Origin of the sequence: Methanocella sp., assembly GCF_035506375.1 — an archaeon.
In the GTDB taxonomy this organism is placed as follows: Archaea; Halobacteriota; Methanocellia; order Methanocellales; family Methanocellaceae; genus Methanocella.
Window position 1 is genome coordinate 1 of the sequence record NZ_DATJPM010000038.1, and the last position, 55,068, is coordinate 55,068.

The following is a 55,068-nucleotide window of genomic DNA, read 5'->3' on the forward strand; positions in this document are numbered from 1 at the left end:
ATTTTTATCATTTGCGTAATAGCCAAATTTATCGATAGCTTCCGATTATCTTTTTCAATTTTTATGCTTTGTTGAATACGCCCTTTTAAGTCTCAGAGTGTACAAAGGACACTATTTTCACCACAAAGGCACGAAGAGCACGGAGGCCCACAAAGACTTTTTTATAATTAAGAGACAAAGGACACAAAGCCGCTTTTTGAGCTTATAAGATACAGGATATGATGGCACAGGGGCAAAAAGTGCTCTTGTTCATTCCACTGTGTCTTTGTATCCTTCGTGCCCTGATCGCCAATGAACCAGCTTTGTGTACTTTGTAACTTAATTTAAAAAGAAAACTTTGTGAGCCTCCGTGCTCTTCGTGCCTTTGTGGTGAAAATAGTGCCCTCCGTCTCTTAAAAAGCTTAAAATACGGGAGTAATTCAACACAGCAAATTTTTTTTAAAAATTAACTAGCTTAGTAATCGTTTACTAATTAACAAAACTTGACTTATTCAACACAGCAAATATTTTAAAATAAGTTGGTGCCGCCTGGTGTAAACCTGGTGTGGTTGAAACAAGAGTGCTTACAAGCGGCACCAGGGTTACACCAAGCCTCACGGAATTTTTATTTAATCACCAGGCGGTACCAACGATTTTTAATAAGTCTTAGGGAACTTAGAGCCCACTTCGAGCCACTTTGAGGCTGAAAACGTCTTCGAGCATTCTTATTATGCTTTGAGCCGCTTATCTGGTGCCGATGAGCTTCGATGCGGTATAGAATAAAAGCGCCATGACTACGATAGACGCGATAAGGGCGCCGTAGAAGCCTGGCAGCAGGTGCATGCCGAAGGTAGCGTAGAGCACGATGCCGCAGAGCACGAGCGCGCCGATGGATATGGCAAGCAGCATCTTGGCCGTGTCCTCGAAGCCCCGAAAGTTGAAAGAAAAGCCACGGCCCATGGTGCGCTTCGATCGGGAACGGTAGGTGTTCCGGGACGACAGGGATTTCTTGCCCTTGCGGCGTCCCTCGTTGCTGCCCATGCCGCCGCCTCTTCCGCCCTCTATGCGCCCGCCGTTGAATATCTGGTCCGCGTCCACGTCGTCGTAGCCGCTGAGCTCTTCCACCGAATCCAGCCCCATTCGCTCACCCGTCCTATCGCAACTCGGGCGGCAGTAAATTAGGTATGCCGTCCTCTATTGGGTAGTTTTCGTTACACTTCTTGCAGTGGAGCGTGCCCTCGATCACTTCTGGGCCGCTCTCTTTTTTAACAGTCAGCTCCAGGTCGCCCTTACATACAGGGCAGCACAGGATGTCCATCAGGTCTTTTTTCATGAGATCACTTCTTATAGTCGCGAAGGTCCACGATATCGTTCTGGCCAGGGCCCGTGGACAGCAGCGTGAACGGCACGCCCGCGTCCTTCTCGGCCTGCTTCACGAAGTCCTTGACCTTCCCGGTAAGCTTATCGTAGTCGCTGACTCCCTTCACCAGGGGGTCGATCCTGTCCAGGCCTGTGATGGCCGCCTGGGTGGCACCGTTGATCATGGCCGAGTAGCGGGCCATCTTCGGGTCCCAGTAGCCGATGCGCCGGGCCCTTCCGGTGACGGTGCCGAATTCGGCGATGCCTCGCTTTTGAGCCTCTTCGGGGGTCATCTCCGTCTCGAAGGGGCCCTCACCGACCCGGGTCGGGAACGCCTTGAAGACGACGACCACTTCGTCGATCCTCGTGGGCCCGACGCCAACGTCGGCCGCCAGCGAGGAGGCTGAGGTGTCCTTCGACGTGACGAAGGGATAAGTGCCATAATACAGAGAAATTCCAAAACCCTGGGAGCCCTCGATGATGATGTTCTCGCCTCGGTCCAGGGCGGCGTTGCACTCCTGGGACACGTCGGTGAGGTATTTTTTAAGGGAATCCACGTCCGCGGCCTGCTTTGCGCTGCGCATGACGCGCTCCTTGTTGGCCGGCCCGCAGCCGGTGCCCGTGGTGCCGATCTTCTTGGCCAGGCGCTCGGTGTTCCTGTCCTCCTCGATGTGCTTCTCCTCGATGATGGAGCAGCGATAATCGACGCCGATGCGGTCGCCGCACTCTAAAAGCTTGACTTCGCGGTCCAGGACGACCGGGTCGACGAGGACGCCGGCGCCGATTAAAAGACGCGCTTTATCGTAAACGAATCCTGAGGGGACCATGCGGACCCCGTACTTGACCCCATCCTTGAAGACGGTGTGTCCGGCGTTCGGGCCCACGCCTCCCCTCGCGATGATGGAGGGGTGCTCCGCATAGGCGATGTGGGCAACGATCTTGCCCTTGCCTTCGTCGCCAAAAAACCCACCCACAACGATGGTCGAAACCATTGGTAAGACTCTCCATCCTACCTATACCGGCTATTCGTTAAAAAGATTGCTATCTCCGCATAACCGCGGTATCGGCCGTAGCTTACGGAATGCCTATATTCTATGGCCCCGATTTTCCTCTGATGAGAGTTAAAACAGTCATTCTTCTGGCTGTAATGGCAGTGGCTGGAGCCATGAGCTCTGGCTGCGTAACGGGCGCCTCGGGCGAGTATGGCACGCTCGCGGGCAACGTCACCGTGGGTCCCCTGACACCGGTAGAGCGAGTCGATGCGACGCCCATCCTGCCGCCGCCGGAAGTCTTCACCAGCCGCCACCTTGTCGTCTACGCATCGGACGGCACGACTAAGGTCGCCGACGTCGATATCGTCCCCGCGGGCTACTATGGCAAGTATAGCGTATCCCTCCAGCCGGGCACGTATGTGCTGGACTACCTACGCCAGGGCATCGGCCGTGCCAGCCCTCTGCCGAAGCAGGTGAACGTCGAGGCGGGCAGGACAACGGTAGTGGACGTCGACTTCGATACCGGCATACGTTGAGCCTATAGTATGGCCCGGTCCATTTTGCGGGCCATATAGCGCAGGTAGTGCGGCTTAAAGGACCGTATGTCATTGGTTTCCAGGTGGACCAGCGTAACACTTTCGTCGTCATGGTATGAGATGAACAGCATTTCATCGTCAGTGACGGGCGAGCCATCCTTCGTGAAGACGATGCCCAGCGTGCGGATCTCCTTTATGAGTGAGTCGTCGTCGGTGAACGGCCCGATCAGCTCCACCAGGTCCCCGGCGCTGTAGCCCTCTCCGAGCTCCGGGTAGACGAGCTCCTTGTAGGCGGCCAGTGCCCGTTTCTTCGCTTCCATGTCCAGGTCATCGAACAATATTGGTCCCATATCGATATCACCAATATCGTTATAGGCGGGAGTACTTAAATCTCATTCTCGAAGGTTCGGCGCCGCACCGCATTAGCGGCCGGCGTAGCTCCGGCTTTTATAGCTTTTCGCTGAATAATAGATTGAACTTCTGGAAAGATGCCTTATTTCCATATTAATTTTATAACCTGAAACATCGGAACATGTTATAGAGGGGTATATGAGGGTAAGGAGGGACGCGAGAGGGCCGTCACTGCCATGACGCCGCCTCGCCAATTACCGTCATCGCCGCGGAAAGCGCCCCGGACGCTCTGGCATCACCCGCTGTAACGCCCGGTGCTGAACCATAAAAATCACCCCGCACTTGCTGCTCTCCTGAAGAGGGGGAGTATTCACAAGAAGTTCTTGGCCGAATCTGCGGGCGCTTCCGCTTTCCCCTCGCTCTATCATGCGCGTCGTATAGTATGGCATTTCGAGTGACCCGACGGAGATCCGCTGAGGGTTTTATCGTCGCAAGAGTAAGGTCGCCGTTGGGTCTATAAAAATGGATTATTTATTTTTCAGCGTGCCATTAACAATTTATTTATAGGACTTTCATTAACTCATAGACCGAGAGGGTGCTTTGTTCGAGGAGCTACAAGCCATCGTGGGCCCGGACCGGGTGACCCGGGACCCGGGGGAGCTATACTGTTATTCGTTCGACTCGTCATACGTCAGGGGTAACGCCGATTTCGTGGTAAGGCCAAAGAGCTCCGAAGAGCTCGCCGAAATAGTAAAGCTGGCCGGCAGATACGGTACGCCCATCGTGGCCCGGGGCTCGGCGAGCGGGCTGACCGGCGGCTCGGTGCCCGTGAAGGGCGGCATAGTCCTCGACATGACGGGCATGAACCGTATCCTGGAGCTGGAGATCGAGAACCTCCAGGTGGTCATCGAGCCGGGGATCATCCACAAGGACCTGAACAGTGAGCTCATGAAGCACGGCTTCTTCTTCCCCCCGGACCCCGGGAGCAGCGACATGTGCACCGTGGGCGGCCTCATCGCCAACGGGGGGAGCGGCATGCACTCCGTCAAATACGGCACGGTCAAAGACTATGTACTCGGCCTGGAGGTCGTGCTGCCCAACGGCGACATCATCAACACGGGCTGTAAGGCGCCTAAGACGTCCTCGGGCTACGATCTCACTCACCTTTTTATTGGCAGCGAGGGCACGCTGGGAGTCGTAACAAAAGCCCGCCTCAAGATCCACCCGCTCCCCGAGACGAGGTCCATTTTAATGGCCACGTTCGGCCGCATCGAGGACGCGGGGAAAGCGGCCGTGACGGTGCTATCCTCGGGCGTCATACCCGCGGCCATGGAGATCATGGACCGCAGCGCCATCAGAGCCGTAAAAGAGATCGACCCCACGCTGGAGGTACCGGACGTGGACGCCATGCTCCTGTTCGAGATGGACGGCTATCGTGAGAGCGTTAAAAGAGAAGTCGGCCAGGTCTGTGATGCCTGCGAGCGCTGCGGCGGAAAGACGCGGGTCGCTAAAAACAAGAGCGAGGAAGAGCGGCTCTGGTCGGCCAGGCGGCTCGTGGGCGTGGCCATTACCAGGCTGAACCCTGGCAAGGTCCGGGTCTATGAGGCCGAGGACATCGGGGTGCCCATCAAGGACGTGCCCTTCATGCTCAAGAAGATCCAGGAGATAGGGCGGAAACACGGCATGTCCCTGGTCACGTACGGCCACATAGGGGACGGCAACCTGCACACAGGCATCGCGATCAACCCCCGGGACGAGGGCGAGTGGAAGAAGGTCCACGCGGTCAAGGAGGATATCTACGACGTTGTCCTCAGCCTTGGCGGTACGCTGCCCGCCGAGCATGGCGTCGGCATTATACGGGCCGATTACATGGCGCGGGCCCATGGGAAAGGCTATGAGGTCATGAAGGCCATAAAAAGAGCGGTGGACCCGCAGAACATCATGAACCCCGGCAAGATGGGCATGTAAAGGTAACATTATGATCCAGGATCACATCGAGGACATCATCAAGTGCACAAGATGCGGCCGATGCACGGCGCTATGCCCGATTCACGATGAACTGGGCTGGGAGTCGACCAGCTCCCGGGGCCGGATGCTGCTCGCCCGGGCGCTGGCGGAGGGAGCGCAGCCCTCTGAGGCCATGAAAAGGTCGTTCTACACCTGCCTCACGTGCTCCATATGCACCTCGACCTGCCCCTCGGGGGCAAAGCCCGACGAGGTCATGGAAGCGGCCCGGCGCGAGATGATCGGGCGGGGCGCATCGCCGCCATATTACGATACCATCCTCGAGAATATCACGAAGCACGGGAACTCCCTGGGCGATCCTGGCCCCAGGAACGCATGGGTGCCGGAAGAGATGAGGCTGAAGGGTAAAACGGACATCATATACTGGGTCGGCTGCCTAACCTCCTACAGGCAGCAGCAGGCCGCCCTGGCGAATTTAAAGATATTAAGCCGCTTTGGGGCCCGGGTGCTCGACGACGAGCGGTGCTGCGGCTCGCCGCTGCTCCGCCTGGGCGGCGACTCGCCGGCTCTCGAGCACAATATGAATGAAATATGCATGAGCGGCGCGAAGATGCTGGTCACCGGGTGCGCCGGGTGCTATAAGACGCTGAAGGAGAGCCTGGGCATCGAGGTGCTCCACGCGACGCAGTTCGTCGCGCGGCACATCGACGAGCTGCCGCTCAAGCGGCTCCCGTACAGGGTGAGCTATCACGACCCCTGCCACCTGGGCAGGTGTATGAAAGTTTATGATGAACCCCGCGAAATAATCAAGCGCATCTGCGAGTTCGAGGAGATGGCCACGTCGCGGCAGAACGCCCGCTGCTGCGGGGGCGGAGGAGGCGTACGCCGCGGCTACGGGGACCTGGCCAGAAGTGTCGCGAGGAAAAGGCTCTCGGAGGCCCCCGAGAATATCGATTACATCATTACGGCATGCCCCATGTGCAACGCGAACCTACGGGACGCGGGCGGCAAGACGCTCGACATCTCGGAGCTGGTGTTAATGTCGCTGATCTAGGTGAGTCTGATGACGACAGTCGATCTGAAATACGGGAAAGGCCACTTTGAAGTGAACGTGCCCGACGAGAATTTAGCGGGGATCATCCTGCCAAAGGAGCTTACGGGCGTCAAGGACGAGCAGGCGGAGATACGGCGGGCACTGGAGAGCCCGATCGGCTCGCCGAAGCTCCGGGAAAAGGTGAAGGCGGGCATGAAGGTCGTGGTTATCATCAGCGACGCGACCCGGCCCTGCCCCTCGTACAAATTCCTGCCCATCCTGCTGGACGAGATCAACGCCGGCGGCGTCCCCGATAAGGACATCACCGTGGTCATCGCGCTGGGCAGCCACCGGAACTCCACGCCGGAGGAGCAGAAGGCGCTCATGGGCCCGGCCTACGGCCGCGTCCGGAACGTCGACCACGACAGGCACGACTGCAAGTACATCGGCACCTCAAGCTTCGGCCACCGCATCGAGATATTCAGGGAGGTCGTGGACGCCGACTTCATCGTGTGCACGGGGAACACCGAGTACCACTATTTTGCGGGCTATTCGGGTGGCGTCAAGGCCGTACTGCCCGGGTGCGCGAGCCACGATACCATAGAGGTCAACCACGCGATGATGGTCAGCCCGAAGGCCGAGACGGGACGGCTGGACGGCCCGATACGCCAGGAAATCGACGAGGTCCCCGGCATGCTGAAGATAGGATTTTTACTCGACGTGGTGCTCAACAGCAAGAAAGAGATCGTCGCGGCGGTCGCAGGGGACGTCATGAAGGCCCACCGGGAGGGCGTCAAGTACGTGGACAGCATGTACAGTGTCAATGTGCAAAAGGCCGACATCGTCATCACCAGCGCCGGCGGTTACCCCAAGGACATCAACATGTACCAGGCGCAGAAGGCCATGGATAACTGCAAGCACGCCGTCCGGAACGGCGGCACGATGATCCTCGTGGCCCGGTGCCAGGAATGTCTGGGCAACGACGTGTTCGCCTGCTGGGTGGACGAGGCCACGACAATAGAAGCACAGGCCCGGCGCATGGACGAGCATTTCGAGCTCGGCGGCCATAAGGCGTCCGTCATCGCGAAGACCGCGATGAAGTGCGAAATAGACCTCATCTCCGAGATACCGGAAGAGACTGTGCGCAAGATGTTCGTCATCCCTGCGAAGTCGCCCCAGGAAGCCCTGGAAGACGCCCTGAAGAAGCATGGCCCGGGGGCGAAAGTGCTGGTGTCTCCGTTCGGCGGCATGGTGTTGCCAAAGCCGCTCGAATAATTAGCAGGCATCTGGTGCTTCCAAAGCCCCTCTAATTATTTTTACCGTTGTCATTGTCCGGCTTCTCGTTATTATCCATGCCATATTTATGCTAAATTAAAGGTTTAACACCTAAAAAGATGCCTTTACCCCATATAAGATTTTTATTCTAACGCGTCGAGTATTGTTTAACTAAGGAGGGTATTGATTATGAGGGTAAAACTTTTAATAGCAGTGGCCTTAGCCAGTATTTTCTTACTGGCAGGCTCATTAATGGCTGGGGCGGTAGAAGGTACGACCGGTGTCAGCTATACCAATGTCTGCGTTCCCACGGTGAACCAGGTCCCCATCGTGGAACCTTCGTGCGTCGTGCCGTGCTTCTCGTTCCCGGCTTGCCCGGCCCCGCAGACGAACCAGATCCTGGCGAACACGATCTCGCTCGGCGGCCCGGCGATCCAGACTTCGATTAAGCTGTACGGCCCGCAGACCCCGTCGTTCGAGTCACCGGACTTCGTTCTGCCGATACTGTGCCCGCCGCACATATCGCCGTTCATCAGCTATTCCCCGATCTTCGACCCCTGATCAGGGCGGATAACGGCCAGGCATAGCCGCAGCAAAACGCCGTCATGCCGGAGGGATCCCTAAGGCCCCCCGGCAGGCGTTTTAAGCGCATGGGACCGAAAAACGCTTTTTTAGACTATTTTCTCTGGCGCCGCAGGACGCGCTTTAATATTATAACGACACGCCGCATTCATTATACCGGGGTCATTTTTATGCTGAGGAAACTGCCTGCCCTGGATATCGAGGGCCCGCCCATCGCCGATCCTGGGCAATGGCGGCTCAAGGTGGATGGAATGGTAGAGCGCCCCCGGACTTACTCCATTCAGGAGATCCGGGCGCTCGAGCCGGCTGAGGCCACGGTGCCCTTCGTCTGCGTGGAGGGCTGGGACATGTGGGTGAAGTGGAAGGGCGTCCGGCTGCGCCGGATAATCGAGGACGTGAAGCCGCTGCCGGAGGCGTGCTGGCTGACGTTCTACTCCTGCAGCGAGTACACGGACAGCTTATTTATCAAGGACGCCATGGACGACCGGACTATGCTGGCATACGGCTACGAGGACGGCGAACTGCCCGCGGAGAACGGCGGGCCGTTAAGGCTGGTCGTGCCATTCAAGCTCGCCTATAAGTCGGTGAAGTGGCTTCAGCGCATCAGCTTCGTGGGCTCTGAGGAGCCAGGATACTGGGAAAAGATGGGGTACCCGCCGGAGGCGGGCATACCGGACGGGACGAAGATGAAGTACGGCCTGCGGTGATATCATGGCGCTGGAACAGCCCCCCGGGATCGTGGACCGCAGAAAGATACACGAGGCGCACACCCGGGTAAAGGACATCCTGGGCGCGCTGGTGATAAGGGACGGCGCCCTCACGCTGGTCACGGCGAAGAACGGCGACGTCCCCATCGAGGAGAACCACGGCTTCGGCCTCTATTACAGGGACTGCCGGTTCCTGAGCGGCTATACGCTGCGGTGCAACGGCCGGACGCCCACGGACATCCTGTCGAGCGACGAGAAGGGCTACGCGTCCTTCACGGTCATGACGAACGCTCGCTATAAGGACGAGAACGGGCGGCAGGTCGAAAAGGAGACGCTGAGCATACGCCGGGACCGTATCATCCCCGGAATCCTGGACGAGAAGATCTCCATCACGAACTATAACGAGTTCGAGGCGGCCGTGGAGCTCTCCCTGGCGTTCGACTCGGACTTCGACGATATATTCACGGTAAGGGGCATGACCCATCCCACGAACGGCCGAGTACTGCCCCCGGCATACGAGAAAGGGCAGCTGACGCTTCGATATCTTGGCGAGGACGGGCACCGCCGGAATACCCGCATTATCTTCGACCCTCTCCCTTCCGCCGTACGCGATGGCGAGGCGGTTTTCAATCTTCACATAAAGCCCAGGGAACAGGAGGCCATCCGCCTTCGCATCCAGGTCGAGGACATGCCTCCGGATACGCCCTCGGCCGTGGACGACCGCCAGCTTCAGCGGCGCATAAAAGGCATCCGGGCCTCCTACGCGGACACGATGGAGTGCTGCAGCAACATCCAGACCGACAACGGCATCTTTAACAAAATATTCCTGCGCTCGCTATCGGACCTCCGGATGCTCTACATGGGCCAGCCCGTGGACATTTTCTATTCCGCCGGCGTGCCCTGGTATGACGCCCTCTTCGGGCGGGACAGCATCATCTCCGCCATGCAGGTCATGCCATATAACCCAGAAGTGGCGAGAAGCACGCTGAGGGTGCTGGCGGGCTACCAGGGCCGGAAGGCAGACGACTGGAGGGACGAGCGGCCCGGCAAGATCCTCCACGAGCTACGGGTGGGCGAGCAGGCGAACCTCAACAACATCCCCGATACGCCTTACTATGGCAGCGTGGACTCGACGCCCCTGTTCCTGATACTTTTAGCGGAGTATATAGACTGGACGGGCGATATGCGCCTGTTCAACGACCTGAGCGGGAACGTTGACGCGGCCCTGAAGTGGATCTACGAGTACGGGGACCTGGATGGCTCGGGCCTGCTCTCATATACGCAGCGCTCTTCGAAGGGCCTCTACAACCAGAGCTGGAAGGACTCCTGGGACTCCATGAGCCACGCGGACGGCAGCCTGGCCGTCCATCCAATCGCCGCGGCCGAGGTGCAGGGATACGCCTATATGGCCCGGCGGCGGATCGCGAACCTGCTCGACCGCGCCGGCCGGCACGAGGATGCCGACCGCCTCCGGCAGGACGCGGTGAACCTGCGGTGGAAATTCAACAACGATTTCTGGATGGAGGACAGGAAATACTTCGCCGAGGCCCTGGATAAGAATGGCCAGTGCGACGTGATCTCGTCGAACCCGGCCCAGGCGCTCTGGAGCGAGATCATAGAGCCCGAAAAAGCCCGCCTGGTCGTCGGCCGGATCTTCCAGAAGGACATGTTCTCCGGGTGGGGCATCCGCACCCTTTCCTCGAATGAGAAGCGCTATAACCCCCTGGGCTACCATAACGGCACCATCTGGCCCCACGATAACTCGCTCATCTGCATGGGCCTGAACAGGTACGGCTTCAAGGAGGAGCTCGCCGTGCTTTTCACCTGCATGTACGAGGCGGCCGGGTTCTACCCCATCTATCGCCTGCCGGAGCTGTTCGGCGGCTTCCAGCGCGGGGAGTACGACGTGCCCATAAAGTACCCCGTCGCCTGCAGCCCGCAGGCGTGGTCCGCGGGGTCAATACCTTACATGCTTTCCGCGTCCTTGGGCTTTATCCCGGACGCGCTGAACACGCGCCTTACGCTCTATAAGCCAAAGCTGCCGCCATGGCTGCGCACCGTGAAGATCGGCAAGATCATCGTGGGCGACGCCTACACGGAGCTCGAGTTCAAGCGGGAAGGCGAGAGCACGCTGGTCAACGTCGTGGGTAAGCGGGGCAACCTGGAAGTGAATATCGTCTATTGAGCCGGCTCAATGCATTGCCATGATTTATCATTCTGCCGGCCGAATAATTTCAGGGTGGATATCTTGTGTATTAGCTGCGGATGCGGAATGCACCACGACAGGCATAATAACCCGAGCCTGATAACCATCGATGACCTGGAGAAGGCAGCGAAGGCCGCCAACATGAGCATAGAGGACGCTGCCGAGAACATCGCGGACGCCGCAGGGCTAAGCTGTAAAAAAGGCTGATCAGAGCGTCAGCAGCATGACGACTGCGCCCACGACAATGACCACGGTCGCCATGATGGCCGTATAGAGCCCGAACTTCCGGGTCCCGAAATAGAAGGCGTAGACGCTGTGCACTGCCACGTTCACGAATACGGCGAGCATGATGGCGATGACCGCCGTTGAAATGCTCGCCGTGCCGCTGGCGGCCAGCTGCGACACGGACACTGTGATGGCGTTCGTATCGGCGAGCCCCGCGAACATCGACGTCAGGTATAGGCCATAGTTGCCTAAATACACTAACGCTGCTTTCGACACGAACATGATGACCGCGACGAACACGCCGAAGGCCAGCGCCGGCCCGATGCTGAAGGGCGTGGATAGCTTGATGGGGTCGGCTTTATGGTCTCCGCGGCCCCTTATGTAAAAGTACGATGCTACCAGTACGCCGCTGACGAACATGGCGCCCAGCGGCAAAATGACGTGCATGACCAGCGCGGGGTAAAAGATGGCGACCAGGAACAGGACCCGGAGGAACATCACAGTGTTAGCCAGCGTCGAAGACGTCGCCGCCGGGTACTCGATGCCCTTCGACTCCTTCGTGCGCGTGGCCATGGCGGTTGTCACCGCCGTGCTTGACGCCAGGCCGCCCACGACGCCCGTGAGCGCCAGCCCCAGGTCGGCTCCGAACCATTTTACCAGGAAGTACCCGATGAAGCTTATGGCCGACACGATGACGACGATGAGCCAAAGCTGGTACGGGTTAAAGGCCTCCAGCGGCCCGTAGCCATGGTTGAACTGGTCGTACAGGATCGGCAGGATAACTATTGCAATGATCGCGAACTTGAGCGAATCGTAAAATTCCTCTTTCGGCAGGCCGTAGGTGAACTCGTGCAGAGGGTCCTTGAACGCCAGGATGACGGTCAGGATGATGGCGAAGATGATCGCCAGCGTATAATCGTAGTATGCCGCCGCTCCCAGCAAGAACGTGGCCAGCAGCGCCATTTCCGTCGTATAGCCCAGGTGCTTGCTGATCTCGGACGCACGGTAATATGCGACCACGGTGAGCATAGTGATCGCCAGCAGCGCCACTGCCACGGTGAGCATAAAGCCCTGGTCGGAGAGGTATGCCGAAACGCCTCCGATGAGGCCGACGATGCCGAAGGTGCGCAGCCCTGCGAACTTCACGTTCTGGCGGCTTTCCTGGGCTATCTCCCTCTCGAGGCCGACTACCAGGCCTATGAGCAGCGCGATAGAAAGCTTCTCCAGGAGTAAGAGATCGACCATCTATCATACATTCATGGCATTACACATAAAAATAGCGACGTCAGGCACTGTTCGCCAGCAGCATGAGTCCTCTTACGGCATCCTCGGATGTCATCTCGAACTCTTCATAATACTGCCCGACCGCCTCGAAATCCTCCGGGGCGTCCAGAAAGACCAGCGGCGCCACCAGCTCCATGTCAGTGACAAGCTCCTTCGGTATCACCGGAGTGGCGATGACCACGTCCGCGGGGCCCTGGTCCCGGATGGCCTCCACCGCCGCTATCATCGTATTGCCCGTGGCTATGCCGTCGTCGACGATGATGACGGTGCGTCCGTACAGCTTCGGAAAGTCGCCCAGGCCGACGCGGAGCGTATCGAGCTGCTCTTTCATGTCTCTAACGAGCTTTCTGGACACTTCGCCCACGTACTCGTTCGGGATCTTCCACTTCTCCATCGAGTCCTCATCCAGGAGCACGGCGCCATTCCACGTCACGGCCCCGATAGCGAACTCCGGGTTAAACGGGGCGCCGATCTTTTTGGCCATGACCACGTCAAGCGGGGCCCGCATCTCGAGCGCGATCTCGTAGGCAACGGGCACGCCGCCCATGGGTATAGCCAGCACGATGACGTCCTGGCCCTTATAGGCCCCCAGCTGCTGTGCCAGCATGCGCCCGGCTTCCCTGCGATTCCTGAACTTCATATTCCCGCCTTTTATGCCCTGGCCATGGTCGTCCTGGTGGACTGTGCCAGGCCTTTTGAGAGCTCGCTCAGCGTGATGGTCGTGATATACTTGTGCAACTGTAAGAAACCGCCAATGGCGTCGAAGCTCCTGACCTTGCCCTGGATGGACTTCTGCGTGGCGTTGTCGGGCACCACGAAGATCAGATGGTCGCAGTCCGTCCACAGCGACCTCAGCGCGCTCGACGTGATGACATCCGGATTGACGTCCCCCCTTTCGGGCAATATCTGCACGGCGTATTTCATCTCGGGCAGGTTCGGATGGTCCTGCCTCGACCATACCTGGCTGATGTTGCCAACGCCCAGGTTGACGTCGTGCTCGACCTTGAAGCCGAGCTGCTTCGCCACGTCCTCGCAGATCGCCCCCATGCTCTCTTCCAGCCCCGTATCCATTGCTATCGCATCCTGTTTCGTTGTTATAAAGAAAAATCAGATTCGGAGCACTAGAAATTTCGCAATATATTCCGCGGAATTATTTCCCGGCTTTCCGCCGCGGAAGGTTAATAAGGCCGGGCTTCCAATCATCTATTATATGGCTGGCGTTGGAAGGATGTCGGATTTCGGCAAGCCCGAGTTCACCGACGACGACATCGAGAACCGGCTGGACACCGTCGACCCGTTCGTCGATGAGAATTTAACGTACCAGGAGAACGTGCAGAGGCTGGTGTCCTGCGGGCTGTCCGAGGAAAAGGCCTCGAAGTGCGTGGACATGATCATAATCCGCCGGAACAAGGACCGGGCACGCCGGGAGGATATCCTGCGCGAGGAAACTGAATACCGGGAAGAGATCGGAGACCTGAAAGAATGTAAGCCCGACGACGAAAGCTGCGCCCCCGCCGGCGATGAAAAAAAGGCCCCGGAGGCTGCAAAAAGGCAGCCGTGAATTTTTAAAGTCCCTGACTGTTTTAAAAGTCGATTACCTCGACCGTGCGGTACTGCATGATCTGCCTTATCAGGTTGGCGAACTGCACGCCGATGAAGCTCACCGCGACCGCAAGCACGATTGAAATACCTAAGCTTTCGAAAGCCTGCAGTGTGTTGGCCATGTGGATGATGTACTGGGCGCTGCCCCATATTAAAAGGCCGCCGGCCAGCAGGAAGAACGGCGTCGAGAGGTACCTGTACAGCGAGTCGCTCTCGTCCATATAGGCGTCCACTATCCAGCCGATGATGATGGCCAGGAACGCGGCGCTGAACCACAGCACCGAATGAGACACGAAGATCGCGGCGTAGTCGAGCAGCCCGGGCGACAGCACGTTCGGGAGGTCGTTCTGCCACGTGGCGACGCCCCATGCGCCCATGATGAACGCCATGATGGTAAGCACCAGCGATAGCAGGTACGTGACGAATGTCAGCTTGGACTCCTTGAAGGACCGATTAAGGTTAAAGATGAACGTGTCGAAGAGGATGTCTATGCCCAGGCCCCGGTATAATAGATAGCCGCCCAGGAGCAGCGCGATGGCGACCGGCGTGGCGTTCGGCCAGTCGATCCAGGTCGTGGCCGCGTAGACGAGTAAAATCAATCCGATGGGTATGAAAACGACCTTGGCCACCTTGGGGTCGTTGATGAGCTGCTTGATGATATAATAAGTACTTTCCAGGTTCTGGGCCTGCTTGACGACGACCCTTTTTACGGACTCGATCTTGAGCCGGGACTGCAGGATGGGCATGACCGACTCGTCCTCTGCGCCGTCCGAGACCAGGATCGCCCTCTCCGTCGGGTACTTGAGAAGGATGTCGTCAAGCTGCGAGGCGATGGCCCGGTCGGACTTGATGCCCAGCTCCCGGTGGCCGGTGATGCAGACCAGCTCGACGTTATGGCCCTCGGCGCGCATTTGATCGTAGGCCTGGATGCCGCCGAAGATCGTGTTCGTGTCCGATTCCTCCGGGTCCGCGATCCCGAGCTTGCCCGCGGCCTCCAGGCACGCCTCCCGCCCTATCACGGGGCTCTTCACGCCCGCCTTGACGCCAAGGTCGTCGTCCTTATCGATGCAGATGACTAATATGTCCATTGTTACCCCTTTTGCCGTTTCAATGGATACGGCCGATGCTCGTCGCTCCATGAGCCGTAGCACGGCCTCTGGTATTTTTTAGACTTGAGACATGATAAAGTTTCTCTCACGATAAGTGCAGCATTTTACGACATTTTAATCCAGAAGGGACGGGAATGGTGAGACGTATTTGACCTTTACGTCGTCCGATCCCCGATTAAATAAGACCACAAAGTACCAGGCCGCCTTCCAGCCGAGGCGGGCGTTGTGCGGCTGGAGCTCCTCGGGCAGGATATATTCGCCGCTCCAGCCGGGAATGAGCGGCATCGTGCCGTCCGGCTTAACTCTATTTCCCGTACCGGGGTCGATGAGCACTGGCACTTCATAGGTGGAGCCGTTCATGAACCTGTTAAAGTTATCCTCGTCCAGCACGAGCGGGTACAGCTTCGCATCCGCCGGCGTCAGGTTCATGGAGCGGGCGCGGGAGCCGATGATCGGTTTGTCCTCGAAATTCGTCCGCGGGACCGTATATTCGGCATAAAAGCTGGCGCTCATCCTTTCGTATATTCCGTTTTCAGGCGGAATGATAACCCAGTTGTTCATAAAGGACGGCATTCCCCCGTAAAAGACGCCCATCTCCTTCATCGTCTGCGTATCCACGATGACCTTCAGCATATAATCGCCGTACCCGGGGGCCGCATAGCCAGCCACGGCGGTGCCATTCAAGTATACGCCAGCGTACCTTCCGCGGTCATTCACGTAGACGCCAGTATCGCCGGGCTTGATATACACCGGAGGCCTCGTGCTTGCGGAATGGTCTCGGATCCTCTGCACGACGGGGTCCTCGAGGGCGACTGCGATCACCTGCGCCTTCTGCCACGGGATACCCGAGGCATTAGAGGAGCCACTTGACGTATTATCGGCGCCTGGCAGCTGCTGACCGCCTTGCTGCGAGACCATGAAAACGATGACCATTATGCCGATGATAAGCAAAGCAACCAGCGCAAGCCCGAATTTCTTCATTCTAATACCCAATTATGTAATTCCATCATCGCTATAAAAGCGCTCTCTAACGAACTGTCAACAAAAACTGAGCATTGCTAAGTTGATGGTTCTGGCTCTATCCGTTTGCCACCAGGCAATGTAACTTCGAGGGTCCGCGAGGGAGCGAAGCGAAGCGGAGTCTCCCTTTAGCCTTAAAAGAAGAAAAATAGTGGGCGCCTAACCATCCTTCGTTACCATCCCACGATTGAAAGCGAAGCTAATGCAATCGAAAATGAAAGAATTATGGAGGTTCCCCTGGCAGGAACCTACGTTATACTGAGTATATCTCTCAAAGTGAGCGTGACGTTTACAGGAAACCAGAGCGCTGTAGCAGTAACAGGTCCTCGGTGTTGAGCTTCTCTCCAGCCTTGAACTGGGCGAAGACATCCTCGGCCTGCTTCTTGTACTCGACCTTGTCCTTCGACTCCTTCTCCGTCTTTGCCTTCTTCTTGAGGCCGACGATGACCTTGTCGAAGTCTCTGATTTCTTTTTGCAGCTTCAGGAATTGCTTGTGGTACTCGTCCGCGGCCTCCTGCGCCTTGACGAACTCCTTGTGCTGGGCGTCCGCCTCTGCGCGCACTTTGTCCGCATCCCGGAAGCACTCGATCATCTTGTCGTGGTACTCCTGGGCGAGGTCCGCGTACTCCTTGACCTTCTTGTGGAACTCGGAAGCTTCGTCCCTTAAGCCCTGGGCATCGCCTAAGAACGATTTCAGTTCCTGGTTCTGCTCGAGCTGTTCCTTCTTCTTCTTGAACTCTTCCTTCAGCTCGCTGATCTTATCGACGAGGGCGCGCTCCTTCTCGGTGGTGAGCACTTCGGTCTGCTGCTTGAACTCGAGGTGGTCGATCTCTTTGCGTAATTCGTTGAGCGACCGGCCGCTGCCGATGTTGTCCTTCTTCCTGAGCGAGTCGACCCGGGCGTAGACCTCGTTGGCCTTCTCGTTCAGCTCGTTGCGCTTCTCCTTATTCTCGCTGACCTGGTTGTTAAACTCGTCTCTCTTGGTGCGATACTCTTGAGCCTTGTCAATAAGCTCTTTAGTCTGCTTATTTAACTCATCCCTCCTCTTCGAGAATGCGCTGGCCTTGGAGTTCCACTCGTTGCGGTTTTTCTTGAACTCCTCCGCGTCTTTAAGATAGTTTTGTTTCTTGTCTTGCAGTTCTTTTAGCATGTCGAATGTATTCCTCCTTTATAATAGGAATCAACGATTCCATGTTTTTGCCGTCCACGACCACATCCGCCGCACTCCGGACAACGGGCTTCGCGTTGAAGGCGATGAAGGTGCCCACAACGCCCTTCCAGCACAGGTCGTTCGACCCGTCGCCCACGGCAATGCACTCGCGGGGGCTGATATTGTATTTATTGCAGATTTCTTCGAGAACCTCCTTCTTTGAGCTCTGCCTCGTCAGCGGTCCCCTGACATCTCCGGTGAGCGCACCATCATCGACGACGAGCTCGTTCGCGTAGTATGCATCCATGTGCAACTGCTCCGCCACCCGCCTCGCGATAATGGTAAATCCACCTGATATCAAAACCGTACGAAAACCTAAAGACTTCAGTTCCTTCATCAACTTTTCGGCGCCGGGCATGAGCGGGACGTTCCCCGCCACTTCCAGGGCCTTCTGCGTGGGAAGGCCCCGTAGGAGTTTAACTCGCTCTTTGAGGGCGCACTCGAAGTCGAGTTCGCCGTTCATCGCGCGCGCCGTGACGCAGGCGACGTAGTCGCCAACGCCCCTGGCCCGGGCCAGCTCGATGATGCCCTCGGCGTCTATGACCGTCGAGTCCATGTCAAAAAATATGACCGGCTTCGCTCCATCACCTGAGTATAAACTCATAGGCACCATCGCCATCAAAACAGTACTGCACTGTTTGATACTGAGACTTTAAGAGTATCACATCCTTTTTAACCTTTTCGGGTTCTTCTTTGTCTACTGCCACTCTCTTCAGCAGTCGGGCGACTTCCTTCATCTCGGGCTCCTTCATGCCCAGCCTCGTCAATTCCTGCGTGCCCAGGCGTATGCCGGACGGGTCATCCGTGCCGTTCACGTTGTCCCAGGGGAACAGGTTCTTGTTGGCAATGATGTTGGCCTTCTCCAGCTTTTTAGCGACCGTCTCCCCGCCGCCGATCTTAGAGGCGTCCACGGCCACCTGGTGGGACTTCGTGTAGCCCAGGTCCTTGCACAGGACGGCGAACCCCATCTCATCCATGTATGCCGCAAGGGCCTGCGCGTTCTTAACAGTCTGCCGGGCGTAGGCCCGGCCGAACTGCTTCATCTCGGCCAGCGCCACGGCCAGGCCGGCCTTGTGGTGCAAGTGGAAGTTCGACACGGTGCCCGGGAACACGGCCTCGTCGATGTCCTTCGCCCATTTCTCATTGCAGAGGATGATGCCGCCCTGGGGGCCGGGGAATGTCTTGTGGGTGCTTGCCGTGACCACGTCCGCCCCCTCCTTCAGCGGGTCCTGGAACTCGCCTCCCGCGATGAGCCCGGCCACGTGCGCCGCGTCGTAGACGATGGACGCCCCGACCTCGTCGCAGGCCTCCCGGGCTTCCGCAACGGGGTGCGGGAATAAAAATAAACTCGCCCCGAACATGACCACCTTCGGCTTCAGGCGTTTTATTTCACGGACCATGGCCTCCGCGTCGATGTTCATCTTACTGTTATCGTAGGGATGAGTATAAATCTTAAGGCCCCTTATGCCGGCCGCCGAGTACTTCGCGTGGCTGATGTGGCCGCCGCTCGGCACCGCCAGCGCCAGCAGCTTATCGCCCGGCTGGGCCATCGCGAAGAACGCGGCGATGTTACAGTTCACGCCCGAGATGGGCTGCACGTTCACGTGCGGGGCGTGGAAAACCTCTTTCGCCAGCTCAATCGCCTTAGCCTCGATGACGTCCACGAACCCGCAGCCCTGGTAGAACCGGTGGCCGACCTGGCCCTCTGCATACCGGTGGCCCAGGTCCGAGGACAGTATCTGCCTGACCATGGGGCTGGTAACGTTCTCGCTGGCGATCATCGGCAGAGAGTACTTGAAAAGTTCCTGGCTGCCCATTACGGCGTCGACAACGCATTGGACGTCTGAGTTCATCTTTTTCGTCTTTAAAAGGGGGTTCTTGACAACATCCGGGCTCAACGCGAATCCTCCCGTTTTACATGTGCTAGTATGCTAACTGATATCAAGGATAAAAACGTTTGGGTACACCGTCTTATTGAACCCGGTGTATGTCTCGCCTGTCAGGCGTTTAAAAGGCCCGGACGATGTCCCTGCGGGTGACCAGCCCCAGGAGATGGCCGTGCCCGTCCACGACGGGGAGGGCGCCTATATCGTTGTCCACCATTAGCTTCGCGGCCTCTTTTATTGCGATCTCCGGCTTCGCCGTGATCACGTTCGTCCGCATGATGTCCATGGCGATGAGCAGCTCCACATTGTTGTCCTGGCGGCTCTGAGGCGAGTGTTTTTTTATGGAGCGCATGGCGTTCGCCACGTCTGTCTCGGAGACTATGCCCACCAGTGCCGTGCCGTCCAATATCGGCACCCGGCTCACGCCTTTCTCTATCATTAATTTCCTTATGTAGGCAACCCGGGCGTCGGGCGGGGCAACGACTGCCGGCCGCATGATGGACCCGACGGTGCCGTTGGGCGAATAGTGGCTCAGGATGTCCTTCGTCGTGACCTGGCCCAGCACCCCTCCGTCATCGACGATAACGCAGCCCACTTCCTTAAGGGCGTCCAGCGCCCTGTCCACGTCGTCCTCGGGCCCCAGAAGAGCATAGTCGTTGCTCATGGCGTCCGCCACGTGGAAGAGCGTGGGCGGGTGATTGTACTTCCGCCGGGAGCCGAGCTCGCCGCAAATGCTGCGAAGCGTTATGATGCCCTGCACGCCGTCCCTGTTCTTGACGACGAGCCGGCGGCTGTGGTGCTTATTCATGAGGTCGAGGGCCTCCGATACACGGTCCGACTTGTCTACGATGTACGCCTTCGACATGATCTCCTTTACCTTCATTCCGGGGCCTCCGAAAGCCACTTTAAGACGTTCTCCACGCTGAACTCCCCTAAAAGCTCCGAGTCGATGACGGGAAGCATATCGTAATTGTGCTCGAGCATGAGCCTGGCGGCATCCATCGCCTTCGTGCTCCGGTTGACGGACACGAGCGGCGTGCTCATGACGTCCTCGGCGACCAGCATCGCCTCCCGGACGCCCCGGAGCATCTTAGGCCCGCCCTGCACGGCCCGGTGGGACTCTTTGATGGGCTTCCTGTCCCGGAAGTCCGGTGTGACGAGCCCGAGGTCGTCCAGCGTGACCATGCCCACGTAGCCCGCCTCGGGCCCTCCGTCCCGAACGATGGCCCGGTCCACGCCGTTCTCGGCCATGATATCAATGACGCTGTTGACCGTATGGTGCCTGCTGACGGTGACCGCCTTCTCCGACATCATATCCCCGACCCGCAGAGGGCATTCCAGCAGCGTGAAGTACTTCACCATGTCGTGCTTGGTCACGATGCCCAGGATGTCGTTATCGTACACGACCAGGCCCGAGATGTTGTGGCACAGCATGGCCGAGGCGACATCCTGTATCTGCGTGTCGGGCTTTACGGTGAATACGTCTCGCGTCGCCACCAGCTCGACCGGTATCTGGTCGATGGGCCTGCGCCGCCACTGGGGCTCCGCCTGGCTGAGCCGGGAGCCGATATCCTTCCGGGTGACGATGCCTTTTAGCGCGCTGCCGTCCGCGACCACCAGGCGGGAGACGCCATACCTCAGCATGAGGTTCCTCGCCCGGGCCACGTTATCCTTCGGGCCGACGGCGTAGACGGGCGCCGTCATGATCTCGCCCACCTCGGTCACGCCCTTCCTCCCTTCATCGACATGAGAATATCCCGTTCCGTGATGATGCCGATAAGGCGCTGGTTTTCTATTACCGGCAGCGAGCCGATCCTGTTCTGGCACATGATGCGCGACGTCTCGCTCAGGTCCTGCAACGGCCCCACGGTGATGATGTCGCTCTTCATGATGCCGCTGATGGGGGCGGAGAAGGCCTCTTTGACGTTCCCCGTGACCAGCTTCCGGAAAGCCTCGCCATTACCGAGATAGCGCATGATGTCCGTGGCCGTGATGATGCCGCAGACGTAGCTGTTGGCCACCACGGGCAGCCGCCGGAAGCCGCTCTCGATCATGGTCCTTGCCGCCGTCTCGATGGGCATGTCCGGGGGAGCCGTCGTGACGCGCCGGCTCATGATATCGTCCACCTTTTTCCCGGAAACCGAGTCTCCCATCAGGCGGACGATGTCCCTCTCGGTGATGATCCCCACGATGATGCCTCCAGGGTCGATGACCGGCACTCCCCCCACGGAGCGGCCGATCATGACCTTGACGGCGTCCTCCAGCGAGGCGTCGTCCTTCACCGTGGCCACGTCGCTCTCCATGATCTCCGTGATGGGGCCATTGATGGCCATTATCATGTTGCCATCGTAGGACCGGTCGATGATGCGGCGCTTATCGCCGCATAAAAAGTCGATGATGTCGATGACCGTACAGATGCCCTTCAGCCGCTTCGTGCCCGCGTCGGCGACCGGCACCCGGCGGTAGCCATACCCTACCATGGTGCGGGCCGCGCCCATGATGGTCGTCGTGGGCGGCACCGTAACCACGTCCTTTTTCGCGACGGCCATGATGCCGCTTTCGTGCTGCGACTGGCGCTGCTTAAAATTCAGGTCCCTGGTCACCTGGCTTTCGCGGAGGTCGTGCTCGAACTTGCCGGTGTTGACCTTCCGCTCCCGCCGCTGGCCGCCGAACTCCCTGGTGCCCTCCCGGCTCATTTTGCGGTCACTCCCTGGAGGGCCCTGCAGGCCCGGATCACGTCATACCTGTCGATGATCCCGACCAGCTTATTGTCCTTAACGACCGGTACTCTTCCTATGTTTCTTTCCATGAAGATCTTCGCCGCCTTACTCATCGGATCGCCCTCTTCAACGGTGATGGCCGGCGTAGACATGATATATTGCACGCTGGAGGGCGACCGGCCGGTGTCGCTCTCCCGGCCGATGCGCACGTAGCCCCGCTTCATGATATCTTCCCGTGTGACCATCCCGAGGACTTCCTCCCGCTGGCTAACGACGGGCAGGCCCGTCAGGCCATAATGGATCATGTTGAGCCAGACCCGCGAAATGTTATCCCCGGGCTCGCAAACGACGACCCGGCGGGTCATATAATCGCTCACAGGGCCATCCTCCAGGCCAAGCTCCGGGAGCCCCTTAAAAATGTCCTTAATGCTCAGGAGCCCCACCAGCCTGGAGCCGCTGTCGACCACGGGTACCCGGCCCTCGTCAGTGCGAATGATGATGAACGCCGCCTTTTTTACAGGAGTATCCGGCGTCAGCCGGGGCACGCCCTGCCGGACGTAGCCGTTCACGGTCACGTCGGAGCGGGTGGACGTCACGTTGATGATGTCCTGCAGCGTGATCATGCCCGCCACCTTGCCGTCCTGCACCACGGGCAGGCTGTCATAGTTGTAGTCCCGCATGATCTCCCGTGCGTGCGTGACGAACTCGTTGATACCGACGAACTGGGGGTTCGTCGCCATGATATCGCTTACTTTCATCCTGCCACCTACTGGTATAGCGGGAGCTCTTCCCTGCACCGGCTGCAAACGTACGTGCCGTCGATGTTCTCCAGGGACTCCTGGAAGCTCTGGCAGACTTCGCATATGCCCTGAATAAACACGCTGGGGCTCTTTTCCTCCTGCTCCCACTCGGGTATTGTCTGCCCCATGTCACCCTCCGGGTTGTTCTGCCGGATGACATCCCTTAAGATCTCGCTCAGCTCCGAGGATACGGAGAGCAGGTCAGAGTCCGAGACCAGGCCTATCAGCTTTCTGCCCTGGACGACCGGGAGCCTTCGGATGTGGCGCCGGGCCATTTCCCTGAGGGCGAGCTCGACGCTCTTCTCCGGCGGAATGGTGATGAGCGGGGTGGACATGATGTCCTGCGCATTTACCTTCGACGGCTGGGCGTTCTTCGAGATGAGCTTGACGACCAGGTCCCGCTCTGTGACGATGCCTACCGGATGGTTATCCTTGATCACGATGATGCAGCCGACGCCGGAATCCGCCATCTTACCCGCCAGCTTATCCGCCGTTTCCGATGCTTCGGCCGTGATGAGCCTGCGCGACATGACGTCGCTCACCGATAGGTCTGTCTCCATTTGCATGCCCTCGTGTATTTTCATGAATTACCATTAATATCTATGTTATATAATCATATTAATATTATCCACATTTTTAAATTTGGAGCATATCATTAATATAGTTTTGACGCGTTATCATTGCCTTGTAGGGGAACAGGATGGCACTATTAGCTGAGCTAAGGGAGAGCTTATCCGGCCTGTGGGGCCGAGTCTTCCGGCGAAAGGCCTCGCGCATCGGCATCTACGGGCCGCCGAACGCCGGCAAGACCACGCTCGCCAACAAGATATTGATGGACTTCACGGGGGAGACCATCGGCGCCGTGTCCAACGTGCCCCACGAGACGCGCCGCGTGCGCCGCCGCGAGGGCGTGACGATCCGGGGCGACGGCTATTCCGTCACGCTGGACATCGTGGACACCCCGGGGCTGGCGACGAAGATCGACTTTCACGACTTCATGGCCTTCGGCATGACGGAGGAGGAAGCGAAACGCCGCGCAAAGGAGGCCACCGAGGGCGTCATCGAGGCCATCAAGTGGATGGACAACCTGGACGGCGTCCTTCTGGTCATGGACTCGACCGAGGACCCGTACACGCAGGTCAACGTCACCGTCATCGGCAACATGGAGGCCCGGCGCCTGCCCATGCTCATCGTGGCCAACAAGATGGACCTGCCCGGGGCGTCGTCCGACCGCATCAAGGGCGCCTTCCCGCAGCACACGGTCGTCCCCATATCGGCGCTGCACGGCAAGAACATTGACCTATTATACGAGACGATAGCCAGCAGGTTCGGATAGCATGGACACACCACAGAATCAGAATATTCAGATCAACATGATCTCGGCCCACAAGCTGCAGGCCATGAGCACGATGGACAAGATCACGCTCATCCTCGACGACGTCTCCAGCGGGCGGATCGTCATTCTCGAGCAGGGGCTCGACCCCAGGGAGGAAGCCCAGCTCATCGAGCACACGATGCTAAAGATCCGGGACTCCCAGTTCTATGGCATCGAGATCCAGAGCTACCCCCGCGATAGCCGGCCTTCGCCCTGGAACATCCTTAAGCGCCCCGACAACCGGGTCACGGTCATCGGGCCGGCGAACCGGATGAAGACCCTGAAGAAGGAAAAGGACATCATATCCGCGGTCATTTCCTGAGGAGAGACCATGCCGCACCGTTGCCTGGAATGCAAGAACGTGCTCCAAAGCGGCGAACTGAATCTCAACACTGGCTGCCCCGTCTGTGGCGGCAAGAAGTTCGAGTACGTGCGCCCCCAGAAGAAAGAGCCTGCAGCGGATCCGCTCAAGATGACCGTATCCGAGTACGTAGCCTACGCGGACTCGATCGAGCCGAAGCCCGCCGGGAAGCCGAAGCCGGCCCAGGCGAAGCATAAGGAAGCCCCGAAACACCGGGCTCTCAAGCCCGCCGAGCCTAAGGCCGGGGAAAAGAAGCCGGAGCACCGCATTGAAAGCGTCCGCATCGTCGAAAAGGGCAGCTACGACCTTAACCTTCCAATGCTCTTGAACCGGAAGGGGCTGGTCATGTCGAAGGAAGACGGCGTCTATGTCGTCGACCTGCCGTCCGCGCTGAAGGCCGATCCGAAAAAGAAGAGACGATAGTTTTTTATTCTTATATCCGTTGGGCTACTTCATCTGGTATTTCTCGTTATGCCGTGTTCTGACGGCAAAAGCGTTTATCAACCTGATGTATTCTTAGATTTAAATCTTGGTGAGCGCTGGCATCTTATTTGATATGATGGGCAGCCTGTCTGTATCGGTCACGGTGACGACCCGGCCGTCGGCGTTGTGCACCTCGATGACAGGTATTTTCACCGTGAAAGCCGTATCCTTATCGTAGGTGTACCATCCGCCCTTATCGGGCGCGGCCACGTTCTTCACGTATACCTTTGCGACGTTATTATTCTGGTCGACGCTCACCAGGGATACGTTCGAGAAATTGGCGAACACGTGCTCGATGCCCGGCTGCAGGATTTTGGCGCCGAAGATGAGGGAAAAGACGCGGGTAAAGAAGTCGCTCTCGTAGTAGACGGTAAAGTGCAGGTCCGGCCCGCTGGGCTCGACGACCATCTTCGTCACGTGGATATCGCTATCCTGGGCTGTCGCCGCCATTGCCGGAACGGCCAGCGTCCCCAGCATGAGCAGGATCATGCCCGCCGACAGTATCTTTCGTGACGTTATTCATCGCCCCCGGAGAAATCGTGTATACCTATATTTACACAAGTTATGCCATATGAAATATTAAAACTTACCGGTTACTCTTCTGGAAGTTATTATATAATAATATGCGGGCGCCCCAGGCTCACTTATACGGGTAACGCTTGACGGCCCCGCATTTCAGGCACGTGATAAGTATCCGGCTGCCGTCGAGCCTTACGCGGCAGTTCTCCCCGGGCACGAGGTATGAGCCGCACTTCTTGCATACTTTCTTTTTAAGATCCCCGGGAATTCCAACGCGGTGGCGCATGCTGATGCGCCGGGCGATGTCCACGTACCGGTCCGCCAGGTCGGGCTTTTGCAAGTAAGCCTTTTCTGCCAGCTCGAACAGCCTCTGGATGCGCTCCTCTGCCATGTCCACGTTAAAAGGCTTCCTCTGCGGCTCTTTCTTTTTTTTACGGTCGGCCATCGTCGTATCATAAAGGCTTATCGCGAATATATACATATCCGAACAATCCGAAAATGATGTTAATATTAACATAAGGAAAATAGACTGAAGCAATCCGTTTATCAATGATAAAAAAATTTATTCCTCACCGCCATCGGCCGGGTCTCGCAGAACAGGATGATGGGATATCTTATGGTACCGATGTGAGGATAAGTGATATTATCCCCGTCATCCTTGCGATCTCACGTCCGGTGGCGGTAGGAATTGAGGTGGGTGTTGAGGTGGGTGTTGAGGTGGGTATTGAGGTGGGGTATCGGATTTAGGATGGAGCATAGGTTAGCAGGTGAGGATTGACTGGCCCTACTTCTCCATCGCATAAGTTCCTGAATACGCCTTCCTTGCGTAGCATGCCTGCACATATGCTCGTGAGCCATGCGCTTTAACATGTTACAATTGCATCTTTATACATGCATGAAATCAAGCTTAACGGGCAATAATTGCGGATTCAGCGGCTTTATGCCAGTTTACTAACAGATATCCCTGCCTTGAGCCGCGGAAAGGCCGAAACTCCCTTCGCTTACGGCGTTATTTATTGCCGCGATATAGCTTGCCCCGCATGCTTATGTCCGGCCGGCTTTCCTACCGGGCAGGACGTCGTGCAGGCCGTGCAATAGGCCCGGGCGTTTTCCGTGAGCTTACGGTGGTTCACGGGGCAGGCTCCGCATTTCTTCCGGTCCACCTCCGTGGCGGATATGGCTCCGACTGGACATGCCCGGATGCACTCCGTGCATTCTCCGCAGCTCTCGTCCGGCAGGACGGCGTGGGTCTCCCCGATTTCGGCGCTGGTCAGAACACCGCGCAGCCGCAGCCTGGGGCCGTACGCCTTCGATACGAACATCCGGGACTTTCCGATCCAGCCGAGCCCGCAGAGGACGGCCCACACCTTCAGGTAGTAGGAAGTGTATTCCCCCGCTTCCGCCCCGTTTTTTCTCAGGGCGTCGATGATCTTCGAGGCGGCGATCTCCAGGAGCATCATCTCGACCGACGCCGAATATCCGTCCGACGCTTTGTAATAGATGTCCGACCGGTCGTCCAGGAGCTTCTTGCCTAGTATGACCATCGTTTTCGCCGAGGGCATTATCTCCAGCGGGTCATGGACGTTGGAAAGGTCTACTTCGCCGTCCTCCCATTTTACGCCATTCAGGAGGCTCATCTCGCCGGCCGGTATCCGTGAATGGTCGTCCAGCTTCAGGAAGCCCACGACCTCGATGCCGTACTTCGCCGCGATGGCGGTGATATCGTCTTTTACGTTTTTTGGCTTGACGGCTGGCATGGAAGTAATAATAGGGCGTCCGAAAATATTAATACTTTGTAGAGTCATGTAGAGTCCGCTGTCTGCGGGCAGTTTTCATAAATTGGCACCGATGGTCTAGCGGCTATGATATCAGCCTTCCAAGCTGAATACCCGGGTTCGAATCCCGGTCGGTGCATCGATGATACAGCTATTTATTTTATTTTTCTGCACGAAGGTCGGCGCCACGCATGGATATCCGGCGTTCCGGGCACTCCCCGCGTATTCGACCGGTTATTAAGAATTCGTGTAATCATTTTTATTCGCCACCCTAATCGATAATTTTTATCTCAATGTGTCATTTATTTTCAATCGAGATTAAAGAATTCTGGCGGGCTCGGGGTTGAAACTACTCGTTGTATTAATAGTCATTATTTTACTAGCCATAACTGTAAGTGGCAGTCCGCCGTCCATTTCTCAGCAACCCATGGTGGTCACGGCAGAGCCGGCAATTTTTGAGGGGTCGGTCCAGGGGCACGTGTTTGCGGACCGGACAAATGCGGGCATTCCGGGGGCCCGGGTCTGGCTGATCAACTCGACGAATCATAACACGACTTATGGCACAACCATTACCGGCACCGGGGGATATTACTATTTTGTCGGAGTCGTTCCAATGGGAGATAACGCGTACCGGCTTAAGGCGCAAAAGGGAAACGATACGGGTTACTCGTCGACGTTCGGAGTGACGACCCTCGAAAATAAGTCCGTGGACGTGTACATTCGCATGAGCCCCGCAAGTGTTACTATTTCAACAACTCGAAATTACGTGGTGGCCGACGGCAGCGACCGAATCGGCATAACGGCACTCGTAAGAGACTCGCTGGGCAGGCCGGTAGCAGGAGGCCATTCCGTCACTTTTACGGCCACATGCGACAGGCCGGGGTCATACGGCTCCATCGTGCCGGCCCATGCCGTTACGGACGGCGAAGGCCGTGCAGGGGCAAGGTATGGGCGGGTCCCGACGGCGGGGTCAGCGTCTTTTGTAACCATAGGGGCGTACGATGGGGCGGGCGTGGGCTCCAGTATCTCCATAGACATCCGGGCGCCGGACAATACGCCTCCCGTAACGGCGCTCAAAGTGACAGGCGAGCCGGACAACGCGGGCGGTTTTATATCGGACGTTACGGCCACGCTGACCGCTGATGACCCCGGAGGATGGGGAGTGAATGAGACGTACTATCGCATTGGCGATGCGGGATGGACACGGTATACTAGCCCTATAACAGTCTCATCCGAGGGGGGCTCGACAATATACTACTACTCCACTGACATGGCCGGCAACGCGGAAATGCCTAAAAGCCGGACTGTGATGATACACAAAAAATGAAATAGTGCTTTTACTCCTTCATATAGGCCTTTCCGGCCGAGTACGCGTCCGCTACGAAGTCGCCGATGCGGTAGTACCTGCCGTCCGAGTAGATGATGGGGTCGACTTTTTTAATGTCGGGCGCGCCGCCCGCGACCACAGGCTTATCGACGTAAGTCTCCATGATCTCGCCCACCGCAAGGACATGGCTGCCGCAGTCCATTGTATTGAATAGTTTACATTCAAGGCTCACCGAGCATTCCTTTACCATGGGGGCCGTCTTCAGCTTACCATAAAAGCTCTCGAACACTTTCGACTTATCGACCCTGGCGCCCGGGGTGATGCCGACGTAGTCCGTCTTTACCAGTTCCCTCACCGGGGGCACGTTAATGCTGAACGTCTTATTCTCCTCGATGCCCTTGAGCGTGTGCCTGACGTGGCTTATCGCTACCGAGATCATGGGAGGGGCCATGCAGGCCATGCCGCACCAGGCGGCCGTCATATAGTTCGGCTTTCCGCCGACGTTAGCGCCGACCAGCACGGTCGGCATGGGGTATAGAAGCGTTTTTGGCCCGAGTGCGATCTTATCCATAAGAATAACTCCTTACTAAAACAATATTTACGCCCAAAAATATATTATCGTGCCGGTAACGGCTGCTACCGGGCGCATAACTCTTCGAGCCATGATACGTCGATGCCGTACTCGGCCGGGTCCATGCCCATGGCCCGGTGTCCGTCATGGCGATCCGAGGCCATCGTGAGCTTCAGGCCATGTTTCCGGGCGGCCGCCACCGTCCACTCGTTCATCTCTCGCTCTTTTTTCAATAGTTCGCCCGGGCCGAGCCGGGATAGCACATCGCTCCTCACCTTATAGCGGTACTTGCAGAGCTCGACCACCTCGCCGCCCGCGGCCAAAAACCTTTGAAGCACGACGCTCGCGTCGTTGCTGAAGTCGAACGGGTGGGCCAGAACGGGCACGCCGCCCCACTCCTTGATGCGGTCGACCGCCTCGTCCACGGTGATCTCGTATTCGATGGGCGCCCAGAGGGACGGGTCCAGGATCAGGTCCATCATTTCCTTTTCAGTGATAGCGATGCCCTGTCTCCGGGCGTTGGCCAGCGTATTCTGGAATACGCTTGGCTTGATTCCCTCCGCAGGCTCCCAGCCCGGGTACTTTTTCTCCAGGTACTCGTTAAGGTTCTTTAAAAATCCTTTATCGGACTCGTCCCTGGCGTCCACGACCCTCTTCAAGGCCTGTCTCACGCCGGCGTCCATCCTGATGCCCAGGCCCACGATATGAATACAATTGCAGCCCCGCTCGTTCTTGGTGGTGAGCTCGACGCCGGGTATCAGCCTGATGCCGGCACTCCTCGCCAGCCCAATCGCCTCCGGGTAAGCGTCCACGCAGTCGTGGTCCGTGATGCTCAGCAGCCCGATGCCCGCCATGGCGGCGTCGGCGATGACCTTTTCCGGCGTATCCCGGCCGTCGCTGTAGCTCGTGTGGACGTGGGTATCGATGAGCATAAGGGTCGTTTATGTTTAGGGCCCGGAGGTAATAGACTTTATGCGGGCGCGGCGAAGGTTCATCATTGGGCGGGTCGTTCGGGCTACTATGACCGAGCCCGGGGGCAGAATCACCGCGCTAAACGACGCGCCGACCCGATCGGGGGATTGTGTTGTATATTGGGCGCAGTCGAGCCTCCGCACGGTAGAAAACCCGGCGCTTGCGTTCGCGGCCGAAAAAGCGAACTCGCTGGGCCTGCCACTTCTGGTCTTCTATGCCATCGATTCATCCATTCCCATGGCTAACCTGCGTAATTTTACTTTCATGATGGAAGGCCTGAACGACTTCATAAGCAACCTGGGGCCGTCCGGCGCCGACGTGTGCGTGCGGCGAGGGAACGCGGTGGAGAACGTGGTGGAGCTTTGCCGGGAGGTCAAGGCGGCAACGCTGGTGGCGGACGAGTCCCACCTGAACGAAGGGAGGAAGCGCCGAAGCTTGGTTGCCGGACGCGTCCGCCTACCGATGTTCCAGGCCGACGCCAACGTTATCGTGCCCGTGAGGCTTTTACCCGGCGAGCAGTATGCCGCATACACGATCCGGCCGCGGCTCATGAAGCTTCTGGATGCCCATATTGAGCCCCGGAGAATGCCGGCTATCATGTATCGAAAAGCTCCGGCCACATGGTCGGACGGGCCCCGCATCGACCTGAAGAAATTACGGTTGCCGGAAGTGCCTCCATCGGACCGGTATCGCGGCGGGGAAACGCGGGCACTACGCACATTGCGAGAATTCGTTGATGGGAGGCTCGACGGCTATGCCGAGAACCGGAACGACCCGGGCATCGACGGGCAGTCAGGCCTGAGCCCATACCTGCGATTCGGCCACATTTCCCCCGCGCTCATGCTCCGGGAGGTCATGGACAGCGGCCGGCGTCAAGAGGACATCGACGCCTTCGTAGACGAGGCGTTCGTGCGCCGCGAGCTGGCGGAAAATTTCACCTTTTACGACCCGGACTACCGGAGCCTTAGTTCGCTCCGCGGCTGGGCGAAGTCTACGATCGAGGCCCACCGGGAGGACCGCCGTCCAAAGCTGTTCACGCTGGGCGAGCTGGAGGCCGGAGAAACCGGCGACGAACTCTGGGATGCCTCGCAATTCGAGATGGTCACGCACGGAAAGATGGCCGGGTATATGCGCATGTACTGGGGCAAGCGGGTCATAGGGTGGTCGAATACGCCCGAGGAGGCGCTCCGCCGTCTACAATTTTTAAACGATAAGTACGAGCTGGACGGCCGGAGCCCGAACGGCTACGCGGCCATCATGTGGTGCTTCGGAAAGCATGACCGGGCGTTTGCCGAAAGGCCGGTGTACGGCAAACTCAGGTACATGAGCCCGGCCGGCACGGAGAAAAAGTTCCGTCTGGAAGATTATGAAAAAAGGATCGGATATAAGGAAAAAGTAACGGCGCATTAGACATCCACTTCGGGCCCGATGTGCTCCTTCAAGGCCCGCTCGTAGATAATGTGCGCCACAGCCATGTCCTGGATGGCCAGGCCGGTCGAGTCGTGGTCCGTGATGCTCAGCAGCCCGACGCAGCCATGGCGGCGTCGGCGATGACCTTTTCCGGCGTGTCGAGGCCGGCGCTGTAGCTCGTGTGGACGTGGGTATCGATGAGCATGATCGCTTCCAGAATAGCATGCCGCATATAATAGACTTTTTGAATAGGGCCGGCAGAATCATGACTGCCATTATTTAACCGGTTATCGGTCTTAAGAAAGCTATATACGGCCCCAGGGCAAATACTCTGTAATATCCGGTTTAAAAATATTTTACCGATGAAAACCAGGAGCAATAATATGATAGCGGGAGGGCCGAGTTTGAAACACCGAAGCCTGCGAAAATGCGGCTTTTTAATATCGATTATTTTCATTATTGCTATATGTGCCTGCGCGTTTTTTCCAGGCGCCGGGGCACCGATTGCCAGAGCGGCCAATGCCACGCAGGCCGTCCAGCCTGTGTACATCAATCCCGGGCTGCTCAAGCTGAACGGCCTGGCGGTCACGCTCGCGGTAAACCCGGCATCGATCGACATGAGCAAGACGGCGTCGGTCAACGCCACCGTGACGTACTCCAATGGCACGCCGGCGGACGGGGCGGTCATCACGCTGACGTGCAGCCCGGCGGGCGGCACGTTCGGCCAGAGCTCGTTTACCGCATCGAGTAAGATCATTTATACCCAGCAGGGATTATCCAGCATCCACGTCAACAGCCTGACGACGACGTTCCAGGCAAAGGCCGGCGGTTCCTACAACATAACCGCCACGGCGACGAAGGATGGCTTCGCTACGGGCACGGCCAGCCAGGTCATCAACGTCATCGGCCCGGCGCCCGTATCGCCGACCCCAAATCCGGCGACGCCTACGCCCACGGCGGCGCCCGTGGTGCCCACGCCGACCATCGCGATACCCTCGCCGACGGCAGCCGCCGCGGCGCTCGACATTTCGCCGTACATCCCGTACATAGCGATCGTCGTCGTCCTCCTGCTGCTCGTTATCCTCGTCGTTCTCTACCTCTGGTTTAAGAGGAGCCTGCGAGTGATCCCTAAGGCACAATCGGTCCGGGCGGACGGCTCATCGGCCGTGCCCATCAAGATCATGTTCGTCAACGGCCTCGGCATGGTTCGGAAGCCGGGCAACGATACAGAGATCGAGCTCACCGCCACCTCGGGCACGATCAAGCCGGTCGTGCTCAACGCCGGCAAGGATTTCGCCGAGACTAGCCTGGTCTCGTCGAAGGAATTCGGCACCGTCTCCATCCTGGCTAAGGCCGGGTCCAGGACCGGAAAGGCAAGCGTCGCGTTCGCCTGTGAAAAGCCGATCCTGGATATCGCCGCCTCGCCGGCGACAATACCGGCCGACGGCAAATCATCGGCTACCGTCATCGTCCGGGTTAAGGACAGTAACGGGAACTTCGTGGCGCCGCTGGAGGAGAGGAACGTGGAGCTTACGACGAACCTGGGTAAGGTCACGACGCCCGTCAAGATGCCGGCGCGGTCCACGGCGACGGCCACCATCACGTCGGGCGATGTGATCGGCACCGTCGTGATCACCGCCTCGAGCGGAGACCTCAAAGGCGAGGGCCGGATGGAGTTCGAGAGCAAGGCCAAGCGCTTCTGTATGCACTGCGGCGCGACGATGAGCATGGATGCAGTCGCCTGCCCCAAGTGCGGGCTGACTCCGCCCTCGGGCGTCGATACGAAGCTGTGTGCGACATGCGGCACGGTTTTGCCTGAGGCGGCAAAGTTCTGCTATAGCTGCGGCGCCCGGCAGGCCGACATCAAGCCCGAAGCCGCCCCGGCGGCGACGGTAAAAAAGCCGGACACGTAACGGCTTAAAGAAAAGCTTAAATATCGGGCGCGAAGTGGCGCCCGATAGCCTTATTTTTTAATGCTCTTGCTCTTGATATCGACCCTCGCCATGGGCGGAATGACGCGCTCGACCTTCATGGAGGAGACTACGCTGTAGATCAAAACGTTTGCCCTGGCCGATCGATCGTCCCCCAGGAAAGCGCTCTGGCCCTTAACGAGCCGGATATCCGCCACGCCCTGCCGGGAAAGGCCCGCCAGGTCCCTGTAAAGCGTTTCTATCGCCCTGAGCGTGGCCCGGTCGCGCTCGGCGTCGTCATCCGAGACGATGGTGACGGCGTATGTCATGACGAACCGGAGATAGCTCACCTCGCCCACGGGGTTGGGCGTACTATAGCGGGCCAGGATATTGCCTTTACCCTTGGCCGGGGCATCCCGGAATGCCAGGACTCCGGCGGCCTTATCGATTGCGTAGTCGTCGGGCGAGAAGCGCACGGTGCCCTTCGGGTATTCTACCAGGAGGAGCTCGTTGATGGGGGCCTTTGAGAGCTTGAAATCTTTGGCCTTACCATCGCCGTCGAAGGTGTCCTGGGCCTCCTCGTATTTGGTCTCGGCCATGGAGCCCATGGCGGCCTCCTCCACGTAAAAGTCATCGTTGTGTAAGTATACCCGGATCTTTTTACCGGCCTCGGGAATGCCCATAATAACGGACTCGCCCGGCACGATGCCTTCGAGGCCTTTTTTTAGCGATCCCAGGAGCGCTGCGTCTATGGAGGGTAGCATCGTCTCACTTTCGGATGAGCGGCCTGACCCTGGTCATATAGTGGAGCACATTGGCGATGCGAACGGCACATTCCGGATCCGCGTCCCGGAACGTGATGTAGCGGATCTCCTTGTCCGGATTGGGGTTGACCAGCGTATATCGATACCAGAGGCGCTGGCTCGGGGACTGCAGGTATTCGGCATATGGGTTCTTATTACCCTTCGGCCGCAGGTTCGACCATTCGTGGATGAACAGCTTATCGGTTTTGTAGACGCTGCCGTCCACGTACTCCAGCTGGACCTCCAGCGCGTCCCTGTCGCCGTTGGCCGCCCCCGACCAGTATGAGAGGACGTCGGCGAAATCCGTTACGCCGAACCGGCATATGTCGCCCTGCTCTTTCCGGCCCACGTAGTACTGTTTCGTGATGAGGCCCATGACGTCGATGCCATAATTAAAGTCGTCCGTGACGCCCGAGCTGAGGCTATACGACGCCCCGACCGGACTCGACAGGTCCGTCAGCGTCACGCTCCGTGTCATGTTGTCCACGTAGCGCCGCAGTTCGACGAGTTCGTCCAGTATCTTGTTCCATTCCTCCGATCGTATAAGATCGCCCGGCTTCTTGTAATTGACTTCGATCACCATTCATCCACGCTCCCAGATTTTCCATGATCATCGTTCATACCACGACCACCTGTCCCCTGACTCCGCAGGCCTTTACCGAGTTGACCAGCTCCTGCACGTACTCCCGCGTGACGCCCGCCCGGGCTATGATGTCCCCGGGAATCCGCACCTCGAAGAACGCGGGCTGGCGGGCGGTCCATTCGAACGTGATGGCCGTCATGATGTTAACGGCGAACACGGACTGGTCGAACCGGGTGCTATCGAATACGCCGATGTTCGCCTCGACCGCCTCCCGGTAGCGCCACCGGGTCTTTTTGCGGGGCAGCCGCGGCAGGCTGGCCGGGGAAAGTCTCTCCGTGACGTCCTGGCCGTTGAGGCTGGCTTTGCCATCAGCCAGCCTCAGCACATCGCCAAAGGCCAGGCTTCCCTTGAACGTCATGTACTCCCCGGTGTCCACGTTCGTGATGGTCGGGTCGGTGACCCGGGCCCCCGGCGTCTCCACCGTCATGGTGATGGCCAGCGTCGCATCGTCTATGTTCCGGGGATTGACCGACCACTCGTTGTTCGCGCTGGCCTTCCACGTCTGCTTTAGCTGTGTCGGCGGGTTCTCGAGGATCTCGATGGGATGGTCCGCCGGGAGGCCGAGCGCGATCCGGGTCATCATCCGCAGGGACCCCAGCGTGCCGCCGCCCCGGTAGCTGATGATGGACGTCTTTAGCCGCCCGCGGAAGTCCATGTCCGATTCCCCCGCCTTCCGCCTCACGCTGTAGACGCCGCCCAGCCGGTCGAGTTCTTCGCCCGAGGCGGTGTCCACCCAGTGGGACGCCATGATCGAGCCGAAATCCTTCTCGGTCTCGTCCATCGTCTTGCCGACGGCCTTGATGACCCCGGCGATCGCCGTCTGGCCGTTCCAGGTCAGGTAGAAGTGCGGCAGCCGCTCGCCGATGGTATCCGCCCGGGACATGGTCAGGCCTCCAGGAAGACCTCGACGGTGCGGTATTCGCCCCGCTCGTCCTCCCTGATGTGCACGTTATCCTTCTTATCGTTGATCGTGACCTCGCGGGCATCTATCACGCCCGCGACGCTCAGCGCCGCCTCGATGATCCGGCTGATCATGACGTCGTCGCCGATGTTCAGCGTTCCCAGGTAGTTCCGCACCGCCAGATCCACCCTGGCCCTCGCGTCCGCCGTGTCGACCCCTTTCTCGACGGCCACCATCAGGCGAATATCCAGCATCACGGTGGTCGGGCGCTTGAACTCGACGTGGATGCCGGCGGAGCGGGTATCGTCGATGATGCGCTCTATCTCCCGGGGGTCGCCGCCACTGGCGATGATCTGGATGATCCCGGGCACGCCGTCGGGCTGGTCGATGATCACGACCTCGCCCATGACGCCCTCGACACCCTGCACCGCGGACTTCAACGACCTCAGGGTGGCCTTTCCGGCCTTTTCCAGGGCACGCTTGGCCCGTTCCCGGAGGTCCGCGTCGCTCTCCACGTCGGAACCGCTGAGGATATCGTGCTTATTGATCACGAACTCGATGCCAGGGACAGGCTTGGGCATCACGTTGATGCTGCCCAGGAAAACGTTTCCTTCCCGGCCAGGCACGAGGGCGACCACGGGCACTTCGACCTCCCAGCGGCCCTCCGCGTTCCTGTCCAGCGTGACGTCCCGGGTGGTCCGGAAGGATTTCACGTTTGCGGGATTCCGGGAGTACGTGGATACCGTGGTGCCGGAGGGTATGGCGATCTTCTCGTAAACCGAGTAGTCCACGTAATAGACCGAGCCGGGGTTGGGGTGCCTGCCCCCGGGCATCCACGCGATCGCATCGCCCATAAGCCTGTAGTCCGTGCCCTCGGTAAATCGTATGCGAGAGCCATCGACCTCGCCGTCGACGCTCTTGATCCCCTCGACAAGGCCGCTCTTTAGCTGGTACTTGCCTTTGCCGTCGAAGATGAGGGCTTCCTTGGGCGCCTCAGTCAGGCCCGGCTCCTTGTTCCGGCCGAAGGTGACCTCCCCCGCCGCGAAGCCGGCCGGCTTACGCGTGATGCCGAGGAGCGCGACGACGAGGTCCAGGGCCTTGCCGGAGGCCGTATCGATATACGAGGAGTTGTACACCTGGTTCATCTGGGCGTACAGAAAGTCCAGCTCGATGGCGATGGACTCTACGATGTTTCGGGTCACGCTGCCGGGGTTCACGTCGGTGATGCCGGTCGGCACGTCGATTGTATAATAAACCGTGAATGGAGTATGATTATCGGGCCGGGTCTTATCGAGCCATTCGATCGAGTTCTCGGAGAACGTGAAGTCGATGCCCTTTGTGAAGAGGAATCGGGCGCCGTTCACGGTCCCCTCGACCTTCACGATGCCCTGCGCCCCGGGATATTCCAGGCGATACTTCGGCCTGACCGCCACGTACTCGAACTTCTCGTTCACGATCCCCCGGGTAATCTGCGAGAGGATGGAGTCCACGATATCGTTGTAAGACTTACGGACGAAGGTCATCAGCTCATCTCCAGGTAAAAGGGGAATATGAGGTTCATCGGGATATTGCTCTTGATCGGAACAACGGTTATGTCCAGCACCACGCCATTCGGGTTGCCGCCCTGCGGACTGACCGTTATTTCCACGATCTCCCTCACTCGCGGCTCCTGCTTGACGCATTCCTTGGCATAGAGCCTCACCAGGTCCCGCGTTTCCTGGTTATTCGGCCGACCGATCAGCTCGTGCAGCCTGGAGCCATACCAGGGATGTCCCAGGCTCGCCAGCTCGCCCCTTCGGGTGAGAAGGCGCTGCAGGAGGGCCTGCCCCAGGTTCTCGCGGCCCGAGATCGTCTGGATGTCGCCCTTCCGGTTGACGGAGAGGTCGGCGCCCATGCCGACATAGTCCGTGCTCGTCTCCAGGTTGAGCCTGATATCGCTTCCGTATAATTCCGCGTCTGACATACTACATCATACCCCGTTATCCAATCATTACCGTCGGGCAGCCGACCGTGATCGAGTTCGGCCCGCCCGCCTCTGTGATCATGTCTCCCATGCGGGCCGCCGGCGCGCCCCCGATCATGACGGTGGCGCTTCCCATGGCCACGACGCCGCCCACGTGGGGTGAGGGGCCATTCGACAGCGGGCATACGTGGTTATCCACCCCCGCTCGCCACGCCGGCATGCCGCCGATCAGCACGGTCGGGCACCCGGGCCCCGGGCCCAGGGGCGTCCCGTGGCTCGTCATGTCGCCCACCCTTGCCGCCATCTGTCCCATCCGCACACCTCAGTTGATATTGACCATGGAGCCCTTGAGCGCCATCATGCCGCTCGCCTGCACGTTCGCGTTCCCGCCCGACTCGATCTTAAGGTCGCTGCCGGCCTTCAGCCCGAGCGACGCCTGGCTCTCCAGGGTTATGTTTTGCGCCGAGAGCTTCATATCCTTCTGCGCCGTGATAGTCACGTTCGCGTTGGACTGGACTTCCACGTCGCCGTCGTGCTGTATGCTCACCGTCGTCTGGCCCATCTCGAGCTTGAGCCCGTCGTCTGTCAGGGTCATCGTGATGTCGTTGGGGAATTTGAGGTACAGCCGCTTCCGGTTACTATCCGTTCCATCGGGAGACTCATAGATGATGTCCCCTGCGTCGTTCACCGGGGGCCGTTGATCGTCGTTATACAGGCTGCCCAGGATGACCGGCGAGTTCACGCTGCCACCGATGTAGCCGATCAGGACCAGGTCGCCGATATTGGGCACGTGGGCGAAGCCCGCGTGGGGCGTGACCACGGGCACCTTCCGCAGCTCGTTGTCGCCGTTCTTCAGCTTCACGTCGCAGGCATAGTTATCGTTGTCGCTGCCGCTCGAATGCGGATAGATCGATGTCACCTGGGCCAGCTCCAGGGTCCGCTGCTTCCTCACTTCATCCTCCGCGATCTTCTTGATCGCCATCACCGGCGAGTCGAGGCGTTCAGCCTGATTATAATACATACACTCCTCCGATCATATTCTCACGGCCTCTTGATCCAGCCGAACGTGGTGGTGAAGCCCTCGTCCATGTTGAAGGCATGGCTCACCCGCGTCACCTCGAACTTGTCGTTCATCCGGGCGTCGGGCATCCCCTTGATCTCGATGGTATCGCTGAGCAGGACCTCGGGCTCGCCGATCGTCTTCACGGTGCCCACCAGGGTCACCATCAGCGCGTCCAGGACCGCCGCCGCCACCGAATCGGCGGTATCCTTATCCCGGATGGCCGGGTTAGCGACGATGAAGACCTCGTCGCCACTTCCCGCCACACCACCCATCACCTTTTTGGAGAGCCACGGGGCCGTATCCGAGCCCTTGGTGCTCGAGGGGCTTTCCTCGAACACCTTCACGCTCGTCGCCTGGGGCGTCAGCACCTTGACCTGGGCCTCGATTATATCCTCGCCATAGGTGAAAGTCACGGGCTTTTTCGCCTGGTAATTTTTGAACATGACCTCGCCGTCAGGCGTGAGGAAGAGGTCGAAGCCGCACAGCACCGCCAGCTCCCGCATGTGGCTGTAGACCGTCCTCGATTCGTCCACCACGTACATGGGGAAGCTGATGCCGTCGTCTACGGTCTTGATGCTCAGGCTCAACCGGCTGGCCAGGTCCTTGACGATGTTCCCGGCGGTCTGCTGCTCATAAACCTGGTGGATTCGCATCCGGGTGAGCGGCGCGGCCAGGCTGAAGCCGCTGACCGTCACGCTCGAGATGCCCGGCTCCACGGCGTCCACCGTGCCGGTGAAGACCTGGACCGGCGCATCGTCGTAGCCCAGCTTGATGGAGACGGCGTCTCCGCTCCCGACCGCGGTCTTATCGCCCGGCTTCAGGACCACCTTAAAGGCATCCAGCGGTATGGCCAGGTCGCTGTCGACGTTGATGCTCAGCGCCTCGGCGTTGTTGGCCGAATCAAAGCTTTGAGTGCCAATCTTCATCTCGTATACGGGCTTCAGCATCGCATCATGCTCCTCTCACATCGGTGGGCCGCAGTCAGAACAGGGACTTGAGGCCGTCCTTCGCCTCAGATTTGCCTTTGTTCGCGGCCATGTCGAACGCGGCCCCCGCGGCTTTCCCGGCCTCGCCGCCCAGCTTGGAGCTCACGTAGCCCACGGCTTCGTTCTTCGCGTCCGCGAGGATCTTGTCCACCATGCCCTCGGCCCAGCCGGCGGCCGCGGATTCCAGCGACTCGGGGCTGAGCGATTTGAGCGGGGGCTCCTTGTACTCCTTCAGCACGATCGAATAATTGTAACGGTTTTTGTTGCCTGCGTTGTCGATGACGTGGAAATCGTCGATGAGCACCTTCGTGATGTCTGCGGTGCCCGACAGGTCCGAGTTGAACGGGACAGGGTCGCCCTTCTGGAACTTGCCCCGGATGGACTCCAGCAGCGTCTTCGCATTATCCCCCGAGATGACGCCGTCGAACGATATTTTCACCGCGGCTCTCCCGAGGTCCTGGAAAACGCTTCCCATCATCCCGGGCAGGTCGTGGGGGACGGAATTCCGCTTGTCCGTGATGTTGAGGTTCTGGATATTCCGGCCGTCGGAAATTCCGCTGGCATCTTCCTTGCTCTCGTTCAGCTTTATGCCATCAAGCTCGATCTTCATTTCTCGCTTCCTCCATATCCTTCCAGTGGTTTTACGCTCTTTCTATGCGCCTCCATAGCGCCTGATCTCGTCGGAGAGTATCCGGCCGATTTTCTTGCCAAGCTCCTTCAGGTCGCCATCCTCGCTGCCGCCCTTCACGGTGACGCTGATGTTAAACGTGTTGTAGAAGCTGGACGTTTTGCTCACGTTGCCGTTCAACTCCCGGTCCACCGTGGCGCCCGGGACCGATACGTTCACGATATTCCCGTCCGCCCGGGGCTGCATCTGGATGCCCGCGCCCGGCCCGGGCGAGGCCGTCGCGAACCGCGTGATGACGGACGCCCCGGCCTTCTGGACGGCCTGCGCCGCCGCCAGGCTCACGCTCAGGTTGACGACAGGGTTGGGGGGCCACGCTTCGCGGGTCAGCGCCCGCTCCTGCATTCCGCCTGTCCCCGCCATCGTGTCGCCCAGCGCCGCCGGCGCGACAATCTGGTTAATGAGCCGGGCCACAGGGCTCTGTTCGATAAAGCCCGCGCCGGTGCGTAGAAGGGACTCGACCGTACGGCCCACATTGAAATCCATCTCTGCCGGGCTTACTACCGTTTGTCCCCCTGGCGGAATAGCAAGTAGCAGGCTCTGCTCGGTAAAGCCCGCGCCGGCGCGTAGAAGGGACTCGACCGTACGGCCCACATTGAAATCCACGGCCCCCGGATCCCCTGCCGATGCCGCGGAAAGCAAACGGGCCACCGGGCCCTGCACGGCCACGCCCACCCGGCCCGGCATCTCCGCAGGACGACCGTCGATCACGGCACTGGCCTGGCCGCCGGCGACGGTGGGCGCTCCCGCGGCCATGGGCCTTGAGATCGGGGGTAACATCGATACCATGGCACTAATGGAATTACTATAAGTGCCCATGAGCGCCGACAGGGCTTTGGTCACATTCTCGGCTGGCGACGGCATCGTACCCGTCACTGGCCCGGGAGGGGCTTCCGCCATGGACCCGGCCACCGGCAAACCGGGGGCTTCCGGTGGAGCTATGCTGTGGGCCAGGGCGTCCGAGAGTCGTTTCGCATTATCCCGCGTTTCCGCCGCGGCAATGGGCATGCCGAGAGCGGGTTTCAGGGCCTCAGCGACCACCGTGTCGGGCAGAAGAGGATGGCCCTTTTCACCCGCCACAGGCGACCCGGCGACCATTATCCGGCCCGCCGCGGGCGCGTGTTCCTGTCCGGCGGATGCAGGTCCCTTGAGAAGGGACGGCTCGGCCTGTGCGGGGGCGCTCATCGTGGCGCTCCGTAGTTCGTGGGCGATGGAGGCGGATCCCGTTGCCTCCTCGACGATATTCTTCGTGATCACGACGTTCCGGACTATATTCTCGAGCTCGTTGATGACCAGCGTGGAACGCTTGATATTCTGTTCCAGGCCCTGTGAAATGGCCGGGGCTCTCATGGGGGCTTTTAGCTCGCCGGAGCCTTCCGGCTGCCGGTAAGTTTTATCCTCGCCGCGGCCCGCCGTGTACCAGCGATCGCCGCCCGGCATGGCCGGGCGTTCCGGCGAAACCGGTGGAACGCCCATCTCCGGTGCCTGTGGTAAATCGCTCCCCGCCGGAAGGCCGGTCGCCAATGGACTGGCCCTGGCCAGCTCACGGGAATATTGCCCGGAAAGCGAATTGTCCGGGAGCGGTATCTCCGGCAGCCCTTCGGGAAGCGCAAAGCTCGCGTACATGGCCGGCACGCTCGCCGTCCGCTCCTGGACGCGCTCCACGGCCTCCTGGACTTGCCGGGCGATAACGGCGATATTGAGGGAAACTGGAGCGGGGGGCGTCGCAGCGGGCTCGTCCCTGAATACCTGGGGCTCCGCGGGCATGCGGAACTCTTCCCGGAAAAAGCCGTCTCCCAGGGCGTCCATGGGCAGCGCTAAAAACGAGTCTAAAAGCGCCTGCATCGCGGCCGCGATGTCCAGAAGGACTTCCGGGGGCAGAATGCCTTCCGCGCACAGGGCGCCGGCAACTTCAACGAGGCCGTTGATCGCGGTCATAATCGCATGCCACTTCCTCCCTCGCGCTATTCGTCTTCGTCGCCCTCGTCCCCGTCGTCGACGATGATGAAACGGTTCACGCCGGGCTTATCGGCCCGGGCCAGGGACGCCTTCTCCAGCCGGTCCACGAGCGCCGCTATTAAAAAATTGATCTGCGGGCGCGTGAGGTCGGAGGGGCGTTCCGCCAGCTTATATCCGTAGTCGAGGCAGAGCGCCGCCAGCTCCTGTCCCTCCGGGGATGCGACGAATCGTTTCAGCTCAAGTCTTTTTTTTTATATTGGGCGAGATGCCGCTGATCTCGAGGATGCGGGTCCCGATGAATTCAGGGACGCCGAATTTCATGTCGGCGACCTCATCCTCGCTGAGCCGGGGATCGACCAGGCCCAGGGATGTGACGAGCCGAAGCGCCTTGAAATTCTTCGTGATGTCGACACTGGCCGGGTCCGGGGTGCCGTCCTCCTTGAGCGGTATGCTGCCAATGACCGCGAATACCGAACTCAGCTCGCCATCGGTCAGCGGCCGTATGACGACGCTGGACTCGTAGACGTCGATGTGGACCGTTTCCTGCCTGTCCTTACCCTTGAGGATGTCCTCTTTCGTGAGTTTTTTCATAGAGCCGCTTCCACGATCACGAGCCTTCTACGACGTCCTTGGCCGTGAAGGTGTACGCGGAGACGCCATTCCCGTTGACGTCGATGCTAAATTCCTTGCTGTCCAGGAAGCACTGCTGGAAATCGAGCACTTTCTTACTGGTGCCGTCCGATAATTCCACGTGCAGGGAGAAGCTGTTGTTCGCCTCCTCCATCTTATCGAGCAGCGCGTCCAGCTGGGTGCTCACCGACTTGATGCGGATGACCCCCATCACCTGCTTGTAGCCATAGGTCACATTGCTCCGGAGGTGGCCTCCGCTCTCGTAGTGGTCCTGCTTATTCAGGTTAATGCGATACTCGATCGACTGGATGCCCACCGTTTCCGAGCCTGCCGCCGTCGTCACCTGGGCGGTGCTCCATCTTGCCGAATATATGGATACTGCCATTCAAATCACCTTACGCCTCAACCTTTATGGTCGCATAGATGTAATCCATCGCACGGACGGGCCGCACCGCGATGTTCACTCGGACTATGCCCTGGGCAAAGTCCAGCTCCGAGCTGTATACGTCGACCAGGAAAGGCGGCTCCTTGCCGTCGGTGCTGGGCACCAGCGCTCCCTCGGACTCCATTCGGGACAACAGCTCCGAGATCTTGCCCTTGAGCGCCGCCCGACCCGAGGGGCTGTTGAGCGTACCGATGAAGAGGTCGGCGACGCTCTTGACGCTCCGGACGGCGTGGTCCGCGATGCGCGTGACACTGATCTGCTCCTTGCTCGTCGAGATGCCCTTGACGACGACTATGCCCCTGCCCCGCTGGGCTTCCAGGGGCATGACGCCGGCCTTGAGCATTTCCATCTCCTCGGACGGCGTGTAGGTCCGCTCCAGCTTCGCGATGCCGCTGATGGGCTTGAAGGTGGGGGACTCGTAGTAGTTGAGCCGGCTCATGAGGCCCGCGACGGCGCCCAGGCATCCATAGGGTGCCACGAGCACGAACCGGTCGCTCGACATGACCAGGGTGCGGTTGCTGATGTCCTTAATGCTTTCGCCCCTCGAGACCGTGCCCAGGCCGATCCGGTTCTTCGCGTCGATGCTCATCTTAAGGCAGTGGGCCTCGATGAGCGCGTGGATCTCCGGGTCGATGACTTCACAGGCGGCGACGATGTCCACGTCAGGCTCGGCTTCCAGCTTGTCCAGTGCGGCCTCGTAGTCCGCCTTTGATACGACCCCGGTGACTCCGCCCGAGAGCACCGTTTCCCCGGCCTCCGGGTTGTTATCCGGAGACTTCGACTTGGAGTGCTGGTCCTCGGCCGTTATGAGGGCCGATTTCTTGTTGATGCTGTCCACCAGGTAATTATTGCCCGACGGATTCATGTTCACGCCATCATAGATCTCTACGTTGGCACCGTCCGAGATGGCCAGGCGTACCAGGTCAGACGACTCCACCGCCTCTACCTTAATAGTTATCTTATTACCTTCCTCGCCCGAGGACTTCGCGGTGAATATCGCCGTGTCCCTGCCCTTGTGATCCTTGAGCGTCAGCGTCGCCTTGGTCCCATTCTGTCCGCTGATGGGGACGACGACCACCTGGAAAACGCCATTCTGGAACGCCTGCTTTGCGTCCCTGGTGACCGTGAATTTTTCGCTCGAGCCGAACTTATCGGCGAACTCCGCATAGCTGCTCACAGGCATAGGCACGAGCGGTTCGCCCTTCTCGGTCGTGCCGATGAGCGCTACCACGCCGGAGGGGTTTAGCTGCTGAGGCACGATCTCTTTGATAACCTGTATTTCAACACCAGGCAATATTCTTGTCATAGCCATTCCTTCTGTTAACTCCAGACCCTTTGTCCGTTTTGACATTTTGGGATGGCGTTTTTAGAATAGCCCTGATAATGCCCCCATCGATGGCAAAATAGGGAATGCTAGGCTTAGGATTGACTAGCAGTACATTTTACTGTAAGCTTTTAAGATATTTATAATTGTGGGATACTAAAAATATATGGCACAGCTATCCAAATAAACAATAAGTTCCCGTCTAAAAGTAAAAAAGTTAAGGCCCATCAAATCTCGATGTCGGACCCGATGTGCTCCTCGAGGGCCCGCTCATATATGATGTGGGCCACGGCCATATCCTGGATACTCAGGCCCGTAGAATCGAAGACCGTGATCTCCCCATCGCTCGCGCGGCCTGGTAGCTTGCCTGCGACGACTTCGCCGATGGTGCCGGCGAGCTTTTCCCGGTTCAACAGCCCCTGGCTCCAGGGGACGTTGATCTCGCCGCTGTGGGATGCCTGCTCGACGGAATCGACAAAGACCCTGGCTTTGACGGCCAGCATTGAGTCGAGTTCCTGCTTGCCGGGGGCGTCCGCGCCGATGGCGTTGATGTGCGTGCCCGGCTTCACCCAGTCGGCGATGAGCACCGGCCTCCGGGCGGGCGTTACGGTGGCGATGATGTCCGCGTCCGCCGCCTCCTGGGCCGATTTGACCGCCTGCGCGTCGCAGCGGAACTCCGACCGGATACGGCCCGCCAGCGCTTCCGCATGCTCCATGTGGCGGCTGTAGACCTTGACCAGCCTGATCTGCCGGCCGAACACCACGTTATAGGCGAGCGCCTGGGTCCAGGCCTGGTGGCCGCTGCCGATGAGGCCGACCACAGAAGCGCCCCTCCGGGCCAGGTACTTCGCCGCGACGCCTCCCGCGGCGCCCGTTCGCTCGTCCGTCAGGCTCGACGCGTTCATGATGCAGAGGAGCTTTCCGGTCCTCGGGTCGTTCAGGAGGATGGTCGCCATGACCGTGGGCAGGCCCTTTTGCGGATTATCCGGGTGCACGTTTACCCATTTTATGCCCGCCGTGCCGATGGACGGCACGTAGGACGGCATGGCCCGGAAATCGCCGTAGCCCTTGACGTCCACGTAGGTCTTGCCCGGCATCTCGACCCGGCCTTCGGCGTACTCGGCGAAGACGTGCTCCACCGCCGGGACGATATCGTTCATCGTGACGAGCCGTTTAACGTCATTATCCGACAACAGCCTTACCATCAAGCTGACTCTCCATAATTATATAAGAAAAAAAGAAGGGGTGCCTTATAGATTAAGCTTTCCAGTGCCCGTGGACATTACAGTATGCCCGGACCGTGGCCTTGTCCGCCTTCATGGGGAATTCGGCCTCGGGCTTATCGCCGGGGTGCAAGAACTTTTTATCCACGACGCCATCGTAGATGACCTCGATCCACTCGATATAATGTTTCTCCTCCATCGGGTGGGGCACTGCGCCGACCTTGACCTTGATGGACGGGCCGAACGTCGGCACGGGAACGTGCTTCTCCTTACTCGCGTCCACGGTGTTCTCCTTTTGCAGTACCATCTGCTGCCCGCAGCAGAACATCGTGCCGCCGCTCTCGTGGACAACTTCCACGATGTTGCCGCAGACGGCGCACTTGTAGACCTGGTTCAATAATACCATGTTCTCACCTTAGAAACTCTCGTTCAACAGCTCATAGTAAGACTTCTCGTGGTCGCATGACGGGCACTTGTCCGGGGGCGCGGTGCCGAAGTGCATGTAGCCGCACTTCCGGCAGTACCACCAGACCGGCTCCGGCTTCTTGAAGAACGTGCCGGCCTCCAGCTCCTTGAGTATTTTGGCATAGCGGCCGCCGTGGTGCTCCTCGGCCTTGGCGATCGACTGCAGGCGGCCGGCGATGTCCTTGTAGCCCTCCGCTTTCGCCACCCGGGCGAACTCGGGGTACATGGACGTATACTCGTAGGTCTCGCCGGCGATCGCGGCCTTCAGGTTCTCGACGGTGTTGCCCCACACGGTCGGCGCCACCGCCTCGACGTGCACCTCGCTGTAATCGTCCTTCGTGGTGGCCTTGAGCTGGTTGATCATCTTCATCAGCCACTCGGCGTGCTCGTTCTCGTTGTCCGCCGTCATGGTGAAGATCTCGGCGATCTGCTCGTAGCCCTCCTTGCTGGCGGTGCTGGCGTAAAAAGTGTAGCGGTTCCTCGCCTGGCTTTCGCCAATAAAAGCTTTCGTCAGGTTCTCTATTGTCTGCTTCATGATCGATACCAACCGATTACTTTTATTTCATTTTGATTCTTTAATATCCTTCTGTTCGCTTACATGGATTTTATCTTCCGGCCCAGCTCCCGGCCCAGCTCGGTGCAGCGCTCGATCTCCTTGCGGTCGGGCTTGTAGTAGACCTCGATGCCGTCATTGACGACCTCGATGCCCGCCGCCTTCAGGTCGTCCGTGATGAGCTTTATCGTGCCGCCGTGGCCGCCGTGGGAGCCGAACGCGAACCCGATCTTCTTCCGGCCGAGCTTCCCGGGCTCCAGGCCCTTTAAGTAGCTCATAAAGTCCGCCACGGTCGGGTACATCTGGTTCTGCAGCGTGGGCGAGCCGACCAGGATAGCCTTCGAGTCGAGGACTTCGGGCACGATGTTGCTGCGGTGGGTGCCCTCGGCCTTGCCGTCCTTGAGCAGGCATACCTTGACCTCAATGCCCTCTTCCATCAGGCCCTCGGCGAATGCCTTCGCCATGGCGTCCGTGGAGCCGTGCATCGTGTCGTAGACGATGGTGGCCTTGTTCTTCGACACGCCCCTGCTCCAGTTCACGTACGAGCCGATGATGTCGCCGGCGTAGGAGCGCCAGATGATGCCATGGCTGGGCGCTACGATTTTTATCTCGAGGCCAAGCTTTCCGACCTCGTCGAGCTTCTTGAGGACGCGGGGCGCGAGCGGTATTATCAGGTTGCCGTAGAATTTTTGCGCTTGCTTGAGCGACTCCTCTTTTCCGATCTCGTCGTCGAACCTCTGGGAGGTGGCGATGTGCTGGCCGAAGGCGTCGTTCGGGAAGAGGATCTTCTCCTCGGCCAGGTAGGTGAACATGCTGTCGGGCCAGTGCAGCAGCGGCGCCTCGAGGAATGCCAGGGTCTTGCCCTTGCCGAGGCTCAATGTGTCGCCGCTAGTGACGACCTTGAAGTTCCATCCAGCCGTGTCGTAGTGCTTCGAGAATCCCTTCACGGCGTTCTCCGTGCAGTAGATGGGCACGCCCGGCAGCATCTTCGTCAGCGCGGGCAGCGTGCCCGAGTGGTCCTTCTCGATGTGGTTCGCGATGAGGTAGTCGATCTTCTTCGGGTCGACGATGGAGCTGACCCTCTCGATGATCTGGCTGTCGAATCCGGGGTAGGCGCTGTCGATAAGCGCTATCTTGTCGCCCACGATGAGATAGGCGTTGTACGTCGTGCCCGGCAGCGTATAGCCGTGGTAGTCACGAATGTTCCAGTCAATGGCTCCAGCCCAGTAAACTCCCTTTACGATCTCGACGGCTTTCATGTCTTCAAATCTCCCGATGCCTGTAGTTTTTATTGTTCGTTAATAATCGAACGTTCATACATATACGAACATATACGAGCTTTACTATTTGTAATTTATGGTCGCGGCAAGGGCGCTTGATAAAATAAGTATCCGGCCAATAACAATTCATAAAAGGATCATACACGGGAGGAGGGGCCGCAGGATGCGGCCCCCTTAGCCTCATGCAGCTTCACAGCTCACGATCGTTAATCGAGTGGGACGTATGCCTGTTACTCCTGCCTGAGCGCCCCTCGATAATTGTTCGTTATTTAGCGAACATTCTATGATATTAGAACAATTAGTATAAGAGCGTTACGGTGGCAGCATGAAAAAGCTTCGCCGGACCCGCGTACGCACGTCGAACCCCTCGTGCCTGCGCGGGCCAGAGGCTGTTTTATTTACTTTAAAGCGCTGGATGTCTGATAGCGGGTTGCGATTGATGTTCGAGCAGAACATCAATGCATTTCATCCCACTATTGTTCGTTATATTACGAATATTCAAATATATACGAACAATAACTATTTGTAGTTTATGGTCATATGAAAATAGAGATGAAACAAAAGAAGGGCAGGGACGAGAGGACAGCGCAGCTGTTTGCCACGCCCGGGGGCATCCGGACGGTGGACAGCCCGGTACGCATGAAGATCCTGTCGATGCTCCTCGAAAAAGAGATGAGCTTCGACGAGATCGTGGAGTACTCTGGCCGGGCAAAATCGACGATATCCGTACACCTCAAAAGCCTGGCCGACGACGGCATCGTTTCATCGCACCCCGACCCCGGCGACGCCCGTAAGAAGATATTTTTCATCCGTTCCAGCTATCTGGGCGGCCTTTCGAGGCGAAAAAAGCTGGAGACGGACATGGAGGAATACATCTCAAAATATGCCCTGTCCTCCGGCGACCCGTTCGCCTTCTTCCGCCTCATGTTCCGCACAATCCGCGTGGCCCTCCTCAACGAGGGCATCGACCTGGACCCCGTCCTGCACGAGGCCGGCGCCAGCGTGGGCGAGGCGCTCTATCCCCGCGTCGCCGACCGGGACCTGAGTAAGCTCCTGGCCAATCTCGCAAAGTTCTGGGAAGCGCAAAAATTAGGCTGCATGGAAGTTCAGAGCATGGACCCCCTCGATGTAATTGTATACGACTGCTTCGAGTGCCAGGACCTGCCGTATCTCGGAAGGCCGGCATGCGCCTTCGATTCGGGAGTCTTACAGACGATCTTTACCAGATACTATAACAGCCCCGCTATTGTTAAAGAGACGAAGTGCTACGCCATGGGCGACGACCGGTGCGAGTTCATCATCGAATGAAAAACACGCATCTTTGCATTTTAAACAGTTCATCCGGCCAGACAACAGCTATTATTTAACACAGCAAAAATAGTTGAAACAATAAAAATTTATTTTGAAGTAGGTATCTCTGCCAGCCTAACTTTTACGTCGCCCTGCAAATTTCCGCGCCGCACCGACAGCGTGATCACGTCGCCGATCTTCTTCTTCCGGACGTATCCCGCGAGCTCGGTCATGTCCTTGACGGCCTTGCCGTCCACCTTCAGGATGACGTCGCCCGAGGTAATGCCCTCCGCCCAGGCGGGGCTGTTCTCGAAGCTCCGGGTGATGAGCACGCCCTCCTCGGCGCTCAAATTATAGTAGGAGGCGATCTCCTTGTTGAGGCCGATGCCCAGGATGCCGAGCCAGGGGCGGATGACCTTCCCGTGCTCTATTAATTCTCTGGCGATGGCCATGGCGCTGTTTATGGGAATGGAAAAGCCGATGCCCTGGGCGAACGGGATGTTCGCCGAGTTCATGCCGATGACCTCGCCCTTGCTGTTGAGCAAGGGCCCGCCACTGTTGCCGGGATTGATATGGGCGTCCGTCTGGAATAGATTCTCGTACACGCCCTTTTCCGCCTGGATCGTCCGGTTGAGGGCGCTGATGACGCCGATGGTGACCGTCGGGCCGCGAAGCATGAAGCCGAACGGGTTCCCGATGGCGATGGCCGTGTGGCCGACCTTGACCGTGTCAGAGTCGCCGAGCTTCGCCACGGGCAGCTTCTTTTTGCCGGACACCTTCACCACGGCCACGTCCGACATGGGGTCGTTGCCCACGAGCGTGCCGTCGAGCCGCGTGCCATCGAACATGCTCACGACCATGCCGTCCGTGTTCTCAACGATGTGGTTGTTCGTCAGTATATATCCCGCCTCGTCCACGATGATGCCCGAGCCCATGCCCTGCACTGGGGCGGCGTTCATGTAGGCGTCCTGCACCATGCTCACGCTGATGTTGACGACCCACGGGCTCGCGTTCTCGATGATCCTGACAAGCTCTTCTTCATCTATGGGTATCATAAATGGCCCTCCGGATATTATAGGGTATTAACTAATTTATGCCTTTCTAAGAAAAAAAAGAACTCTTAATGCTCACTTTGGCTTGAACACGAAGAGGTATACGGCCGCTGCGGCGATTCCCAGGAACGCCAGCACGCCGATCAAGATAGCGATGGCCAGCGGGTCACCGGACCCCGTGGATACGTCGGGGGTCGCCGTCGGCGACGGCTGGAGCACGGGCGTCGGGATGGGCATGCTCGTCGGCATGGCCGTGGGCGCGGTCGTCGGCGACGTGGTCGCCGTCGGGTTACCCGAATACGTCACGCCGTTGATCCAAACCGAGTCAGACATGGCGCCCTGGTTCATGGTGGTCGGGGCGAAGTAGATGAACTGACTGCCGCTAGCCGACCTGCCCCCAAGATCAGTCGTACGGAAATAGATGGTCCTGGAGGAGCCCTTGGATACCTTGAAGGGGCCAGAATATGTACTCCAGTGGCTGTTGTCCCAGCTATATTCTGTCGTGACCGGGCCCGGATCGTTGACGTTCAGGTGCACCGTGATATCGCTGCTAAACCAGCCTTTGCTCTTCGAGTATTCCCCGTCGAAGCTGACGCCGATGGTAGGTGCGACCGTATCGATGCCGTACCAGACACTTTTCATGTTACCCATCAGGCCGGAAGCGCTTACGGCACGGTAATAGATCGTCGTGTTCCCCTGGGCGGAATGATAAATGGGATAAACAGTGCTGTCGTTGCTGTGATGCCAGGTACTTTTAGGGTCGTTGAAGGCAAAATCGACGTGGTCGACGTCGCCCGACGGCGGTAGAATGAAGTAAATATTAAAACTGCTTACATCCGTATACCACTTGTTACATGTCGGGTTAAAGTCGATTTCGGGATTGAAGACCTGCAGGGTCGTCGAGTTATTATAGGCGTTCCCTGCATTATCATAGCACCCGTAGTAAAGAGTATAGCTGCCGTCCTTTAACGTGACATTGCCGGTATAGCTATTCCAGTTCGTATTATCATATGAATACGAGATCGACGAGATCCCCGAGACGTTGTCCCTTGCAGTGAGGTTCAGAGTCGCGGTTCCATTATAATACCCGTTGATAATGCTACCTTTTATCGTGATGTTCATGGTCGGCTTTTCGGTATCAACGTTTATAACGATGCTATTGTGGCCGCTGATAGTAGGCTCAGTATTTCCCGCGTTGTCGACGCTGTAGAAGAGCAGCGAATTGCTGCCGTCGGGCAATGTGAAGCTCGTCGTATACGTTATCAGCTGGCTGCCATTGATACGATAGTACGTGTGGGCAACGCCGGAGCCGCCGGCATCGGTGGCAGAAAGGCTAACGGTCGGAGTGGTCGTGTACCAGCCGTTATTCCCTACGGTTCCGGACACTGAAGCGTTCGTGACCGGGGGCGTCGTATCTGCGGCCTGCGCCAGGAGTGGCAGGGTCATACCACATATAAATGTGAGACACATAATGGTCGCCAGGAAGGCGCCCGCGTTCTTTCCATCCCTTTTCATTTTCACACACCCTTATTGATGGTTTTTTAATGCTATGGTCTTAGGCGTAATATAGCTTAATTATTACACTCCGATATACCGCTGTATATATAAACCTTCTATCATAATCAGACAACTGCTAATCCGGGAAATATTCTCCGGATAGCATGGGATTATCTTATAGACACATCTTCGCTGGTTGTGTTAACCGATTAATTGTATATTTATTGCTAATTACGCAATTATTATATCGCTTTATGTTTAATTATAAAATTAAACACAGACTTATGGTAAATAATAATTATATAGGTGGCTGTCCATTATGGCTCTGCCACACTGGCATGATAAATATGCGCACGACGGGAAATGCGGTAACGAAGAAGCTGACAGAGAGGCCATCGTCGGCATCCGTCGTCGTATTTGTCCTGACTGCCCTGGTCTTATTGTTCATCGGGCTCCCCGTGGCCTCGCTCTTCCTGAAGATATCCCCCGATAGCTTTTTTCGCGAGCTACAGAGCAGCGTCGTGGTCGATGCGCTGAAGCTGAGCCTCATCACGTCCACGGCGTCGGCGCTACTTATCGTGGCCATTTGTACGCCCGTAGCCTACGTGAACGCGAGGTACGACTATCCGGGCAAGGAATTCGTGGACACGGTCCTCGACCTGCCGGTCGTGCTGCCGCCGGCCGTCGCGGGCATCGCGCTGCTCATGGCCTTCGGCCGCGTCGGTGTCGTCGGCCAGTACCTGAATATGGCAGGGATCACCGTCGGCTTTACGACCGGGGCCGTGGTCATGGCCCAGCTCTTCGTGGCATCGCCCTTCTACATGCGCCAGGCGAAGAGCAGCTTCGAGGACGTCGACCTTTCCTATGAAAATGCGGCGCGGACGCTGGGGGCTTCACGCACGGCCACGTTCTTCTATATTACCGTGCCCATCGCCCTGAACGGCCTGATCTCCGGGGTGATCACCGCCTGGGCCCGGGCCCTCGGGGAGTTTGGCGCCACCATCATGTTCGCCGGTAATTTCCAGGGCCGGACCCAGACCATGCCTCTGGCGATCTTTACCACCATGCAGAGCGACCTCGACGCGTCCATCGCGCTGTCCATAATACTGGTGATCGTATCGTTTGTCGTTATAATTTCAGTTAAAATATTGACCCGGAGGGCCGCCGTTGACGCTAAAGGTTAGCGTGAAAAAGCGCCTGAGGGACTTTAACCTTGACGTTAGCCTGGAGGCCGGGGACCGCGAGATCCTGGCGCTCATGGGCGAGAACGGCTGCGGCAAGACCACCGTGCTCAACGTCGTGGCCGGCCTCACGACGCCCGACGAGGGGCAGGTCAGCATCGACGGAAAGAGTCTCTTTAACGGATGCACAGGGGTCGATATCCCGCCGGAAAAAAGGAATATCGGGTACCTGTTCCAGAACTACTCGCTGTTCCCGAACATGTCCGTATACGATAACGTCGCCTTCGGGCTCCGCATGCGTTCCTGCCCCCGGGAAGAGCTGGATGGGCGGGTAAAGCGCCTGCTGGAGGGCGTCGATATGTGGCAACTCCGGAGCGAGAAGGCCTCCCGCCTGTCGGGCGGGCAAAAGCAGCGCGTCGCGCTATCCCGGGCCCTGGCAATAGAGCCCTCGGCATTTTTACTGGACGAGCCGCTGAGCGCATTAGACGCTGAAGCCCGCATGGCCATGCGCAGGGATCTAAAGCAGTTGATCCTGAACGCCGACGTGCCCACGATCATTGTCACCCACAGTGCCCGCGAGGCGATGGAGATGGCGGACCGGGTCTACGTTATGGAAAAAGGGCGTATACTGGTGGCCGGCACGCCGGAGAGCGTGCTGAGAAAAGGCACCAGCCGGTTTGTCGATGCAATTTTAAATGCCGAATGAAAAAAAGAAAAGGCGATATGCTTTATCGCCTTAAGTCGTGATGAACCCGTACTTAGTCAGGATCGCCTTGCCATCGCTCGATAGCACGAAGTCCTCGAAAGCCTGCGCATCCTGCGGGTCCTTGGACTGCTTCAATACTGCGATCGGGTACGTCGCCAGCACGTTGATGCTGTCCGGTATCAGGATGGTCGTGACCTTGTCCTGCATGGCCTTGGGAACGTCCGACTTGTATACGAACGCCGCGTCCGCCTCTCCCAGAGCGACCTTGGACACGGCGCTGTTCACGTCCGTCTCCTGGGAGACCACGTTGGCCATGACCTTCGTCTTGAAGTCGGCGCCGTACGAGGAGTTGTTGGCGGTCTTGTTCAATAGCTGGAGCGTGTAGCTGCCGCAGGGCACGCTGGCCGCGCAGATGACGAGCTTGACGCCGGGCTTCGACAGGTCCGACAGGCTGGCGATGTTCGCCGGGTTATTCTTCGGTACGATGATGGCCAGCTTGTTCTTCGTAAAGTTCTTCGCCGTCGCGTTGTCCACATAGCCCTCATCCTGGAGCGCGGTCAGGTGGGGAATGCTCGCCGACGCGAAAACATCCGCATAGGCGCCCTGCTCGACCTGGGTCCGGAGCTGCTGCGTGCCGGCGAACTGCAGGACGACGTCGACGCCCGTATGGTTCGCCTCAAAGGCGGCGGCGGTCTCGTTGAACGCGTCGCTCAGCGACGCGGCGGCAAAGACCGTCAGGGTCGTCTTCTGGGGGATGGCCGTCGGTGCCGCCGTCGGGCTTACCGTGGGGCTGGTCGTCGTGCAGCCCGCTACCAATACAGATAGTAATATTACGATCACAACACTTGCGATCACAAACCTCTTGTTTTGCATGG

The 55,068-nt window shown here is 58.5% G+C and carries 61 protein-coding genes and 1 tRNA gene; 19 read left to right on the forward strand and 43 right to left on the reverse strand.

Annotated features, from left to right (window positions below):
• Window positions 1-723: 723 nt before the first annotated feature.
• From VMC84_RS04325 to VMC84_RS04335, 3 genes are read right to left on the reverse strand one after another with little or no spacing between them, the layout of a single operon-like run.
• Window positions 724-1,119 (reverse strand): hypothetical protein, encoded by a 396-nt coding sequence (locus tag VMC84_RS04325; protein ID WP_325378498.1) that lies wholly within the window; start codon window positions 1,117-1,119, stop codon window positions 724-726.
• Window positions 1,120-1,132: 13 nt separating this feature from the next.
• Window positions 1,133-1,312, reverse strand: coding sequence for a methytransferase partner Trm112 (locus VMC84_RS04330; protein WP_012899030.1), 180 nt, complete (start codon window positions 1,310-1,312; stop codon window positions 1,133-1,135).
• A gap of 4 nt (window positions 1,313-1,316) precedes the next feature.
• Complete coding sequence (locus tag VMC84_RS04335; RefSeq protein WP_325378500.1) at window positions 1,317-2,330, reverse strand: adenylosuccinate synthetase; 1,014 nt, start codon at window positions 2,328-2,330, stop codon at window positions 1,317-1,319.
• A 122-nt stretch (window positions 2,331-2,452) separates the two neighbouring features.
• On the opposite strand from VMC84_RS04335, the gene VMC84_RS04340 reads away from it, so the two are divergent.
• Window positions 2,453-2,866: a hypothetical protein gene (locus VMC84_RS04340; RefSeq protein ID WP_325378502.1), complete on the forward strand. Its 414-nt coding sequence runs from the start codon at window positions 2,453-2,455 to the stop codon at window positions 2,864-2,866.
• A 2-nt stretch (window positions 2,867-2,868) separates the two neighbouring features.
• Here the strand turns inward: VMC84_RS04340 and VMC84_RS04345 are convergent, their stop codons facing one another.
• Window positions 2,869-3,216 (reverse strand): hypothetical protein, encoded by a 348-nt coding sequence (locus tag VMC84_RS04345; RefSeq protein ID WP_325378504.1) that lies wholly within the window; start codon window positions 3,214-3,216, stop codon window positions 2,869-2,871.
• Between the two features lie 601 nt (window positions 3,217-3,817).
• Between VMC84_RS04345 and VMC84_RS04350 the strand changes: the two genes are divergently transcribed.
• The 7 genes from VMC84_RS04350 to VMC84_RS04380 all read left to right on the forward strand — a co-directional run bounded on the left by VMC84_RS04350 (window position 3,818) and on the right by VMC84_RS04380 (window position 11,192).
• Window positions 3,818-5,185: an FAD-binding oxidoreductase gene (locus VMC84_RS04350; protein WP_325378506.1), complete on the forward strand. Its 1,368-nt coding sequence runs from the start codon at window positions 3,818-3,820 to the stop codon at window positions 5,183-5,185.
• A gap of 10 nt (window positions 5,186-5,195) precedes the next feature.
• Window positions 5,196-6,236, forward strand: a complete 1,041-nt coding sequence (locus tag VMC84_RS04355) for a (Fe-S)-binding protein (RefSeq protein WP_325378508.1) — start codon at window positions 5,196-5,198, stop codon at window positions 6,234-6,236.
• A 9-nt stretch (window positions 6,237-6,245) separates the two neighbouring features.
• Complete coding sequence (larA, locus tag VMC84_RS04360) at window positions 6,246-7,490, forward strand: nickel-dependent lactate racemase (protein WP_325378510.1); 1,245 nt, start codon at window positions 6,246-6,248, stop codon at window positions 7,488-7,490.
• A 252-nt stretch (window positions 7,491-7,742) separates the two neighbouring features.
• The gene (locus tag VMC84_RS04365; RefSeq protein WP_325378512.1) at window positions 7,743-8,051 is read left to right on the forward strand and encodes a hypothetical protein; all 309 of its coding nucleotides are present in this window, start codon (window positions 7,743-7,745) and stop codon (window positions 8,049-8,051) included.
• Between the two features lie 191 nt (window positions 8,052-8,242).
• A complete protein-coding gene (locus VMC84_RS04370; RefSeq protein ID WP_325378514.1) occupies window positions 8,243-8,779 on the forward strand; it encodes a molybdopterin-dependent oxidoreductase in 537 nt (178 codons plus the stop codon).
• 4 nt (window positions 8,780-8,783) lie between these two features.
• On the forward strand, window positions 8,784-10,964 hold the full coding sequence (locus VMC84_RS04375; RefSeq protein ID WP_325378516.1) for an amylo-alpha-1,6-glucosidase: 2,181 nt from the start codon (window positions 8,784-8,786) through the stop codon (window positions 10,962-10,964).
• 87 nt (window positions 10,965-11,051) lie between these two features.
• Window positions 11,052-11,192 (forward strand): hypothetical protein, encoded by a 141-nt coding sequence (locus VMC84_RS04380; RefSeq protein ID WP_325378518.1) that lies wholly within the window; start codon window positions 11,052-11,054, stop codon window positions 11,190-11,192.
• Here the strand turns inward: VMC84_RS04380 and VMC84_RS04385 are convergent, their stop codons facing one another.
• The 3 genes from VMC84_RS04385 to VMC84_RS04395 are packed head-to-tail and all read right to left on the reverse strand — an operon-like array spanning window position 11,193 to window position 13,565.
• Complete coding sequence (locus VMC84_RS04385; RefSeq protein WP_325378520.1) at window positions 11,193-12,455, reverse strand: MgtC/SapB family protein; 1,263 nt, start codon at window positions 12,453-12,455, stop codon at window positions 11,193-11,195.
• A gap of 40 nt (window positions 12,456-12,495) precedes the next feature.
• Complete coding sequence (locus VMC84_RS04390; protein WP_325378522.1) at window positions 12,496-13,134, reverse strand: phosphoribosyltransferase; 639 nt, start codon at window positions 13,132-13,134, stop codon at window positions 12,496-12,498.
• An 11-nt stretch (window positions 13,135-13,145) separates the two neighbouring features.
• On the reverse strand, window positions 13,146-13,565 hold the full coding sequence (locus tag VMC84_RS04395; protein ID WP_325378524.1) for a hypothetical protein: 420 nt from the start codon (window positions 13,563-13,565) through the stop codon (window positions 13,146-13,148).
• 139 nt (window positions 13,566-13,704) lie between these two features.
• On the opposite strand from VMC84_RS04395, the gene VMC84_RS04400 reads away from it, so the two are divergent.
• A complete protein-coding gene (locus VMC84_RS04400; protein ID WP_325378525.1) occupies window positions 13,705-14,055 on the forward strand; it encodes a hypothetical protein in 351 nt (116 codons plus the stop codon).
• A gap of 22 nt (window positions 14,056-14,077) precedes the next feature.
• Here the strand turns inward: VMC84_RS04400 and VMC84_RS04405 are convergent, their stop codons facing one another.
• The 10 genes from VMC84_RS04405 to VMC84_RS04450 form a co-directional block, all read right to left on the reverse strand.
• Window positions 14,078-15,184: a DUF373 family protein gene (locus VMC84_RS04405; RefSeq protein WP_325378527.1), complete on the reverse strand. Its 1,107-nt coding sequence runs from the start codon at window positions 15,182-15,184 to the stop codon at window positions 14,078-14,080.
• A gap of 135 nt (window positions 15,185-15,319) precedes the next feature.
• Complete coding sequence (locus VMC84_RS04410) at window positions 15,320-16,186, reverse strand: hypothetical protein (protein ID WP_325378529.1); 867 nt, start codon at window positions 16,184-16,186, stop codon at window positions 15,320-15,322.
• 328 nt (window positions 16,187-16,514) lie between these two features.
• On the reverse strand, window positions 16,515-17,375 hold the full coding sequence (locus VMC84_RS04415; protein ID WP_325378531.1) for a coiled-coil protein: 861 nt from the start codon (window positions 17,373-17,375) through the stop codon (window positions 16,515-16,517).
• Window positions 17,335-18,039 (reverse strand): phosphoserine phosphatase SerB, encoded by a 705-nt coding sequence (serB, locus tag VMC84_RS04420; RefSeq protein WP_325378533.1) that lies wholly within the window; start codon window positions 18,037-18,039, stop codon window positions 17,335-17,337. The genes VMC84_RS04415 and serB overlap by 41 nt, the downstream gene beginning before the upstream one ends.
• The gene (gene glyA, locus VMC84_RS04425; protein ID WP_349256740.1) at window positions 18,020-19,288 is read right to left on the reverse strand and encodes a serine hydroxymethyltransferase; all 1,269 of its coding nucleotides are present in this window, start codon (window positions 19,286-19,288) and stop codon (window positions 18,020-18,022) included. Before glyA ends, serB begins: the two co-directional genes overlap by 20 nt.
• A 154-nt stretch (window positions 19,289-19,442) precedes the next feature.
• Complete coding sequence (locus tag VMC84_RS04430; protein WP_325378536.1) at window positions 19,443-20,204, reverse strand: CBS domain-containing protein; 762 nt, start codon at window positions 20,202-20,204, stop codon at window positions 19,443-19,445.
• Window positions 20,201-21,046: a CBS domain-containing protein gene (locus VMC84_RS04435; RefSeq protein WP_325378538.1), complete on the reverse strand. Its 846-nt coding sequence runs from the start codon at window positions 21,044-21,046 to the stop codon at window positions 20,201-20,203. The genes VMC84_RS04430 and VMC84_RS04435 overlap by 4 nt, the downstream gene beginning before the upstream one ends.
• The gene (locus tag VMC84_RS04440; protein ID WP_325378539.1) at window positions 21,043-22,017 is read right to left on the reverse strand and encodes a CBS domain-containing protein; all 975 of its coding nucleotides are present in this window, start codon (window positions 22,015-22,017) and stop codon (window positions 21,043-21,045) included. The genes VMC84_RS04435 and VMC84_RS04440 overlap by 4 nt, the downstream gene beginning before the upstream one ends.
• The gene (locus tag VMC84_RS04445; RefSeq protein ID WP_325378541.1) at window positions 22,014-22,799 is read right to left on the reverse strand and encodes a CBS domain-containing protein; all 786 of its coding nucleotides are present in this window, start codon (window positions 22,797-22,799) and stop codon (window positions 22,014-22,016) included. Before VMC84_RS04445 ends, VMC84_RS04440 begins: the two co-directional genes overlap by 4 nt.
• Before the next feature lie 8 nt (window positions 22,800-22,807).
• Window positions 22,808-23,425: a cyclic nucleotide-binding/CBS domain-containing protein gene (locus VMC84_RS04450; RefSeq protein ID WP_325378543.1), complete on the reverse strand. Its 618-nt coding sequence runs from the start codon at window positions 23,423-23,425 to the stop codon at window positions 22,808-22,810.
• Window positions 23,426-23,541: 116 nt separating this feature from the next.
• Between VMC84_RS04450 and VMC84_RS04455 the strand changes: the two genes are divergently transcribed.
• The 3 genes from VMC84_RS04455 to VMC84_RS04465 are packed head-to-tail and all read left to right on the forward strand — an operon-like array spanning window position 23,542 to window position 25,000.
• Entirely contained in the window at window positions 23,542-24,177 is a 636-nt protein-coding gene (locus VMC84_RS04455; RefSeq protein ID WP_325378544.1) for an Era-like GTP-binding protein, read from the forward strand.
• A gap of 1 nt (window position 24,178) precedes the next feature.
• Window positions 24,179-24,538 carry a DUF2073 domain-containing protein gene (locus tag VMC84_RS04460; protein ID WP_325378546.1) on the forward strand — a complete coding sequence of 120 codons (360 nt, stop codon included), beginning with the start codon at window positions 24,179-24,181 and terminating at the stop codon, window positions 24,536-24,538.
• Between the two features lie 9 nt (window positions 24,539-24,547).
• Window positions 24,548-25,000 carry an OapC/ArvC family zinc-ribbon domain-containing protein gene (locus tag VMC84_RS04465; protein ID WP_325378548.1) on the forward strand — a complete coding sequence of 151 codons (453 nt, stop codon included), beginning with the start codon at window positions 24,548-24,550 and terminating at the stop codon, window positions 24,998-25,000.
• 99 nt (window positions 25,001-25,099) lie between these two features.
• On the opposite strand, the gene VMC84_RS04470 is transcribed toward VMC84_RS04465, so the two are convergent.
• The 3 genes from VMC84_RS04470 to VMC84_RS04480 all read right to left on the reverse strand — a co-directional run bounded on the left by VMC84_RS04470 (window position 25,100) and on the right by VMC84_RS04480 (window position 27,336).
• Window positions 25,100-25,549 (reverse strand): hypothetical protein, encoded by a 450-nt coding sequence (locus VMC84_RS04470; protein ID WP_325378550.1) that lies wholly within the window; start codon window positions 25,547-25,549, stop codon window positions 25,100-25,102.
• Between the two features lie 151 nt (window positions 25,550-25,700).
• Window positions 25,701-26,024 carry a ribonuclease P protein component 4 gene (locus tag VMC84_RS04475; RefSeq protein WP_325378551.1) on the reverse strand — a complete coding sequence of 108 codons (324 nt, stop codon included), beginning with the start codon at window positions 26,022-26,024 and terminating at the stop codon, window positions 25,701-25,703.
• A gap of 568 nt (window positions 26,025-26,592) precedes the next feature.
• The gene (locus VMC84_RS04480) at window positions 26,593-27,336 is read right to left on the reverse strand and encodes an epoxyqueuosine reductase (RefSeq protein WP_325378553.1); all 744 of its coding nucleotides are present in this window, start codon (window positions 27,334-27,336) and stop codon (window positions 26,593-26,595) included.
• Window positions 27,337-27,421: 85 nt separating this feature from the next.
• Here VMC84_RS04480 and VMC84_RS04485 point away from each other — a divergent pair.
• Window positions 27,422-27,493: transfer RNA gene (locus VMC84_RS04485), tRNA-Gly, on the forward strand.
• 288 nt (window positions 27,494-27,781) lie between these two features.
• A complete protein-coding gene (locus VMC84_RS04490) occupies window positions 27,782-28,681 on the forward strand; it encodes an OmpL47-type beta-barrel domain-containing protein (RefSeq protein ID WP_325378555.1) in 900 nt (299 codons plus the stop codon).
• 10 nt (window positions 28,682-28,691) lie between these two features.
• Here the strand turns inward: VMC84_RS04490 and VMC84_RS04495 are convergent, their stop codons facing one another.
• Window positions 28,692-29,252: a flavin reductase family protein gene (locus VMC84_RS04495; protein WP_325378557.1), complete on the reverse strand. Its 561-nt coding sequence runs from the start codon at window positions 29,250-29,252 to the stop codon at window positions 28,692-28,694.
• A 65-nt stretch (window positions 29,253-29,317) separates the two neighbouring features.
• A complete protein-coding gene (locus tag VMC84_RS04500; protein WP_325378558.1) occupies window positions 29,318-30,184 on the reverse strand; it encodes a PHP domain-containing protein in 867 nt (288 codons plus the stop codon).
• Between the two features lie 88 nt (window positions 30,185-30,272).
• Between VMC84_RS04500 and VMC84_RS04505 the strand changes: the two genes are divergently transcribed.
• The gene (locus VMC84_RS04505; protein WP_325378560.1) at window positions 30,273-31,634 is read left to right on the forward strand and encodes a deoxyribodipyrimidine photo-lyase; all 1,362 of its coding nucleotides are present in this window, start codon (window positions 30,273-30,275) and stop codon (window positions 31,632-31,634) included.
• Between the two features lie 106 nt (window positions 31,635-31,740).
• Here VMC84_RS04505 and VMC84_RS04510 read toward each other — a convergent pair whose 3' ends face one another.
• A complete protein-coding gene (locus VMC84_RS04510; protein ID WP_325378562.1) occupies window positions 31,741-31,866 on the reverse strand; it encodes a hypothetical protein in 126 nt (41 codons plus the stop codon).
• A gap of 172 nt (window positions 31,867-32,038) precedes the next feature.
• Here VMC84_RS04510 and VMC84_RS04515 point away from each other — a divergent pair, with 172 nt between their 5' ends.
• Complete coding sequence (locus VMC84_RS04515; protein ID WP_325378564.1) at window positions 32,039-33,547, forward strand: invasin domain 3-containing protein; 1,509 nt, start codon at window positions 32,039-32,041, stop codon at window positions 33,545-33,547.
• Between the two features lie 50 nt (window positions 33,548-33,597).
• Here the strand turns inward: VMC84_RS04515 and VMC84_RS04520 are convergent, their stop codons facing one another.
• The 17 genes from VMC84_RS04520 to VMC84_RS04600 all read right to left on the reverse strand — a co-directional run bounded on the left by VMC84_RS04520 (window position 33,598) and on the right by VMC84_RS04600 (window position 48,446).
• Complete coding sequence (locus VMC84_RS04520; RefSeq protein ID WP_325378566.1) at window positions 33,598-34,308, reverse strand: hypothetical protein; 711 nt, start codon at window positions 34,306-34,308, stop codon at window positions 33,598-33,600.
• A gap of 4 nt (window positions 34,309-34,312) precedes the next feature.
• Window positions 34,313-34,930 carry a hypothetical protein gene (locus tag VMC84_RS04525; RefSeq protein ID WP_325378568.1) on the reverse strand — a complete coding sequence of 206 codons (618 nt, stop codon included), beginning with the start codon at window positions 34,928-34,930 and terminating at the stop codon, window positions 34,313-34,315.
• Between the two features lie 34 nt (window positions 34,931-34,964).
• Window positions 34,965-35,873, reverse strand: a complete 909-nt coding sequence (locus tag VMC84_RS04530) for a hypothetical protein (RefSeq protein WP_325378570.1) — start codon at window positions 35,871-35,873, stop codon at window positions 34,965-34,967.
• A gap of 2 nt (window positions 35,874-35,875) precedes the next feature.
• Window positions 35,876-37,414, reverse strand: a complete 1,539-nt coding sequence (locus VMC84_RS04535) for a baseplate J/gp47 family protein (RefSeq protein WP_325378572.1) — start codon at window positions 37,412-37,414, stop codon at window positions 35,876-35,878.
• Complete coding sequence (locus VMC84_RS04540) at window positions 37,414-37,854, reverse strand: GPW/gp25 family protein (RefSeq protein ID WP_325378573.1); 441 nt, start codon at window positions 37,852-37,854, stop codon at window positions 37,414-37,416. The genes VMC84_RS04535 and VMC84_RS04540 overlap by 1 nt, the downstream gene beginning before the upstream one ends.
• A 16-nt stretch (window positions 37,855-37,870) precedes the next feature.
• The gene (locus VMC84_RS04545) at window positions 37,871-38,167 is read right to left on the reverse strand and encodes a PAAR domain-containing protein (RefSeq protein WP_325378574.1); all 297 of its coding nucleotides are present in this window, start codon (window positions 38,165-38,167) and stop codon (window positions 37,871-37,873) included.
• A 9-nt stretch (window positions 38,168-38,176) separates the two neighbouring features.
• Entirely contained in the window at window positions 38,177-38,875 is a 699-nt protein-coding gene (locus VMC84_RS04550; RefSeq protein ID WP_325378575.1) for a phage baseplate assembly protein V, read from the reverse strand.
• Between the two features lie 20 nt (window positions 38,876-38,895).
• Window positions 38,896-39,864, reverse strand: coding sequence for a hypothetical protein (locus VMC84_RS04555; protein ID WP_325378576.1), 969 nt, complete (start codon window positions 39,862-39,864; stop codon window positions 38,896-38,898).
• A 34-nt stretch (window positions 39,865-39,898) separates the two neighbouring features.
• Entirely contained in the window at window positions 39,899-40,513 is a 615-nt protein-coding gene (locus tag VMC84_RS04560; RefSeq protein ID WP_325378577.1) for a hypothetical protein, read from the reverse strand.
• 42 nt (window positions 40,514-40,555) lie between these two features.
• A complete protein-coding gene (locus VMC84_RS04565; protein WP_325378578.1) occupies window positions 40,556-42,526 on the reverse strand; it encodes a hypothetical protein in 1,971 nt (656 codons plus the stop codon).
• Between the two features lie 258 nt (window positions 42,527-42,784).
• Window positions 42,785-43,138 (reverse strand): hypothetical protein, encoded by a 354-nt coding sequence (locus VMC84_RS04570; protein ID WP_325378579.1) that lies wholly within the window; start codon window positions 43,136-43,138, stop codon window positions 42,785-42,787.
• A gap of 16 nt (window positions 43,139-43,154) precedes the next feature.
• Complete coding sequence (locus VMC84_RS04575) at window positions 43,155-43,562, reverse strand: hypothetical protein (RefSeq protein WP_325378580.1); 408 nt, start codon at window positions 43,560-43,562, stop codon at window positions 43,155-43,157.
• 10 nt (window positions 43,563-43,572) lie between these two features.
• Window positions 43,573-44,928: a phage tail sheath subtilisin-like domain-containing protein gene (locus VMC84_RS04580; protein WP_325378581.1), complete on the reverse strand. Its 1,356-nt coding sequence runs from the start codon at window positions 44,926-44,928 to the stop codon at window positions 43,573-43,575.
• Window positions 44,929-45,173: 245 nt separating this feature from the next.
• Window positions 45,174-46,151 (reverse strand): alanine dehydrogenase, encoded by a 978-nt coding sequence (gene ala, locus VMC84_RS04585; RefSeq protein ID WP_325378582.1) that lies wholly within the window; start codon window positions 46,149-46,151, stop codon window positions 45,174-45,176.
• Window positions 46,152-46,203: 52 nt separating this feature from the next.
• On the reverse strand, window positions 46,204-46,575 hold the full coding sequence (locus tag VMC84_RS04590; protein WP_325378583.1) for a desulfoferrodoxin: 372 nt from the start codon (window positions 46,573-46,575) through the stop codon (window positions 46,204-46,206).
• A 9-nt stretch (window positions 46,576-46,584) separates the two neighbouring features.
• Window positions 46,585-47,169: a rubrerythrin gene (gene rbr / locus VMC84_RS04595; protein WP_325378584.1), complete on the reverse strand. Its 585-nt coding sequence runs from the start codon at window positions 47,167-47,169 to the stop codon at window positions 46,585-46,587.
• A 59-nt stretch (window positions 47,170-47,228) separates the two neighbouring features.
• Window positions 47,229-48,446, reverse strand: coding sequence for an FprA family A-type flavoprotein (locus VMC84_RS04600; protein WP_325378585.1), 1,218 nt, complete (start codon window positions 48,444-48,446; stop codon window positions 47,229-47,231).
• 573 nt (window positions 48,447-49,019) lie between these two features.
• Here VMC84_RS04600 and VMC84_RS04605 point away from each other — a divergent pair.
• Window positions 49,020-49,775 carry a V4R domain-containing protein gene (locus tag VMC84_RS04605; RefSeq protein ID WP_325378586.1) on the forward strand — a complete coding sequence of 252 codons (756 nt, stop codon included), beginning with the start codon at window positions 49,020-49,022 and terminating at the stop codon, window positions 49,773-49,775.
• Window positions 49,776-49,864: 89 nt separating this feature from the next.
• Here the strand turns inward: VMC84_RS04605 and VMC84_RS04610 are convergent, their stop codons facing one another.
• On the reverse strand, window positions 49,865-50,812 hold the full coding sequence (locus VMC84_RS04610) for a S1C family serine protease (RefSeq protein WP_325378587.1): 948 nt from the start codon (window positions 50,810-50,812) through the stop codon (window positions 49,865-49,867).
• Between the two features lie 72 nt (window positions 50,813-50,884).
• Window positions 50,885-52,324, reverse strand: a complete 1,440-nt coding sequence (locus VMC84_RS04615; RefSeq protein WP_325378588.1) for an OmpL47-type beta-barrel domain-containing protein — start codon at window positions 52,322-52,324, stop codon at window positions 50,885-50,887.
• Between the two features lie 329 nt (window positions 52,325-52,653).
• On the opposite strand from VMC84_RS04615, the gene VMC84_RS04620 reads away from it, so the two are divergent.
• Together VMC84_RS04620 and VMC84_RS04625 are read left to right on the forward strand one after the other, a co-directional pair.
• On the forward strand, window positions 52,654-53,490 hold the full coding sequence (locus VMC84_RS04620; protein WP_325378589.1) for an ABC transporter permease: 837 nt from the start codon (window positions 52,654-52,656) through the stop codon (window positions 53,488-53,490).
• The gene (locus VMC84_RS04625) at window positions 53,474-54,193 is read left to right on the forward strand and encodes an ABC transporter ATP-binding protein (protein WP_325378590.1); all 720 of its coding nucleotides are present in this window, start codon (window positions 53,474-53,476) and stop codon (window positions 54,191-54,193) included. The genes VMC84_RS04620 and VMC84_RS04625 overlap by 17 nt, the downstream gene beginning before the upstream one ends.
• Window positions 54,194-54,223: 30 nt before the next feature.
• On the opposite strand, the gene modA is transcribed toward VMC84_RS04625, so the two are convergent.
• Window positions 54,224-55,066: a molybdate ABC transporter substrate-binding protein gene (modA, locus tag VMC84_RS04630; RefSeq protein WP_325378591.1), complete on the reverse strand. Its 843-nt coding sequence runs from the start codon at window positions 55,064-55,066 to the stop codon at window positions 54,224-54,226.
• Window positions 55,067-55,068: the final 2 nt, after the last annotated feature.

Coding starts and splice junctions, on each gene's coding strand:
- VMC84_RS04400 (WP_325378525.1), top strand. CDS start 13,705: ATGGCTGGCGTTGGAAGGATGTCGGATTTCGGCAAGCCCGAGTTCACC.
- VMC84_RS04380 (WP_325378518.1), top strand. CDS start 11,052: ATGCACCACGACAGGCATAATAACCCGAGCCTGATAACCATCGATGAC.
- VMC84_RS04460 (WP_325378546.1), top strand. CDS start 24,179: ATGGACACACCACAGAATCAGAATATTCAGATCAACATGATCTCGGCC.
- VMC84_RS04455 (WP_325378544.1), top strand. CDS start 23,542: ATGGCACTATTAGCTGAGCTAAGGGAGAGCTTATCCGGCCTGTGGGGC.
- VMC84_RS04500 (WP_325378558.1), bottom strand. CDS start 30,184: ATGCTCATCGATACCCACGTCCACACGAGCTACAGCGACGGCCGGGAT.
- VMC84_RS04570 (WP_325378579.1), bottom strand. CDS start 43,138: ATGAAAAAACTCACGAAAGAGGACATCCTCAAGGGTAAGGACAGGCAG.
- VMC84_RS04445 (WP_325378541.1), bottom strand. CDS start 22,799: ATGAAAGTAAGCGATATCATGGCGACGAACCCCCAGTTCGTCGGTATC.
- VMC84_RS04355 (WP_325378508.1), top strand. CDS start 5,196: ATGATCCAGGATCACATCGAGGACATCATCAAGTGCACAAGATGCGGC.
- VMC84_RS04450 (WP_325378543.1), bottom strand. CDS start 23,425: ATGAAAATACACGAGGGCATGCAAATGGAGACAGACCTATCGGTGAGC.
- VMC84_RS04555 (WP_325378576.1), bottom strand. CDS start 39,864: ATGCTGAAGCCCGTATACGAGATGAAGATTGGCACTCAAAGCTTTGAT.
- VMC84_RS04575 (WP_325378580.1), bottom strand. CDS start 43,562: ATGGCAGTATCCATATATTCGGCAAGATGGAGCACCGCCCAGGTGACG.
- VMC84_RS04540 (WP_325378573.1), bottom strand. CDS start 37,854: ATGTCAGACGCGGAATTATACGGAAGCGATATCAGGCTCAACCTGGAG.
- VMC84_RS04495 (WP_325378557.1), bottom strand. CDS start 29,252: ATGGATAAGATCGCACTCGGGCCAAAAACGCTTCTATACCCCATGCCG.
- VMC84_RS04465 (WP_325378548.1), top strand. CDS start 24,548: ATGCCGCACCGTTGCCTGGAATGCAAGAACGTGCTCCAAAGCGGCGAA.
- VMC84_RS04510 (WP_325378562.1), bottom strand. CDS start 31,866: ATGCGGCATGCTATTCTGGAAGCGATCATGCTCATCGATACCCACGTC.
- VMC84_RS04610 (WP_325378587.1), bottom strand. CDS start 50,812: ATGATACCCATAGATGAAGAAGAGCTTGTCAGGATCATCGAGAACGCG.
- VMC84_RS04475 (WP_325378551.1), bottom strand. CDS start 26,024: ATGGCCGACCGTAAAAAAAAGAAAGAGCCGCAGAGGAAGCCTTTTAAC.
- ala (WP_325378582.1), bottom strand. CDS start 46,151: ATGGTAAGGCTGTTGTCGGATAATGACGTTAAACGGCTCGTCACGATG.
- VMC84_RS04600 (WP_325378585.1), bottom strand. CDS start 48,446: ATGAAAGCCGTCGAGATCGTAAAGGGAGTTTACTGGGCTGGAGCCATT.
- VMC84_RS04565 (WP_325378578.1), bottom strand. CDS start 42,526: ATGACCGCGATCAACGGCCTCGTTGAAGTTGCCGGCGCCCTGTGCGCG.
- VMC84_RS04620 (WP_325378589.1), top strand. CDS start 52,654: ATGCGCACGACGGGAAATGCGGTAACGAAGAAGCTGACAGAGAGGCCA.
- VMC84_RS04415 (WP_325378531.1), bottom strand. CDS start 17,375: ATGCTAAAAGAACTGCAAGACAAGAAACAAAACTATCTTAAAGACGCG.
- VMC84_RS04535 (WP_325378572.1), bottom strand. CDS start 37,414: ATGACCTTCGTCCGTAAGTCTTACAACGATATCGTGGACTCCATCCTC.
- larA (WP_325378510.1), top strand. CDS start 6,246: ATGACGACAGTCGATCTGAAATACGGGAAAGGCCACTTTGAAGTGAAC.
- VMC84_RS04365 (WP_325378512.1), top strand. CDS start 7,743: ATGGCTGGGGCGGTAGAAGGTACGACCGGTGTCAGCTATACCAATGTC.
- VMC84_RS04480 (WP_325378553.1), bottom strand. CDS start 27,336: ATGCCAGCCGTCAAGCCAAAAAACGTAAAAGACGATATCACCGCCATC.
- serB (WP_325378533.1), bottom strand. CDS start 18,039: ATGAGTTTATACTCAGGTGATGGAGCGAAGCCGGTCATATTTTTTGAC.
- VMC84_RS04410 (WP_325378529.1), bottom strand. CDS start 16,186: ATGAAGAAATTCGGGCTTGCGCTGGTTGCTTTGCTTATCATCGGCATA.
- VMC84_RS04560 (WP_325378577.1), bottom strand. CDS start 40,513: ATGAAGATCGAGCTTGATGGCATAAAGCTGAACGAGAGCAAGGAAGAT.
- VMC84_RS04580 (WP_325378581.1), bottom strand. CDS start 44,928: ATGACAAGAATATTGCCTGGTGTTGAAATACAGGTTATCAAAGAGATC.
- VMC84_RS04345 (WP_325378504.1), bottom strand. CDS start 3,216: ATGGGACCAATATTGTTCGATGACCTGGACATGGAAGCGAAGAAACGG.
- VMC84_RS04505 (WP_325378560.1), top strand. CDS start 30,273: ATGACCGAGCCCGGGGGCAGAATCACCGCGCTAAACGACGCGCCGACC.
- VMC84_RS04605 (WP_325378586.1), top strand. CDS start 49,020: ATGAAACAAAAGAAGGGCAGGGACGAGAGGACAGCGCAGCTGTTTGCC.
- VMC84_RS04440 (WP_325378539.1), bottom strand. CDS start 22,017: ATGAGCCGGGAGGGCACCAGGGAGTTCGGCGGCCAGCGGCGGGAGCGG.
- VMC84_RS04590 (WP_325378583.1), bottom strand. CDS start 46,575: ATGGTATTATTGAACCAGGTCTACAAGTGCGCCGTCTGCGGCAACATC.
- VMC84_RS04525 (WP_325378568.1), bottom strand. CDS start 34,930: ATGGTGATCGAAGTCAATTACAAGAAGCCGGGCGATCTTATACGATCG.
- VMC84_RS04375 (WP_325378516.1), top strand. CDS start 8,784: ATGGCGCTGGAACAGCCCCCCGGGATCGTGGACCGCAGAAAGATACAC.
- VMC84_RS04340 (WP_325378502.1), top strand. CDS start 2,453: ATGAGAGTTAAAACAGTCATTCTTCTGGCTGTAATGGCAGTGGCTGGA.
- VMC84_RS04520 (WP_325378566.1), bottom strand. CDS start 34,308: ATGCTACCCTCCATAGACGCAGCGCTCCTGGGATCGCTAAAAAAAGGC.
- VMC84_RS04430 (WP_325378536.1), bottom strand. CDS start 20,204: ATGAAGGTAAAGGAGATCATGTCGAAGGCGTACATCGTAGACAAGTCG.
- VMC84_RS04325 (WP_325378498.1), bottom strand. CDS start 1,119: ATGGGGCTGGATTCGGTGGAAGAGCTCAGCGGCTACGACGACGTGGAC.
- VMC84_RS04545 (WP_325378574.1), bottom strand. CDS start 38,167: ATGGGACAGATGGCGGCAAGGGTGGGCGACATGACGAGCCACGGGACG.
- VMC84_RS04470 (WP_325378550.1), bottom strand. CDS start 25,549: ATGATCCTGCTCATGCTGGGGACGCTGGCCGTTCCGGCAATGGCGGCG.
- modA (WP_325378591.1), bottom strand. CDS start 55,066: ATGCAAAACAAGAGGTTTGTGATCGCAAGTGTTGTGATCGTAATATTA.
- VMC84_RS04615 (WP_325378588.1), bottom strand. CDS start 52,324: ATGAAAAGGGATGGAAAGAACGCGGGCGCCTTCCTGGCGACCATTATG.
- VMC84_RS04405 (WP_325378527.1), bottom strand. CDS start 15,184: ATGGACATATTAGTCATCTGCATCGATAAGGACGACGACCTTGGCGTC.
- glyA (WP_349256740.1), bottom strand. CDS start 19,288: ATGAACTCAGACGTCCAATGCGTTGTCGACGCCGTAATGGGCAGCCAG.
- VMC84_RS04490 (WP_325378555.1), top strand. CDS start 27,782: ATGGTGGTCACGGCAGAGCCGGCAATTTTTGAGGGGTCGGTCCAGGGG.
- rbr (WP_325378584.1), bottom strand. CDS start 47,169: ATGAAGCAGACAATAGAGAACCTGACGAAAGCTTTTATTGGCGAAAGC.
- VMC84_RS04390 (WP_325378522.1), bottom strand. CDS start 13,134: ATGAAGTTCAGGAATCGCAGGGAAGCCGGGCGCATGCTGGCACAGCAG.
- VMC84_RS04530 (WP_325378570.1), bottom strand. CDS start 35,873: ATGTCCCGGGCGGATACCATCGGCGAGCGGCTGCCGCACTTCTACCTG.
- VMC84_RS04330 (WP_012899030.1), bottom strand. CDS start 1,312: ATGAAAAAAGACCTGATGGACATCCTGTGCTGCCCTGTATGTAAGGGC.
- VMC84_RS04550 (WP_325378575.1), bottom strand. CDS start 38,875: ATGTATTATAATCAGGCTGAACGCCTCGACTCGCCGGTGATGGCGATC.
- VMC84_RS04370 (WP_325378514.1), top strand. CDS start 8,243: ATGCTGAGGAAACTGCCTGCCCTGGATATCGAGGGCCCGCCCATCGCC.
- VMC84_RS04335 (WP_325378500.1), bottom strand. CDS start 2,330: ATGGTTTCGACCATCGTTGTGGGTGGGTTTTTTGGCGACGAAGGCAAG.
- VMC84_RS04385 (WP_325378520.1), bottom strand. CDS start 12,455: ATGGTCGATCTCTTACTCCTGGAGAAGCTTTCTATCGCGCTGCTCATA.
- VMC84_RS04395 (WP_325378524.1), bottom strand. CDS start 13,565: ATGGATACGGGGCTGGAAGAGAGCATGGGGGCGATCTGCGAGGACGTG.